The 57671-nt window shown below is 63.2% G+C and carries 52 protein-coding genes, 1 pseudogene and 1 riboswitch (1 of these 54 running past the window's edge); of the genes and pseudogenes, 22 read left to right on the plus strand and 31 right to left on the minus strand.

Going from position 1 to position 57671, the window contains the following annotated elements; all coding sequences use genetic code 11:
• Window positions 1–37: 37 nt before the first annotated feature.
• Window positions 38–129: riboswitch (cyclic di-GMP riboswitch) on the plus strand.
• A gap of 85 nt (window positions 130–214) precedes the next feature.
• Window positions 215–1594 (plus strand): ArsB/NhaD family transporter, encoded by a 1380-nt coding sequence (locus tag G454_RS0103895; protein WP_027717549.1) that lies wholly within the window; start codon window positions 215–217, stop codon window positions 1592–1594.
• 147 nt (window positions 1595–1741) lie between these two features.
• Window positions 1742–3016: a glycosyltransferase gene (locus tag G454_RS17625; RefSeq protein ID WP_084413237.1), complete on the plus strand. Its 1275-nt coding sequence runs from the start codon at window positions 1742–1744 to the stop codon at window positions 3014–3016.
• Here the strand turns inward: G454_RS17625 and G454_RS0103905 are convergent.
• Complete coding sequence (locus tag G454_RS0103905; protein ID WP_211229945.1) at window positions 2973–4217, minus strand: HD-GYP domain-containing protein; 1245 nt, start codon at window positions 4215–4217, stop codon at window positions 2973–2975. The genes G454_RS17625 and G454_RS0103905 overlap by 44 nt on opposite strands.
• A 102-nt stretch (window positions 4218–4319) precedes the next feature.
• Between G454_RS0103905 and G454_RS0103910 the strand changes: the two genes are divergently transcribed.
• Window positions 4320–6317 carry a cell division protein FtsA gene (locus tag G454_RS0103910; RefSeq protein WP_027717551.1) on the plus strand — a complete coding sequence of 666 codons (1998 nt, stop codon included), beginning with the start codon at window positions 4320–4322 and terminating at the stop codon, window positions 6315–6317.
• Between the two features lie 10 nt (window positions 6318–6327).
• Here G454_RS0103910 and G454_RS22845 read toward each other — a convergent pair.
• The 6 genes and pseudogenes from G454_RS22845 to G454_RS17640 all read right to left on the minus strand — a co-directional run.
• Window positions 6328–6831: pseudogene (locus G454_RS22845) on the minus strand (methyl-accepting chemotaxis protein); the annotation flags it as partial.
• 466 nt (window positions 6832–7297) lie between these two features.
• Window positions 7298–8041 carry a 3'-5' exonuclease gene (locus tag G454_RS17635; protein WP_051275849.1) on the minus strand — a complete coding sequence of 248 codons (744 nt, stop codon included), beginning with the start codon at window positions 8039–8041 and terminating at the stop codon, window positions 7298–7300.
• A gap of 18 nt (window positions 8042–8059) precedes the next feature.
• Window positions 8060–9982: a DUF294 nucleotidyltransferase-like domain-containing protein gene (locus G454_RS0103925; RefSeq protein ID WP_027717552.1), complete on the minus strand. Its 1923-nt coding sequence runs from the start codon at window positions 9980–9982 to the stop codon at window positions 8060–8062.
• A gap of 21 nt (window positions 9983–10003) precedes the next feature.
• Window positions 10004–10321, minus strand: a complete 318-nt coding sequence (locus G454_RS0103930) for a hypothetical protein (RefSeq protein WP_027717553.1) — start codon at window positions 10319–10321, stop codon at window positions 10004–10006.
• Window positions 10322–10437: 116 nt separating this feature from the next.
• Window positions 10438–12462 carry a heavy metal translocating P-type ATPase gene (locus G454_RS0103935; protein WP_211229946.1) on the minus strand — a complete coding sequence of 675 codons (2025 nt, stop codon included), beginning with the start codon at window positions 12460–12462 and terminating at the stop codon, window positions 10438–10440.
• 136 nt (window positions 12463–12598) lie between these two features.
• On the minus strand, window positions 12599–12931 hold the full coding sequence (locus tag G454_RS17640) for an ArsR/SmtB family transcription factor (protein WP_051275867.1): 333 nt from the start codon (window positions 12929–12931) through the stop codon (window positions 12599–12601).
• Between the two features lie 265 nt (window positions 12932–13196).
• Here G454_RS17640 and G454_RS0103950 point away from each other — a divergent pair, with 265 nt between their 5' ends.
• Together G454_RS0103950 and G454_RS21345 are read left to right on the plus strand one after the other, a co-directional pair.
• Entirely contained in the window at window positions 13197–14342 is a 1146-nt protein-coding gene (locus G454_RS0103950) for a sodium ion-translocating decarboxylase subunit beta (protein ID WP_027717555.1), read from the plus strand.
• Between the two features lie 36 nt (window positions 14343–14378).
• Entirely contained in the window at window positions 14379–14522 is a 144-nt protein-coding gene (locus G454_RS21345; protein WP_156896658.1) for an OadG-related small transporter subunit, read from the plus strand.
• Window positions 14523–14667: 145 nt separating this feature from the next.
• Here the strand turns inward: G454_RS21345 and G454_RS0103965 are convergent, their stop codons facing one another.
• Both G454_RS0103965 and thrC read right to left on the minus strand, forming a co-directional pair.
• Entirely contained in the window at window positions 14668–15861 is a 1194-nt protein-coding gene (locus tag G454_RS0103965; protein ID WP_027717556.1) for a M24 family metallopeptidase, read from the minus strand.
• Window positions 15862–15901: 40 nt separating this feature from the next.
• Window positions 15902–17413, minus strand: coding sequence for a threonine synthase (thrC, locus tag G454_RS0103970; protein WP_027717557.1), 1512 nt, complete (start codon window positions 17411–17413; stop codon window positions 15902–15904).
• Between the two features lie 125 nt (window positions 17414–17538).
• Between thrC and G454_RS0103975 the strand changes: the two genes are divergently transcribed.
• Together G454_RS0103975 and G454_RS0103980 are read left to right on the plus strand one after the other, a co-directional pair.
• Window positions 17539–18444: a hypothetical protein gene (locus G454_RS0103975; protein WP_027717558.1), complete on the plus strand. Its 906-nt coding sequence runs from the start codon at window positions 17539–17541 to the stop codon at window positions 18442–18444.
• Between the two features lie 87 nt (window positions 18445–18531).
• On the plus strand, window positions 18532–19551 hold the full coding sequence (locus G454_RS0103980) for an alpha-hydroxy-acid oxidizing protein (RefSeq protein WP_027717559.1): 1020 nt from the start codon (window positions 18532–18534) through the stop codon (window positions 19549–19551).
• Window positions 19552–19607: 56 nt separating this feature from the next.
• Here G454_RS0103980 and G454_RS0103985 read toward each other — a convergent pair whose 3' ends face one another.
• Complete coding sequence (locus G454_RS0103985) at window positions 19608–20093, minus strand: HIT family protein (protein ID WP_027717560.1); 486 nt, start codon at window positions 20091–20093, stop codon at window positions 19608–19610.
• 160 nt (window positions 20094–20253) lie between these two features.
• On the opposite strand from G454_RS0103985, the gene G454_RS0103990 reads away from it, so the two are divergent.
• The 8 genes from G454_RS0103990 to G454_RS0104025 all read left to right on the plus strand — a co-directional run bounded on the left by G454_RS0103990 (window position 20254) and on the right by G454_RS0104025 (window position 28870).
• Complete coding sequence (locus G454_RS0103990; protein WP_035106844.1) at window positions 20254–22434, plus strand: CRISPR-associated endonuclease Cas3''; 2181 nt, start codon at window positions 20254–20256, stop codon at window positions 22432–22434.
• 16 nt (window positions 22435–22450) lie between these two features.
• Window positions 22451–23590, plus strand: coding sequence for a methyl-accepting chemotaxis protein (locus G454_RS0103995; RefSeq protein WP_169719305.1), 1140 nt, complete (start codon window positions 22451–22453; stop codon window positions 23588–23590).
• Window positions 23591–24727, plus strand: coding sequence for a methyl-accepting chemotaxis protein (locus tag G454_RS0104000; RefSeq protein WP_027717563.1), 1137 nt, complete (start codon window positions 23591–23593; stop codon window positions 24725–24727).
• Window positions 24728–24779: 52 nt separating this feature from the next.
• Window positions 24780–25769, plus strand: coding sequence for a complex I NDUFA9 subunit family protein (locus tag G454_RS17645; RefSeq protein WP_084413241.1), 990 nt, complete (start codon window positions 24780–24782; stop codon window positions 25767–25769).
• A gap of 46 nt (window positions 25770–25815) precedes the next feature.
• Window positions 25816–26292, plus strand: coding sequence for a hypothetical protein (locus G454_RS0104010; RefSeq protein WP_027717564.1), 477 nt, complete (start codon window positions 25816–25818; stop codon window positions 26290–26292).
• A 7-nt stretch (window positions 26293–26299) separates the two neighbouring features.
• Window positions 26300–26941, plus strand: a complete 642-nt coding sequence (locus G454_RS0104015) for an accessory gene regulator ArgB-like protein (protein WP_027717565.1) — start codon at window positions 26300–26302, stop codon at window positions 26939–26941.
• Window positions 26938–27066, plus strand: coding sequence for a cyclic lactone autoinducer peptide (locus tag G454_RS20795; RefSeq protein ID WP_084413243.1), 129 nt, complete (start codon window positions 26938–26940; stop codon window positions 27064–27066). Before G454_RS0104015 ends, G454_RS20795 begins: the two co-directional genes overlap by 4 nt.
• A 187-nt stretch (window positions 27067–27253) precedes the next feature.
• On the plus strand, window positions 27254–28870 hold the full coding sequence (locus G454_RS0104025) for a bifunctional diguanylate cyclase/phosphohydrolase (protein WP_051275851.1): 1617 nt from the start codon (window positions 27254–27256) through the stop codon (window positions 28868–28870).
• Here G454_RS0104025 and G454_RS0104030 read toward each other — a convergent pair.
• The 13 genes from G454_RS0104030 to G454_RS0104090 form a co-directional block, all read right to left on the minus strand.
• Window positions 28867–30429 carry a bifunctional ADP-dependent NAD(P)H-hydrate dehydratase/NAD(P)H-hydrate epimerase gene (locus G454_RS0104030; protein WP_027717567.1) on the minus strand — a complete coding sequence of 521 codons (1563 nt, stop codon included), beginning with the start codon at window positions 30427–30429 and terminating at the stop codon, window positions 28867–28869. The genes G454_RS0104025 and G454_RS0104030 overlap by 4 nt on opposite strands.
• 23 nt (window positions 30430–30452) lie before the next feature.
• Window positions 30453–30827, minus strand: coding sequence for a holo-ACP synthase (acpS, locus tag G454_RS0104035; RefSeq protein WP_051275869.1), 375 nt, complete (start codon window positions 30825–30827; stop codon window positions 30453–30455).
• Window positions 30828–30885: 58 nt separating this feature from the next.
• Complete coding sequence (locus tag G454_RS0104040; protein ID WP_027717569.1) at window positions 30886–31236, minus strand: hypothetical protein; 351 nt, start codon at window positions 31234–31236, stop codon at window positions 30886–30888.
• An 82-nt stretch (window positions 31237–31318) separates the two neighbouring features.
• Window positions 31319–32095 carry a LytR/AlgR family response regulator transcription factor gene (locus G454_RS0104045; protein ID WP_027717570.1) on the minus strand — a complete coding sequence of 259 codons (777 nt, stop codon included), beginning with the start codon at window positions 32093–32095 and terminating at the stop codon, window positions 31319–31321.
• Complete coding sequence (locus G454_RS0104050) at window positions 32070–33398, minus strand: histidine kinase (protein ID WP_027717571.1); 1329 nt, start codon at window positions 33396–33398, stop codon at window positions 32070–32072. Before G454_RS0104050 ends, G454_RS0104045 begins: the two co-directional genes overlap by 26 nt.
• A 128-nt stretch (window positions 33399–33526) precedes the next feature.
• A complete protein-coding gene (locus G454_RS0104055) occupies window positions 33527–34033 on the minus strand; it encodes a CBS domain-containing protein (protein ID WP_027717572.1) in 507 nt (168 codons plus the stop codon).
• 13 nt (window positions 34034–34046) lie between these two features.
• Window positions 34047–34673 (minus strand): hypothetical protein, encoded by a 627-nt coding sequence (locus G454_RS0104060; protein WP_027717573.1) that lies wholly within the window; start codon window positions 34671–34673, stop codon window positions 34047–34049.
• A gap of 63 nt (window positions 34674–34736) precedes the next feature.
• A complete protein-coding gene (locus G454_RS0104065; protein ID WP_156896659.1) occupies window positions 34737–34925 on the minus strand; it encodes a hypothetical protein in 189 nt (62 codons plus the stop codon).
• A 26-nt stretch (window positions 34926–34951) separates the two neighbouring features.
• On the minus strand, window positions 34952–36103 hold the full coding sequence (locus G454_RS0104070; protein WP_245574305.1) for a sulfite exporter TauE/SafE family protein: 1152 nt from the start codon (window positions 36101–36103) through the stop codon (window positions 34952–34954).
• A 13-nt stretch (window positions 36104–36116) separates the two neighbouring features.
• Window positions 36117–36356 (minus strand): hypothetical protein, encoded by a 240-nt coding sequence (locus tag G454_RS17650; protein ID WP_051275853.1) that lies wholly within the window; start codon window positions 36354–36356, stop codon window positions 36117–36119.
• Between the two features lie 266 nt (window positions 36357–36622).
• On the minus strand, window positions 36623–37135 hold the full coding sequence (locus tag G454_RS0104080; RefSeq protein WP_027717576.1) for a CBS domain-containing protein: 513 nt from the start codon (window positions 37133–37135) through the stop codon (window positions 36623–36625).
• A gap of 18 nt (window positions 37136–37153) precedes the next feature.
• Window positions 37154–38515, minus strand: a complete 1362-nt coding sequence (locus tag G454_RS0104085) for a sigma-54-dependent transcriptional regulator (protein WP_211229947.1) — start codon at window positions 38513–38515, stop codon at window positions 37154–37156.
• Complete coding sequence (locus tag G454_RS0104090; RefSeq protein WP_027717578.1) at window positions 38515–40329, minus strand: ATP-binding protein; 1815 nt, start codon at window positions 40327–40329, stop codon at window positions 38515–38517. Before G454_RS0104090 ends, G454_RS0104085 begins: the two co-directional genes overlap by 1 nt.
• Before the next feature lie 274 nt (window positions 40330–40603).
• Between G454_RS0104090 and G454_RS0104095 the strand changes: the two genes are divergently transcribed.
• From G454_RS0104095 to G454_RS0104110, 4 genes are all read left to right on the plus strand, one after another.
• Window positions 40604–41905 (plus strand): phenylacetate--CoA ligase family protein, encoded by a 1302-nt coding sequence (locus tag G454_RS0104095; protein ID WP_027717579.1) that lies wholly within the window; start codon window positions 40604–40606, stop codon window positions 41903–41905.
• Window positions 41895–42950: a TRAP transporter substrate-binding protein gene (locus G454_RS0104100; RefSeq protein ID WP_211229948.1), complete on the plus strand. Its 1056-nt coding sequence runs from the start codon at window positions 41895–41897 to the stop codon at window positions 42948–42950. The genes G454_RS0104095 and G454_RS0104100 overlap by 11 nt, the downstream gene beginning before the upstream one ends.
• A 66-nt stretch (window positions 42951–43016) precedes the next feature.
• A complete protein-coding gene (locus tag G454_RS17655) occupies window positions 43017–43571 on the plus strand; it encodes a TRAP transporter small permease (protein ID WP_156896660.1) in 555 nt (184 codons plus the stop codon).
• The gene (locus G454_RS0104110; RefSeq protein WP_027717581.1) at window positions 43568–44860 is read left to right on the plus strand and encodes a TRAP transporter large permease; all 1293 of its coding nucleotides are present in this window, start codon (window positions 43568–43570) and stop codon (window positions 44858–44860) included. The genes G454_RS17655 and G454_RS0104110 overlap by 4 nt, the downstream gene beginning before the upstream one ends.
• On the opposite strand, the gene truD is transcribed toward G454_RS0104110, so the two are convergent.
• The 5 genes from truD to glmM form a co-directional block, all read right to left on the minus strand.
• On the minus strand, window positions 44853–46022 hold the full coding sequence (truD, locus tag G454_RS0104115; RefSeq protein ID WP_027717582.1) for a tRNA pseudouridine(13) synthase TruD: 1170 nt from the start codon (window positions 46020–46022) through the stop codon (window positions 44853–44855). The genes G454_RS0104110 and truD overlap by 8 nt on opposite strands.
• A gap of 202 nt (window positions 46023–46224) precedes the next feature.
• Window positions 46225–46638, minus strand: a complete 414-nt coding sequence (locus G454_RS17660) for a PIN domain-containing protein (protein ID WP_169719306.1) — start codon at window positions 46636–46638, stop codon at window positions 46225–46227.
• A 13-nt stretch (window positions 46639–46651) separates the two neighbouring features.
• A complete protein-coding gene (locus G454_RS0104125) occupies window positions 46652–46900 on the minus strand; it encodes an AbrB/MazE/SpoVT family DNA-binding domain-containing protein (RefSeq protein WP_027717583.1) in 249 nt (82 codons plus the stop codon).
• A 198-nt stretch (window positions 46901–47098) separates the two neighbouring features.
• Entirely contained in the window at window positions 47099–48928 is a 1830-nt protein-coding gene (glmS, locus tag G454_RS0104130; RefSeq protein ID WP_027717584.1) for a glutamine--fructose-6-phosphate transaminase (isomerizing), read from the minus strand.
• 325 nt (window positions 48929–49253) lie between these two features.
• Window positions 49254–50588 (minus strand): phosphoglucosamine mutase, encoded by a 1335-nt coding sequence (glmM, locus tag G454_RS0104135; RefSeq protein ID WP_027717585.1) that lies wholly within the window; start codon window positions 50586–50588, stop codon window positions 49254–49256.
• Window positions 50589–50791: 203 nt separating this feature from the next.
• On the opposite strand from glmM, the gene G454_RS17665 reads away from it, so the two are divergent.
• From G454_RS17665 to G454_RS0104155, 3 genes are read left to right on the plus strand one after another with little or no spacing between them, the layout of a single operon-like run.
• Entirely contained in the window at window positions 50792–52048 is a 1257-nt protein-coding gene (locus tag G454_RS17665) for an NAD(P)/FAD-dependent oxidoreductase (protein ID WP_245574307.1), read from the plus strand.
• Window positions 52049–52061: 13 nt separating this feature from the next.
• Window positions 52062–53981: an anaerobic carbon-monoxide dehydrogenase catalytic subunit gene (cooS, locus tag G454_RS0104150; protein WP_035106850.1), complete on the plus strand. Its 1920-nt coding sequence runs from the start codon at window positions 52062–52064 to the stop codon at window positions 53979–53981.
• Window positions 53982–53994: 13 nt separating this feature from the next.
• Window positions 53995–54510: a 4Fe-4S dicluster domain-containing protein gene (locus tag G454_RS0104155; protein ID WP_027717587.1), complete on the plus strand. Its 516-nt coding sequence runs from the start codon at window positions 53995–53997 to the stop codon at window positions 54508–54510.
• 51 nt (window positions 54511–54561) lie between these two features.
• On the opposite strand, the gene G454_RS17670 is transcribed toward G454_RS0104155, so the two are convergent.
• The 3 genes in view from G454_RS17670 to cimA are tightly spaced (at most 23 nt apart) and all read right to left on the minus strand, a layout consistent with a single transcriptional unit that may run on beyond the window.
• Window positions 54562–55302, minus strand: a complete 741-nt coding sequence (locus G454_RS17670; RefSeq protein WP_051275863.1) for a CdaR family protein — start codon at window positions 55300–55302, stop codon at window positions 54562–54564.
• A gap of 18 nt (window positions 55303–55320) precedes the next feature.
• Complete coding sequence (cdaA, locus tag G454_RS17675) at window positions 55321–56142, minus strand: diadenylate cyclase CdaA (RefSeq protein ID WP_425387429.1); 822 nt, start codon at window positions 56140–56142, stop codon at window positions 55321–55323.
• Between the two features lie 23 nt (window positions 56143–56165).
• On the minus strand, window positions 56166–57671 hold the 3' portion of the coding sequence (gene cimA, locus G454_RS0104170) for a citramalate synthase (RefSeq protein ID WP_027717588.1). It continues 66 nt past the right edge of the window; the window shows 1506 of its 1572 coding nt (coding positions 67–1572); its start codon lies beyond the right edge, outside the window — the gene reads right to left on this strand; it ends in the stop codon at window positions 56166–56168.

The following is a 57671-nucleotide window of genomic DNA, read 5'->3' on the forward strand; positions in this document are numbered from 1 at the left end:
CCTGGCCCTTGGCAGCAGCCTGTGGTATAATTTTGTTTGCCGGGTTGGGTAAACCAGGCGAAAGCCTGGGGCGCCAAAGCCATGGGTCTGTCGCCTGCGGAAGCAGGCTATGATCGCCAGGCTAAACGGTCCCGACTGCTGGGGGGGGCAGTCAAATGACTGCCCCCCCTTAATTTTTGCGCACCATAATTTCTTGCAAAGGAGGCTGGGGATTTTGTCGGGCCAAACCCAAGTTATTTTAGCCACCGCGATCTTTTTAATTACCTATGCGGTAATCGTCTCCGAAAAAATTCACCGCACCGTGGCCGCGCTCTGCGGCGCCGCCGCCGTTATCCTGGCCGGCGTTATTACCCCGGAGCTGGCCGTTCACTATGTGGACTGGAACACCATCGGCCTCCTCACGGGGATGATGGTCATTGTGGGTATCACGCGCGAGACGGGCATCTTTGAATTCCTGGCCATCCGGGCAGCCAAGGCGGCGCGGGGCGAGCCTTTGCGCATTTTATCTGCCCTCTCCCTGGTTACAGCCGTCCTCTCCGCCTTCCTGGATAACGTGACCACCGTGCTGCTCATTGTGCCCGTTACTTTTGCCATTGCCGGCAAATTGGGGGTCAGCCCACTGCCTTTCTTAATTGCCGAGATCCTTGCTTCCAATATCGGCGGCACGGCCACCCTGGTGGGCGACCCGCCCAACATTATGATCGGCAGCGCCGTGGGCCTGGGCTTCATGGATTTCGTGATCAATCTTGCGCCGGTAGTGGTAGTCATTTACGCGTTAACCGTCTTCATCCTGCGCCATATTTACCGCCGCGACCTTGCTGCCCGCCCCGAGCGGCAAAAAAGCATTACGGAGTTAGACGAGTGGGCCGAAATCAAGGACCCTTCCCTGTTAAAGCCCTGCCTTTGGGTGCTGGGCCTAACGGTTACCGGGTTCGTCCTGCACCAGTACGTGCACCTGGAAAGCTCCGTGGTGGCCCTGTCCGGAGCGGCCCTCCTGCTCCTGGTCACCCGCTTTGACCCGGAACACGCCCTGCATACCGTGGAGTGGCCGGTGATCTTCTTCTTCATCGGCCTCTTTGCCCTCGTGGGTGCCCTGGAAGAGGCGGGCGTGATCGAGTCCGTAGCCCATTTTGCCCTGGAGGTCACCGGCGGCCAGCTCCTGCCCGCCGGGCTCCTCATCCTCTGGCTGTCGGCCCTTGCCTCAGCATTTGTAGACAACATCCCCTTTGTGGCCACCATGATCCCCCTCATTCAAGACATGGGACGGCTGGGGGGTATAGAAAACCTCAACTTTCTCTGGTGGTCCCTCTCGCTGGGAGCCTGCCTGGGCGGCAACGGTACCGTCATCGGCGCCTCGGCAAACGTGGTGGTGGTGGGCATGGCGGAAAAAAGGGGCCTCCCCATAAGCTTTCTGGGCTTTCTCAAAGTGGCCTTCCCGCTTATGATCCTTTCCATCATCATCTCCACCGCCTACCTTTACGCCTGGTTGCAATTTAACACCACCGCCGTGCTCCTGGCCACCACGGCAGCCGGCCTGGGCTTAAGCGCGCTGCTCCATCTGGTGTCCCGGCGACCCGCACCGGAAAAGCGCTAAAAAGTGTTTTCAAAGGCTCAAGACGGTTCCCGCCAGGTCCAAGAAAAGCTGGTTTTATTTTTATGGTGCAAGATCCCCGCCCCGGAGATAAAATACTATACTGGGCCTTAAGCCAGTCAAACCAACTAAAGAAAGCGGGGACCGGCAGTGAGCAATACCAATCTCGGCGCTTACGAAGGAATTGTCGGCGGGCAGGTCATTGAGGAAATTTACCGCCTCGGACATAGGCTGCGGGATTGCCTCGTGCAGCACGTAAACTCCACCTTGGTCGGCGGGGGGGTGGCGGAAATATTAAGGCGCCTCGTGCCCGTGATGGCAGAGGTGGGCCTGCGCGCGCGCTGGGACGTGCTGGAAGGGGACGAAGAGTTCTTCCGCGTGACCAAAACTTTTCACAACGCCTTCCACGGCGTGCCGGTAGAAGTGACGCCCGCCATGCTGGAAACCTACCGGCGGGTTTCCCGGCAAAACCACCGCCTCATCGACCCCGGGGCCGATTTCGTCGTGCTCCACGACCAGCAGCCCCTGGGGCTGGCGGAAGTGCGCCCGCGCCACCGGGGCAGGTGGCTCTGGTACTGCCACATCGACCCGGCAGACGTCACGCCGCCGGTATGGGATTTTTTGCGCCCCTGGGCCGCGCGCTGCGATGCCGCCATCTACCACCTTCCCGCCTACGCGCGGCGCCTGGGGCACCGGGAGTATTTCATGCCCCCGGCCATCGACCCCCTGGCGGAAAAAAACCGGGAGGTCTCCCCTTGGGAAGTGGCCGGAATTATGGAGCGCCTGGGCATACCGCTGGACCTCCCCCTGGTGGTGCAGGTGTCCAGGTTTGACCGCCTCAAAGACCCCTTGGGGGTGATCCGGGTTTTCCGCCTGGTGAGAAAAGAAGTGCCCTGCCGGCTGGTGCTGGTCGGCGGCAGGGCCACCGACGACCCAGAGGGGGCCCAGGTATACCTAGAGGTCCTGGAAGCGGCGTCCGGCGACCCGGACATCCACATTCTGGAGCTGCCGCCGGACAGCGACCTGGAAATAAACGCCATCCAGCGGGCGGCCACGGTGGTGGTGCAGAAGTCGGTGCGGGAGGGCTTCGGCCTTACGGTAACCGAAGCCATGTGGAAGTCCCGCCCCGTGGTGGCCACTCCCGTGGGCGGCATTACCCTTCAGGTGATCCACGGGGAGACGGGCCTTGCCGCCTCCACCACGGAGGAAATGGCCAGGGCGGTCATACGCCTGTTAAGGGAGCCCGCCTTAAGGGAGCAGCTGGGTCAAAAAGCGAAAGAGCACGTGCGCCGGAACTTCATCCTCCCCATTTACCTCAAGAGGTGGCTCGAACTGCTGGCAGCCGAGCAACAGCTTGCGTCCTTCGCATCAGCCGTGGCCCCTAGGGACGATTCGACCTGCTGGTTGCCGGGCAGCCCGCCGTAACCGCGTAAAAGATATCGTCCAGCTCCCGGCGGCTGTCCAGGAGGGCCTCCACCACCCGGCGGTCAAGGGCTCCCCCCTCCACCTCGCCTCTTAAGATCTTCTCTATCTCCGGCCAGGCCAGGCCGCGCCGGTAGGGCCTGTCCTCGCGTAGGGCCGCGTAAATGTCGCTCACGGCCATAATGCGCGCCCCCAGGCAGAGGTCGCGCTCCCGCAAGCGGAAAGGGTATCCCTTTCCGTTTAATTTTTCATGGTGGTAAGCGGCCCAGCGCACCACGGGCAGGACTTCGTCCAGCGGCTTGAGCAGCCAGTAGGTGTAATATGTATGCTGCTTGATCCAGCTGAACTCCTCGCGGGTGAGGCGCCCCGGCTTTTCCAGTATTTCCTCGGGCACGCTGAGCTTGCCCAGGTCGTGCAGCAGCCCGGCCACCTCCATGAGGAAGCACTCCCCCTGCGTCATCCCCAGCCGCGCGGCCAGAAAGCTCGCCGCCCTGGCCACGCCCTGGGAGTGGTGGCGCGTAAAGGGGCTCTTGGCGTCAATGATGCGGGCAAAAAAGCAGGCCAGGCCCATTAACTGCGCGGGCTCCAGGATTACCCGGTAGCCCTCCACCATTTTCAGGAGGTTTTCAGCCAGGCACGGCCCGGTAATGTCCAGCCAGAAGCTCTCCGCCTCGGCCAGCCCCGCAAAAAGGTCCACCAGCTCCGGATCGAAGACGCTACCGGAAAGCTCCTTAACCTGCCTGACGATCTCCTCGCTCTGGCTTAAAACATGCCGCCGGTCGTCCAGCAATACGTCCACCCGATCGGCGAGGTGGATAATGCGGGAGGCCAGGGGGATGGCCGCCCCGGCTCTGCCGGAGGGGTTGCCTCCCTCCCAGCGGTCGTGGTGGGATAGGATCACCTCCGCCGCCGGCGCCAGCAGGGGTACGTCGGCGGTAAACTGGTAGCCCCGGTGGCAGTGCTCCCAGGGATGGCTGACGTCAAACACCTCCAGCGCATCTTTCTCCGGCCAGGTCACCGCACCGGCGTCGTGGATCATGGAAGCGGCAAAGAGGTCGAAGCGCTCTCTGGCGGAAAGCCCGGCGGCCTCACCGAGGCGCAGGGCAATTACGGCCACCCGCTGGTGGTGCCGCAACAACCCCCGGCGGGAAAAGTCAAGGGCCAGCGAAAGGTTAACCAGCATGCGGGTCAGGTCAACCTGCACCAAAAAATTCCTCCTCGAACATCCCCGGGCCACGGGGCGCGGCCCGGATGGTATAATATACCCAGTTATTCTTTTCGTCCACCGGTGGGGGAACCAGAACCGATGGAAAAAATTTCTCCCGAGAAGGTTATCTTTGCCCTGGACATCGGTACCCGCACGGTTATCGGCCTGGCGGCCTTACCGGAAAACGGCCGCCTGCGGGTTCTGGCGCAGAAACTGGTGGAGCACCGGCGCCGGGCCATGCTGGACGGGCAGATACACGACATCCCCAGCGTGGCCGAGGCGGTAAAGGAAGTCAGGAGGAACCTCGAGGACAGGCTGGGCTTTCCTTTGCGCCAGGTGGCCATTGCCGCCGCCGGGCGCTCGCTGGTCACCCGGGCCTGCCACGTGGAACTGGAGAGCGGCGGGCGGGAAATAGACTGGGCGGAGGTAAACGCCCTGGAGCTGGCCGCCGTGCAGCAGGCCCACCGGGAGCTGGCAGAAGATCTGGCCTCCGGCGCCGGCGATTTTACCTGCGTGGGGTACAGCATTGTTTCCTATTACCTGGACGGCTATGCCATTTCCAGCCTGGTGGGCCACCGGGGCAAGGTCATCGGCGCCGACGTGCTGGCCACCTTCCTGCCGGGCTCGGTGGTGAACAGCCTTTACGCCGTGCTGCAGCGCGCCGGGCTGGAGCCCCTTTCCCTCACCTTGGAGCCCATCGCCGCCATTGAGGCCGCCATCCCGGAGAGCTACCGCCTCCTAAACCTGGCCCTGGTGGACATCGGCGCCGGTACCTCTGACATCGCCATCACCAGGGACGGGGCCGTCACCGCCTACGGCATGGTGCCCGTGGCCGGCGATGAGGTAACGGAAGAAATCGTGCAGGCCTGTCTGGTGGACTTTGACACCGCCGAGCGCATGAAGAGGGAGCTGTCCCGGAAGGAGGAAATCCGCTACGTGGACATCCTGGGCGCGGAAAACTCCATCCTGTCCCGGGAGCTGCTCGCGCGCCTGGACCCGGTCCTGGAACGCCTGGCCGCCAGGGTAGCAGCGCAAATCCTCGCCCTCAACAGCGGGCGGCCCCCCCGTTCCGTCTTCTGCGTGGGCGGGGGCAGCCAGGTGCCGGGCCTGACGGAAAAGATTGCCCGCCACCTGCAGCTGGAGAAAAACCGCGTGGTGCTGCGGGACCGCCGCAGCCTGGGCCAGCTCCTTATGGCGGAAGAGGACGAGATTACCGGGCCGGAAGGAATCACGGTGGTAGGCATAGCCCTAAACGCCCTGCGCCGGATGGGCCACGACTTCATCCACGTGGTGGTCAACGGTGAGGAACACAGGCTGTTTAACGTGCGCGAGTTTACCGTGGGCAACGTGCTGGCCCTAACCGGCTTCAACCCGCGCCTGCTCATCGGCCAGAACGGCAGGAACCTGGTGTTTACTTTAAACGGCAGGCGCCGGGTAATCTACGGCGGCCTTTCCCAGCCGGCGCGCATCCTGGTCAACGGGCGGGAGGCCAACCTGAAAACGAGGGTGGCCCACGGGGACCGCATCGACGTCTACCCGGCGCAAAACGGCGCGGACGCCCGGCTGACCGTAGCCGAGCTTTTCTCACCTCCCGGGCACATCACCGTAGAGATTAACGGCCAGGCCACGGCGGTGCCCGCCTGCTGCCTGGTTAACGGCGAGCAGGCGGAGGGCTCCCGCGAGATAACCGACGGGGCGAAAGTGGAGGTCTTTTCCGCCAAACCCCTCCAGGAGTGGCTGGCGGAGCACCTAGGCGGTGGGATTCCGGCGCCGCCTCACCGCCTCAAGCTGCTGGTTAACGGTGAGCCCGCCCCGCCGGTTTATTACCTGCGCCCCGGCGACCGGGTGGTGTGGGAGGTGGAGGAAGGCGGCGCGGCAAACCGGGAAAAGGAGGGAAGTATCACGGTCACGGTAAACGGCCTGCCGGTAAACCTGCGGGGGCAGGGCGACTTCCTCCTGCTGGACGTCTTCAAGTACATAAGCCTTGACCCCGCCTCCCTGGCCCCGCCGGTAAAAATACTCTTAAACGGTTGCGAGGCGGGCTTTACCGACCCGCTTAAAGACGGCGACGTCATTGAAATTAAATCCGGAGCGTGAGGCTCCGGCATCAAACGGTAAAGCGGGCGGCCATGTTCCGCAAGTTTTCGGCCAGGGCTGAAAGGGTGGCAATGGTGCCGGCAGTTTCCTGGAGCATGGCGCTCTGTTCTTCGGTGGAGGCAGCAATATTGTTTACCGCCTCAGACACCTGCCGGGACGCTGCCGCCACGTCGGCCACCTGGGTATCCACCTCTTTCACGGCCTGCAGGATTTCCTCAAAGGCCTGGGAAGCGTCCCCCACCACGGCCAGGCCCTTTTCTGCTTCTTGAGCCGTTTTTTCCATCAGCGCGGCAATGCCTGCAACTTCCCCCTGGATGGCCGCCACCAGGTTTCCTATTTCCCCCGCCGAGAAGGCAGACTGCTCGGCCAGCCTGCGCACCTCCTCGGCCACCACGGCAAAGCCCCGCCCGTGCTCCCCGGCCCTGGCCGCCTCAATGGCCGCATTCAAGGCCAGGAGGTTGGTCTGCTCGGCAATACCGGTGATGATCTGCAGGATCTCCCCGATCTGCGCCGAGGTGCGGGCAAACCCCTCTATTTTCCTGGCCACCTCCTGGGTAGCGCCGTACATGGCCTGGATCTGCTGGCTGGCCTCCTCCATCTTGCGGCTACCTTCCTCGGCCAGGGAAGCCGCCCGGCTGGCCCTGGCGGCCACCGACTCCGCCCGCGCGGCCACCTCCTGCATGCTGGCAGAGATTTCCGAAGCCGCGCTGGCCGTCTCCACGGCCCCCTGGGAAATCTGCTCCGTGGAGGCGGAAAGCTGCCCGGCTATCTCCGAGGCCCTGCGGGCTTCCGTGGCCAGCTCGCCGATCAGGCGGGCCAGGTTCCGGCGCATCTCTTCAAAGGCGTCAATAAGCTGGCCTATCTCGTCGCGGTGCAATACTGCTTCACCACCAATCCTTCGCGTTGCGTTTTACTCACCAAAAATTATTCGCCGGAGGCTTTATTTTCTTCCTGCCGCCCGGCGATCTTTTGCCCCATTTTCAGCAGCGGCACTCCCCCAACATGCGGTGCTGCCTTAAAAAGTGCACCAGGCCGCCAAAAGTGATAATGTTTTCTTCCTTCAGTCTTTTTAATATATTCACAAAAATTTGTGCCGTAAGCAGCGCATCCCCCATGGCCGTGTGGCGCCCCGCGGGCTCGAGACCGTAAAAGGCCAGCAGCCCGTCCAGGGAATAGCAGCCGAGGCCGGGATAGAGGGCCCTGACCAGGTGCGCCGTATCCAGCACCCAGTTCCTGATCTTTACCCCGGTATGTTTTTTGAGCTTTTCCTCCAGGAAGGCCAGGTCAAAGTGGATGCAGTGGCCGACCAGGACGCTGTCGCCGATAAAACGGAGCAGCTCCGGCAAGACCCCCCAAAAGCCGGGGCAGCCCACCAGCATGTCCCGGGCAATCCCCGTAAGGCCGATTACCTCGCCTGGAACCAGGCGGTAGGGGTAAACGTAGCGGTGGAAGCGCTCCTCCCCGCACACCGCCCCGTTCCTCACCGCCACGGCCCCCACGGCGATGATCTCGTCACCGCCACCGTAGGCAAAACCCGTGGTTTCCAGGTCCAGGACCACGAAGCGCAGGTCCTCAAGCTTGGTGCCCGGGGGAATCCGGCGGGCGCCGGCCAGGACCATTTCCCTGATTTCCTTCACGGTTTCCCCGTCCAGAAAACCCCTGCCCCTGGCCGCCGGGGAAAGCAAGCTTTTAACTTTTTGCCAAAGGGAATCTCCTGCCGGCACAGCCCTCTCCCCCGGCCTTCAAGAACTAACGTAGCGCAGCCAGTGATCGGTGAAATACCTGCTGGTGAGCTTTTGCAGGCGGGTGATGGCCAAGAGCGCATCCTTGAGCAGCATCTGCTCGGTCCTGCTCAGGCGGTAGGGGTTTAGGTAATTATCCGCCTCCCTGCCCTGCCTGACCTTCCTCAGGTTTTCCCTAATGCGCAGCATCATCAGCGTCTCAAAGGCGCCCTGCACATACTCCCCGTCCTCCTCCGGCAGGACCCCTTTTTCCACCAGCAGGCGGAGCCTGCCCAGGGTGGAGGTCTCCCGGAGGCCGTACTTTACAGCAAAAATGCGGGCGCAATTAACAATATGGCGGGCGGCCTCCTTTAAGTTTAACTCGTTTTTATGGGGCCCGCCCTTTTCCGTGGCAAACCCTCCCAGGAAGGTAAGGGGAACTCTTGCCTGCACTTCCTCTTCTGCCAGGAAATGGGGCGCGCGGCCAGAGGAACTGAAGGCGCCGAAAATGTGCTCCCGCAGCTCTTCGGCCAGGTCCGCGGCGCCGTATACGGGCCGGAAGTCCAGGAGGATGGTGAGCAGCCGGATGTCCTCCGGCTCGGCCCGCTCCATCCAGCCGGAAACCACTTCCTTCCAGTTATCCAGGGAGCGGCACCACCGGGGGTTGGAGGCCATAACCCCGCCCTTGCACCAGGCAAAGCCCGCCCGCACCAACTCCTCCACCACCCTGGCTCCCAGGACCTGGAAGTAACTGGCCGCGCCGTGGCCGCCCCCGGCGTAGATGATGGCGTTGTCCTGGTCGGTGCGCAGGGTCTGCTCCTTCCGCCCCGCGCTCCCCATGCTGATCCAGCAGTATGCCACGGGTGGCGTCCCGAAGCCTTCTTCCGCCAACTCTTTCTCGCAAAGCTCGATTACCCGGCAGGTAAGCCTGTCGTGCATCTCGGTGATGATCTCAAAAAGCTCGGGAACCCGGGCCTTTTCGGCCACCAGGGCGCTTAAAAAGCTGTCCACTTCCCGGCCTATCCTGGCCAGGTCGTCCAGCGTCCTGGCCCTCTCTATCTTGTCCGTTACCCAGAGGCTCCCCGTGCTCCTGGCCTTAATCAAGTCCCTCAGGGTGAGCACGCCCGCCAGCCTCTCCCCGTCCAGCACCACCATGTGCTTGACCTGGTGCTTGACCACCGCCAGGAGGGCCTTGCCGTAATAATCGCCCACCTGCAGCTTGACCAGCTTCCTGTCCATCACCTGCTCAGCCGTGAGTCCCGCAGGCCCGCAGGAAGGATAAGCGAGCACCTTGTGCACCAGGTCTTTTTCCGTGACCAGGCCTGCCGGGTAGCCGCCCTCGTCCAGCACGATAACCGAGCTTATTTGGTGGTCGGCCATCCGGCGGGCCACTTCACTTACGGGCGTGTCCAGACGGCAGGTTACCGGGGACCAGGTCATGATCTCGCTGACCCTCTTGTGAAAGGGGGTGGACTCCGCCGCCCCGTATGCCTCGTAGGGCTGGCGGGCCACCGCCTCCGCGTACAGCAGGCGCAGGCGCTCGGAAAGCAGGGCGGTAAAAAAGCTGGCAAACTCCGGGTAGCCGGCAATGAGTTCCTCCACCCTGCGCTGCGGGATGAGCAGGCAGGCCATGTTCTCCGCCGCCCGCACGGAGCCACCGTAGGTCTTGCCGGTAAAGAGGGCCGTTTCGCCGAAAAAATCGCCGCGGCGCCGGTAGCCCACCACCGTTTCCCGGTGGTGGTGCTCGTCAGTTACGGTCACCTCCGCCGTGCCGGAGGCCACCAGGAAGAGCACGCCAAGGCTTTTCTGGCCCTGCCTGAAGGCATAGGCTCCCCGGGGGTAAAGCCTCACCTCCAGGTGCCGGGCAAGCCCGGCGAGCACCTCCTCGCCCAAGACGCTAAAGGGCGGGCAGGACCTGAGGACCTCCAAAACATCCACTTCCATGGCCCTCTTCCCCTTGCTTATTTATCCGCTGCCGCCAGGATCACACCTTAAATTTCCCCCGGCTACCTCCCGGGCCATGCCGGCCAGCATTTTCAAAGGGGCGGCCAGGACCAACCTCACCACCAGGTAGTTGGCCCCTCCCACCAGCAGGCCCGCCAGCAGGCAGGCGGCAACAAAAGTGGGCTGGAAAACCGCCCGGGGCGGCAAGCCCAAGGCCACCATGCCGAAGGGAAAAACCGCTCCGGTGACAAGGCCCATGAGGACCATTACCGCCATGAGGGTCCTGAACAGCCTCCCTCTTCCGGCCAGGCGAAAAAGCAAACCCTGGGGAGCTTCCATGTGCCCGTGCCCTCCCGGTTAAAGCAAATTTTTGCTTCTATTCGCCGGTATTTTCTCTTTTTCCTGCCGCACCCCCGGTTGGCCCCCACCCTCGCGCGGGCGGTGAGCACCGCGCTTCATTCGTCCTTTATGCTCCAGAGCCGCATGGCATTTAAGGTTACCAGCAGCGTGGCTCCCATGTCGGCCAGGATGGCCAGCCAGAGGGTAAGCCAACCGGGGAAAACGGCCAGGACGGCCAGGACCTTCACCGTTACGGCAAAGAGCACGTTTTGCCGGATAACCCCCTGTGCCGCCCTGCCCAGGCGGAAGACAAAAGCCAGCTTTGTCAGGTCGGCCCCGGCCAGCACCACGTCCGCCGTTTCCAGGGCCGCATCCGTACTCGCCCCGCCCAGGGCTACCCCAACGGTTGCCGCCGCCAGGGCCGGCGCGTCGTTAACGCCGTCCCCCACCATGGCCACCGCACCGTACCGGCGGGCCAGGAAACGTACGGCCTCCACCTTTCCCTGGGGCAGGAGCCCGGCGTGGTATTCGTCCACCCCCAGGCGGGCCGCCACGGCACGGGCGGTTCCCTCGCCGTCCCCGGTAAGCATCACGGTGCGGGAGATGCCGGCCCGCTTCAAGGCGGCAACGGCTGCCGCTCCCTCTTCCCGGACCTCGTCGGCCAGGGCAATGATGCCCAGCAAGGCTTGCGGCGTCCCGAGGAGGACAACCGTCTTGCCTTCCTCCTGCAGGCGGGCAACCTCTTCACCGAGGGCACCTGCAGGGAGGCCCAGCCGGGCAAACAGCCGGGGGCTGCCGAGATAGAGAAGTTGCCCGTCCACCACCCCGCGCGCTCCCAGACCCGGTAGGGCCGCAAACTCCGCCGCCTGCTCCACCGGCAACCCTTGCGCCGCCGCGGCCCTCACCACGGCCTTGGCCAGGGGGTGCTCGGAGCAGGACTCCAGGGCGGCAGCTGCCCGCAGCAATTCCTCCGGCGGGTAGCCGCCCGCGGGGCGGATATCCGTCACCGCCGGCTGCCCTTTGGTAAGGGTTCCCGTCTTGTCAAGGGCCACGGCCCTCACGGCCCCCGCCGCCTCCAGGCAGGCGCCGCCTTTAATGAGCACGCCGCGGCGCGCGGCGCTGCCAATGGCGCTGGCCACGGCCACCGGGGTGGAAACCACCAGGGCGCAGGGACAAGACGCTACCAAAAGAGCCAGCCCCCGGTAAACCCAGGGCTCCCAGGGCTGCCCTGCGGCCAGGGGCGGGAAAAGGGCCACGGCTGCCGCCAGGGCCATTACGGCGGGCGTGTAGGCGGCAGCAAAGCGTTCCACAAAGACCTGCGACGGTGCCCGCCGGGTCTGCGCCTCTTCCACCAGCCGGATGATCCTGGAAATGGTGCTGTCCTCTACCGGCCTGGTTACCTTCACCTCCAGGTACCCGTAAGTGTTAAGGGTGCCGGCAAAAACCTCGTCGCCCGGGCCTTTTTCCACGGCCAGCGACTCCCCGGTTATGGGAGCCTCGTTTAAGGCGGACTCCCCCTTGACGATCCGCCCGTCCATGGCCACCTTCTCCCCGGGGCGTACGATCATAATATCGCCCACCCGCACCTCTTCCACCGGGACCTCCACCTCTTCGCCGCCAGGACGGTAAACCCTGGCCCTGGGGGGCGCAAGGTCCATGAGCTCGCGGATGGCCCGGCGCACCCGTCCCGCCGTCCAGGACTCCAGCGTTTCCGAAAGGGAGTAGAGGAAAGCCACCACGGCACCCTCCCTCCACTCGCCGATGGAGACGGCTCCCGCCAGGGCCACGGTCATGAGCACGCTCACGTTAAAATTCAGGCGCATGGCGGAGGGAAAGGCGCGGCGGATACTTCCCCACCCCCCTACGGCCATGGCCGCCAGGTAAAAGGGGAGGTAACGGGCGGGGTTATACCCGAGCACCTCCAGCACAAGGGCACACGCCAGGGCCAGGCCGGATATCAGCACCCGCAGCAGTTTCCACCCCGTGCCGGGCGCGGCGGCGCGGGCCTTCCCCGCCCCGCCCTCTGGCAGCACGATGCGGAGCCCTTCCCTGACGGCTGCACGCTTTATGGCCCCGGCGTCCACGCCGGAACCTTCCACCACCAGCCTGCCGGTGGAGGCGTTTAAGCTTACCCTGGACACGCCAGGAAGCGCCGCCACTTTCCTTTCAAATTTGGCGGCGCAGTCCGCTCAGGTAATTCCCTCCACGCGGAAGACGGCCCTCACGTTTTTATCTTCCCGGTTTGCGGCTTTATCCTGGACCAACTTTTTCTCCCCCCTAAACGGCATTTTCCGCACCATTTCCTGCCACGCCCCGCATATTAAGAACATCTTTAAGGAAGTTGCCTATGCGCTCGTCGGCAAGCCGGTAAAATACCAGCTTTCCCTCCCGGCGGTATTTGACCAGCCCCAGGCGATAGAGCAGGCGTAGGTGGTAGGAAGCAGCGGCCAGGCTTTGGCCAATAACGGCAACCACATCGCAAACGCAAAGCTCCCCCTCGGCGAGGGCATAAATAACTTTCAGGCGGGTGTCATCGGCCAGGGCCTTGAAGAGATCGGCTAAGCCTTCGACAACCCTGACCTTTGACCTTAGCCTTTGCACTCGTTCCATATTTATGCAATTAACCTCGCAAACGGGGGCCTCCGCAGGGGGTCTTTCGGGGAAAGCCTCTTTATGCACTGGAGATCACCCCAACCATAAATTAATTCAAATAGTCAATTTATTACTTGATTATATTGGCATATTGCCCTCTTGTCAACCTTACCTTAAAAAAATTTAGGACCCTCCCTGCATTCCTAACTGCTCCTGTGACTTTATTCCTATGGTATACTCTATACGGTACACCATTAGGGGCAGCGAGGTGAATTCTTGCAAAATGAACGCTGAAACGGTGTTATTACTCTTTCAGGGAATTTTCCAGGGGCTGCTCAGCTTTTCCTGGCAGAACGCGGTAATGATTGCCACCGGGCTACTGCTCATTTACCTGGGCGTAAGGCACCAGGTGGAGCCCCTGCTGCTGGTGCCCATCGGCTTTGGCTGCATTCTGGTCAACCTGCCCCTCACCGGCATCATGGGTGAAGAAGGCCTCCTGAGGTATTTCTACGAGGCCGGCGTGGTCACCGAGATCTTCCCCTGCCTCATCTTCATCGGCATCGGCGCCATGACCGATTTTACCCCCCTGCTGCAAAATCCCCGGGTCTTCCTCCTGGGCGGGGCCGGGCAGTTCGGCATTTTCCTCACCCTGCTCCTGGCCCTCGCCCTGGGCTTTGAAAAGGTGGAGGCCGTGTGCGTGGGCATCATCGGCGCCTGCGACGGGCCCACCTCCATTTACGTTACCAGTCAGTTTGCCCCCCACCTCCTGGGCCCCGTATCGGTGGCCGCATATTCCTACATGGCCCTGGTCCCCGTCATCCAGCCGCCGGTGATGCGGCTCCTGACCACCAAAAGGGAACGCACCATGGTCATGAAGTATTACACGGGGAAGCCCGTTTCCCGCACGGCCAAAATACTCTTCCCCCTGGTGGTAGCCGTGGTAACCATCATTATCGCCCCCATGGGCGCACCCCTCATGGGCACCCTTATGCTCGGCAATTTCTTAAAGGAATGCGGAGTGGTGGAAAGGCTCAGCCGCACCGCCCAAAACGAGATAGCCAACATCGTCACCCTGCTCCTGGGGCTAACCATTGGCGCCACCATGAACGGGGAGGTATTCCTCACCACCAAAACCCTCTTCATCTTCCTCCTGGGCGCGGTGGCCATAGCCGGAGACACGGCGGCGGGAGTGTTAATGGCCAAGCTCATGAACCTCTTTGCCAGGGAAAAGATCAACCCGCTGATAGGGGCTGCCGGTATCTCCGCCTTCCCCATGTCCGCCCGAGTGGTGCATAAAGTGGGCAGCGAGGAGAACCCCCAGAATTACCTCCTCATGCACGCCATAGGCGTCAATACCGGGGGGCAGGTGGGCTCCGTGCTGGCCGCCAGCATCATGCTGGCCGTGCTCAAGGCCATGGGCCTGGCATAGGCCGCTTTAAGCGCTCCATAAAAGGGGGTCCTCGAGATGGAGCTCTCTAAGTGGGAATTCGGCCTCTACATGCTTGTCTTCGGGATGGGCCTGACCCTGGGTACCCTTTACCTTTTGACCTGGATCATGCGGGCCTTAACAGCCGCTTTCAAACCCGAGCAAAACGAAAACAACTCATGAAAACAATTTATGAAAAAGCCAAGCGGCAGGAGGCTTAGGAATCATCTCCTGCCGCTTTATGTTCCCTTTGTCTACTTTTCCCTCTGCGAGCCAAAGATGTAAACTAGTATAACGTTGTAGCGCCAGAAAATGCCGGCCATGCGCTCTATGCCGGGCATATAACCACCTCATCGGGGTACGCGGTCAGCCTCTCCAGCCCGTTTTCCCGCACCACGAAGGTGTTCTCAATACCCACGGCTCCCCGCCCGGGGAAGACGAATTTGGGCTCCAGGGCCACCACCATGCCCGGCGCGAGCTTGTCTTTTACCCCTTGCGCCAGCACCGGCAGCTCGTTTAACTCCAGGCCCACGCCGTGGCCCACAAAGCGTACCTGCTCGTCACAGCCCATGAAGTGAGCGGCCAGCCCGGCTCCGGCGGCCACCTCACACGCCAGCGCGTAAAGCTCCCCGCATGCTGTTCCCGGGCGTGCCGCCTTCACCAGGGCCTCCTGGATTTCCAGGGCCACCCGATGGGCATAAACTAAATCCGGCGGCAAAGACCCCACGGCAAAAACCCGGCTCACGTCCACCTGGTAGCCCCCCGCGGCCACCACCACGAAATCCACCATTACGGGCTCCCCGGGGGCAATGACGTGCCGTCCCACGCCAAAGGGAAAGGCCGGGGAAAAACCGGGCCCGCCCAGGGGGCTGTCGTAATAGCTGGCCACGCCTCCGCTGGGCCCAGCCAGGATGCACCCGTAAAAGAACTCCTGCTGGTTGAAGCCCCGCACCCTGATGAGGCCCAGGTGGCCCGCCCGGCGGGCCGCCGCTTCTACGGAGGCGGCCAGCTCCAGCTCGCTCCTGCCCGCCCTGATCATGCCGGGGACCTGGGCCAAGACGGCGTCCGCCAGGGCCGCCGATTCCCTCACCAGGTCAATTTCGTACGGAGATTTTACCGCACGCAGCTTTCTAATTAGCGGGGAGCAGTCCACAATCTGCCCCGGGAAGATCTTCCGGTAGCGGGCAAACAGATTTACGGGCAAAACGTCCAGCTCCATGCCCAGCACGCGGGGCAACGGCAGCCCCCGGGAAGCCAGGACGGCGGGCAACTCTTCCGGCTTGCGCAAGGGGCTCACTTCCGCCGGCACGCGTTCCGGCTGTACGCGCCCCAGGCTCCGGCGCACCATGAGCAGCGGGCGCCCCCTGGCGGGAACGTACAGGTGGGCGTTCTGGTAGGTGCCGCAGAAGTACACCAGGTCGGCCGCCTGCAGGATGAGGGCGCCCTCCATGCCCGCTTCACCGAGGGCTTCCTGGAAGCGCTCCATCCTGGCGGAAAGCTCTGCAAGGGGCGGGTAGGTCACGGCCAATCACGCCTCCGTAAATAAATTAAATTGTTCCTCCTCAACCCCTGCCGCCCGCCGGCAGGATCTCCAGCACCGCCCTTTTCATCTCCGCCGGGCTTACCGTGAGGGTGTGGCGCACGGGCCTTCGCGCCAGGTCCCTAAGCGGCGCGGGTATTGACAAGCCGGTGAAAGCACTGAGAAGTTCTAGGAGCTCCAGCTCCCCCCTGCCGGCCACGGCCTCCTCTCCCATGACGGCCAGGGCCACGCTGGAGTTAAACTTAAAGGGGCTGGCGGTGGAGGCCAGGACGGTCTTGTGGGTGTCTCCCGTGACCTCCACGTAGCGCTCGTAAACGTACATGCCCACGGCAGTGTGGGGGTCCATGAGGTAGCCGTACGCGCGGTAAACGCGGCGGATGGTTTCCAGCGTGGCCCCGTCGTCGGCAAAATCGGACCAGAAAACGGCCTGGATCTCCCGGAGCACCCCTTCCTCCACCCGGTAGTGGCCGTACTCCTTTAACGCCTGCATCCAGGAACGCACCCGGGCGGCATCCCGCCCGCTCACCTCGAAGAGCAGCCGCTCCAGGTTGCTGGAGATGAGGATGTCCATGGAGGGGGAAATGGTGCGGTAAAACTCCCGGCGACGGTCGTAAATGCCGCTGCGGATGAACTGGGTCAGGACGTTATTTTTGTTGGCCGCACAGATGAGCCGGTGCACCGGGAGGCCCATTTGCCGGGCATAGTAGGCGGCCAGGATGTTGCCGAAGTTGCCCGTAGGTACCACAAAATTTACCGCCTCGCCGGGGCGGATCTCGCCTTCCCTCAGGAGGTCCAGGTAGGCGGAAAAGTAGTAAACAATCTGGGGCACCAGGCGGCCCCAGTTGATGGAGTTGGCCGAGGAAAGGCGGCAGCCCAGGCGCGCGGCAAGGGCCTTCACCTCCGGGTCGGCAAAAATCTCCTTCACCCCGCCCTGCGCCTGGTCGAAGTTTCCCTCCACCGCCACCACGTGCACGTTCTTCCCTTCCTGGGTAACCATCTGCAGTCGCTGCACCTCGCTTACTCCCCGGGCCGGGTAGAAGACGACGATGCGCGTCCCCTCCACGTCCCGGAACCCCTCCAGGGCCGCCTTGCCGGTGTCCCCGGAGGTGGCCACCAGGATCAGCACCTCCCTTTCCCCTCCCGCCCTGGCCAGGGCCCGGGGAAGAAGGCGGGGGAGCAGCTGCAGGGCCATGTCCTTGAAAGCGCAGGTGGGGCCGTGCCACAGCTCCAGCACGTAGAGACCGGGAGCAAGCTTTTTCACCGGGGCCACCGCGGGGTGGTCAAACTTACCCCCACCGTACGCCTCATCCACACAAGCGGCAATTTCCCCGGGGGCAAAGCCGGTGAGGTAAAGTGCGAGCAGGGAGGATGCCCTTGCGGCGTAGGGCATCCCCGCAAGGGCGGCCAGCTCCTCCTTTCCGACGGGCACCAGCTTTTCGGGCACGTACAGGCCGCCGTCGGGGGCCATCCCCTCGGCAATGGCCCCGGCGGCGCTGACCGGCAAGGACATGCCTCTCGTACTGTAGTACAGCATAAGGTCAGCTCCTTAGAAAGCAAGCTTCCCTAAAAAGGGAATTTGCCGCCGGTAAAGCGGAATCCTCCCCGCAGGCAGGAAAAGCAGCCCGCAAAAAGAAAGAGAGAAACGGGGGTGGTGGGGCCGTGCTCCACGTCGTCAGCGTGAGCCTTGGTTCGACCGCGCGCGACCACCGGGCGGAAATTGTCCTCCTGGGCCGGAAAATCCTCGTGGAGCGGCGGGGGACGGACGGCAGCTTGCGCCGTGCGGCAAGGCTCCTGAGGGAGCTTGACGGTCGGGTGGACGCGATTTCCCTCGGGGGGATAGACCTTTACCTCTTTGCGGGGCCAAGGCGCTACACCTTTAAGGATGCCCTGCGGCTGGCCGGTGCGGTGCGGCACACGCCGCTGGTGGACGGCAGCGGCATCAAGGAGACATGGGAGCCCCACGTGGTGGAACTGGCGCGGCAGGAGATCGGCCTGCCGCAGGAAGGGCAAAAGGTGCTCCTGGCCAGCGCGCTGGACCGCTGGCCGCTGGCCGAAGCTTTCGCCCGGGCGGGCTGCCGCCTCATGATTGGCGACGCCCTCTTTGCCCTGGGCCTGCCCCTGGTTTTTTCCTCCCTGGATTCCTTTGCTACCGTGGCACGGGTTTTCCTGCCCTTTTTCTGCCGCCTGCCCATTGCCCTCCTTTACCCCACCGGCAAGAGGCAGGAAAAGAGCCGCCCCCGCTTTGCGGCCCTGTACCGGCAAGCAGACATCCTGGCCGGCGACTTCCACTTCCTGCGGCGCTACCTCCCGCAAGATCTCGGGGGAAAAGCCGTCTTTACCAGCACCCTCACCCGGCAGGACGTGGAGGAGCTGGCCCAAAGAGGGGTGCGTTGGCTGGTGACCTTTGCTCCGGAAATGGAGGGGCGCTGGTTTGGGGCCAACGTCCTGGAGGCCATCTGCACGGCCCTGCTAAAGAGCAGGGGGGTAAAGGAAATAAAGCCCTCCCTTTACCGGCCCCTCCTGGCGGAAGCCGGGCTGGCCCCGGGAATTTACCGCCTGAATTGATCTTCCAGGAGGAAAAGCCGGTGGGGAAGGCTAAATATTATAAGGTCTGATCAGCAGGTGTCTAGCTGCAAGGAGGTTAGAGGAACGGTGAATTACAAGGAGCTGCGGGAAGCGGCCCGCGAAAAGCTGAAAGGTTACTGCCGCGTGTGCCCCGTCTGCGACGGGAGGGCCTGCGCCGGGGAAGTGCCGGGCATGGGCGGCACGGGCACGGGGTCCTCTTTCCGTGCCAACGTGGAAGCCCTGGCCCGCTACCGCCTGAACCTGCGCACCCTCCACGGAGCCAAAGACCCGGACACCAGCCTGACGCTCTTTGGCCAGAAGCTCTCCACTCCCATCCTGGCGGCGCCCATGACCGGCGTCTCCTACAACATGGGCGGCGCCCTGACGGAGCGGGAGTTCATCGGCATGATCATGGCCGGCGCCCGCGCCGCCGGCAGCATAGGCATGTGCGGGGACGGCGGGGACCCGCAATTCTATGCTTCCGGGCTGGAGGCCATTGCCGAGCAGGACGGCCACGGCATCCCCATCATCAAGCCCCGGGAGCAAAAGGCCATCATCGAGCGCATCCGCCGTGCCGAGGAGGCCGGGGCCCCTGCCGTGGGCGTGGATGTGGACGGGGCCGGTCTGGTTACCATGGCCCTCTTCGGCCAGCCCGTAGGGCCCAAGACGGCGGAGGAGCTGAAGGAGCTTGTGGCCTCCACCCGCCTCCCCTTCATCGTCAAGGGCATCATGACCGTAGACGAAGCCCTGTTGGCGGTGGAAGCGGGGGCGGCAGCCATCGTCGTCTCCAACCACGGCGGGCGCATCCTGGACCACACCCCCGGCGCCGCCGAGGTGCTGCCGGAAATCGCCAGGGCGGTAAAGGGCCGCGTAACCATCCTGGCCGACGGCGGGGTGCGCTCGGGCGTGGATGTGCTCAAGCTGCTGGCCCTGGGGGCGGATGCGGTGCTGGTGGGGCGGCCCCTGGTCATCGGCGCCTTTGGCGGCGGCGCGGAGGGCGTCAAGTTCATCATTGAAAAGTACACCGGCGAGCTGAAGCAGGCCATGATCCTCACCGGCTGCGCCACCCTCAAGGACATCGACGAGCGGGTCTTGCGCCCGCTTTAATACCGCACCGGCAAGCCCCCGGCAAAGCGAAAACGCCCCTTGCCGGGGGCTTTATTTTATTTTTCGGCCGCCAGGGCTTCTTTTAGCTTGCGGTAGGTGGTGTCCAGGGCCTCGGAGATAACCCTCACGTCCCCCAGCACGGGCATGAAATTGGTGTCGCCGGCCCAGCGGGGCACCACGTGGATGTGGAAGTGGCCGGGCACGCCCGCCCCGGCGATTTTTCCCAGGTTCACGCCGATGTTAAAGCCGTCCGGGCGAAAGGCGGCCCGCAACAGCCGCACGGCCTTGCGGGTGGCCTGCATCAGCTCCAGCATCTCCTCGTCCGTGAGGTCCTCCAGCTCTCCCACATGGCGCTTGGGGGCAATCAACAGGTGGCCGTTGGTATAGGGGTAAATGTTGAGCAGGACAAAAACCCTCTCTCCCCGCCAGAGCACGTGGTTTGCTTCATCCTCGCCGGCGCCGAGCTTCTCGCAGAAAAAACAGCCCCCGCCGTGGTCTTTACCGATGTAGACCGTGCGCCAGGGCGCCCAGAGGCGTTCCAAGCTTCATCCTCCTCCTTACCTGCTTTTTTCTACCTTGTTCTTCTCCCGGCTGCCCCATCCCTCCTCCTCTCCCTTACACCGTTCTTGCCATTCCCCGCACCGTGGAGTATGATATGAAGAAGTACAAATTTTTTTGCAATTGGGGGAGCCTCCGGCCATCATGAGCCGTCCCATCCTGGCCAAAAAACGACCGGGCAAGCACATCTTCCAGACCCTGGCAGGCCATACCGAAGATGCCCTCCATGCCCTGGCGGCCTACCTCCGGGAGCACCGGGAAACGGTGGCAGGCCTGGTCCGGGAGCAGGATCTTTCTTTCCGGGAATTCTGCCAGGTTCTCTTCCTGGCCCTTTTCCTGCACGATCTCGGCAAGGCCACCCGGGAGTTCCAGGACCGCCTGGTAAAAGAAGAGCTGGGCCGGGAACTCTCCCACACCTTCTTTAGCTTGCCCCTGGTGCACACGGATCTACCCCCGGAGCAAAACCTCCTGGTCAGGGTTTTAGTGCTCACCCACCACACGCAGCCCTTTGACGAGCTGTACTACACATTCGATCCCCTGCCCCGGGTTAGTTATATGATTGAAGAGATAAAGGAGTTCCTGAGCCTCTACCCGCTCTTCTACGAGAGGCACTTCCGGGAAATTTTCCCCCTGTGCGCCCACCCCCTCTTACCGCCGCAGGGCCTCCCGCAGCGGGACCTCCGGGAAGAGCTACGCAAAGAGGTCACCAGGCTGCACCGGGAGGTAAGGGCAGGCTGGCCGCCCGCCCGCTTAAAAGCGGTATACTGCCTGGCGGCAACCCTCCTGAAATACTGCGACAGCCAGGCCAGCCGGGCCTTTCTGGAAGCGGACTTGGAGGAAGGCGTTTACGGCCCCGTCCTGCCGGCCCAGGGGAAAGGCGCAGGTTCTTCCCCCGGCACCCTTCCCCGCCGGCACGGCACGCCCGGGGCGGGCCCCGGGGGCCGGCACAGGTACGCCCTGCTTCTCCTGCCTCCCGGGAGGCAGAGGCTGGAGGCGGCCCTGGCCCGGGCCCTGGACCTTTCCCGCCGGACGCGGCGGGAAAAGCTGGTCTGGATTACTCCCGCGCAGCACGCTTCGGGTCTTGTTTACACCGGGCTTTCCCGGCTGCTCGAGCCCCTAGAGGTGGAAATGGTACACGCCCCCAGCTACTTTGCCGCCGATCCCTACGCCTGGGGCCTTCCCCCGGAAAACGGCAGCAGGAATAACAAGGACGCCGGCCTGAGGGCGCACATCTTTTCCGCACCGGTCACCGTAGCTACCCTCGACCACCTGGTTTTTTCCCTGGTCCACGGCTTCCGCTACGCCGACTACGCCCTGGGAAACCTTTTAAAGTCAGTGGTGGTCGTCGACGGGCTCCCTGCCCCGGGAAGCCCGGCCCTGGGCTATACCCTAGACGCCCTGGAGTTGCTCCGCCGGCTGCACATCCCCCACATAATCGTGGAGGGGCTGCTCGCCCCCTCCCTGAAGGCCTTTTTAGAAGAAGCGGGCTACGAGGTCGTGGAGGAAGGAGGCGGCTTCAGGGAGCCCCGCTTTGAGCCGGCACTATCCTGCGGGCACCTCACGCAGGCGGTTGTGGAGCGCTTTCCCCGCCTTCCCCGGCAGGTGGTCTTTGCCCCGGACGCCCCCTCAGCCGCAAGGTTGGCCCGCGAGCTGCGCGCCTTCCTCCCGCCGGAGCACCTCTTCGTCCACCACTCCCTCTTTAACCACCGGGACCGCCTGCGGCGGGAAATGCACCTCTGTACGCTGGCGCAAAGAAAGACCCCCTGGGTGCTGGTAACCGACGGCACCCTGGATGCCGCGTGCCTTCCGGCGTGCGATGCGGTGCACACCGGAGAAGCCGGCGCCGCGGTACTGGTACGCCGCTGTTTCCCCCTCTGGGACGGCGGCCACCTCGTGCTCCACCTGCCGGAAGGCGGGAGGGGTAACCGGGCACTTCCCTGGCACGGCGGCAAGTCGCGCTTAACCGGCCTGGCGGCAGCCCTGGAGGAAGAGTTAAGGGCGCACCGGCCCGGGCCCACCAACCTCCGGGAGGTTTTCCTGGCCTGCATCCTTTCCGGCCCTTCCCCGCGGGAAGTGCGCTATTCACGGCAGCCCCTGGTCGGCCTCTGGCCTTACCCCGCGCGGCTGATGGATGTGCTGCCGCAGTGCTTCTGGGACGGTGCCTCAAGCCCGCCGCCGGATCTCCGCCAGCTTTGCGTAAAGCTGCCCGCGGCATGGCATGAGCAAAAGGCCGCCTGGTTTTCCATTGCCGAAGGGCCGGCAGGGAAACTCGTCCTCTGCCACCTGCCCTACTGCCCGCAGGGCGGCCTGGAAATGCCCGCATAGACGCGTACGGGGGGAGATGTCCATGCTCATTCGCCGGCGTATTTTCCTGGCGGGTTTTCTCTGCGGAGTTATCCCGGCGGCTCTCCTGGCCGCCTCCCGGGCAGCGGCCGGTTCCCATCCACCGGCTGCCCTGGTGGCAACCGCAGCCGCCGCCTGGGCGCTCACCGCCGCCGTGCTCTGCCTCGTCTTGCGCCCTCTGCAAAAAGACCTGCAGGAGATCCTCGCCGCCACCGCCGGTTACCTGAAAGGCAACGTGGTCTCCGGCATAAGACCCGGGGGGTGGGGGGAGGCGGGGCACATGAAGAGAAGCATGGCGGAACTGGAAAGGCAGCTCTGCCGGTACCTGGAGCACGTGGCCGGCATCACCGAGGGGCTTTTTGCCCTGGGAGGGCCCATTAACGAGGCCACCGGACGGGTAAGCGCCGCCAGCCAGGAAGAGGCGGCCCGCATCCAGGAGATGTACAACAGGGTGAGGGAACTGGCGGAAAGCACCCTTTCTGCCGCCGCCCTTGCCGAAGAAGCCCTGGAACTGGCCCGGAAAACCAGCCGGCTCACCGGGGAGGGCAGCCGGCTCATTGGGGAAGTGGCCGCGAGCATGGAGGAGATCGACCGGGCCATGGGCGCCCTGGAAAGGGGCGCCGGCAAGATCGGCGAGATTACCGTGGCCATGGGCCGCATAGCCGAAGAAACCAACCTGCTGGCCTTAAACGCGGCCATCGAAGCCTCACGGGCGGGCAGGGAAGGCAGGGGCTTTGCCGTGGTAGCCGAAGAAGTGCGCGCCCTGGCCGAAAAGTCCGCCCAGGCGGCCAGGGAGATAAGCCAGCTCGTCAGGGAAATGGAGGAAGAGTCAAAAGAAACCCTGCAGGCCATTAAAGAGGGCGTGGAAGCAGGCGGCGAGACCCTGGAAACCTTCCGGCAAATTAAAAACTATGTGGAACAGATGGCCCCTTCGGTGCAGGCCCTGGCGGAAACCTTTGCCCGCCAGAATCAGCTCACCGCCAGCATCACCGAACGGGTGCACGCCCTGGCCGCCGCCGCCGAGCAGACTTCGGCCACTTCCCAGGAGGTAGCCGCCACCACCCACCAGATCACCGGCCTGGCGGCGAAGTTCCGCCAGGTGGTGGACATCTTCTGCCTGGCGAAAGGGGGGAGGTAGGTGTTTCCCTCGCTGTACAGGCTGGCCGCGCTCCTCTCCTTCATGGCGTCCGCCCTCCCCGCCCTCTGCCTGGCGTGGAAATGGCACCCCCTGGCTTTCATCCTTGCCGCCCTGGCAGGCGGGCTCATTACAGGTGGGGGGTTCTGGCTTTTCCTGGGGCCGCGCGCCACAGCCCTCGCGGAGGCCGCCGGAGCCATGGAGGCCATTGCCCGGGGCGACCTGCGCTACCGCACCTTCCGCTATGCCCGCCGGGATGAGCTGGGGCAAATTATGGAAAACATCTCCAAAATGCTCAAGGGCTACAACAAACACATCTCCCAGATACACTTCAACATGCGCGCCCTGGAAGAAGGAGCCGCCCAGGTAAACTCGGGCATGGAACAGGTTACCGCCTCCAGCCAGGCCCAGGCCGAGCAGGTAGGCGGCCTGCTCAAGGAGATGGAAGTCATGGCCGCCCAGTTTGCCGGCGTGTCCGCAAAAACAAGTGAGGTGCTGGAGGTGGTCTCCTTAACCTTTGAGGCGGCAGAAAAAGGGGCCGGGACCATCGGGCGCTTCGCCCGGCAGATGGACGGGCTCACGGCCAAAATGGCCGGCCTGAAGGAAAGGGCGGGCACGGTAACCCGCACCGTACAGGTGACGGCACACGTGGCCAGGCAGACGGGCCTCCTGGCCTTAAACGCCTCCATTGAGGCCGCGCGCGCCAAGGGAGGAGGGCGGGGCTTTGCCGTGGTGGCCCAGCAGATAGGCAAGCTGGCCCAAAACTCCGCGCACTCAGGGCAGCAGATAGGCGAGCTTCTGGCGGAAATAGCTGCAGGAACCTCCCGGGCAGAAGAAGCCGTAAGGCGGGGCGCAGACCTGGTGAAACAGGCAGGGGAATTGCTTGAGGCTATAAACGCAGCCGTCTCCCGCTGCCGCTCGGCCATTGAAGAAATAAACCGCCGCGCCCAGGAACAGGCCTCCTCTGCCCGAACCATCACGCAGGCGGCAGAAGCCGTGGCCGCCTTCTCACAGCAAGCTGCGGCCACCGCCTGCCAGAGCTTTTCCCACCTCGCAGAGCTGGCGCGCCTCACCAGAAAGCTGCGGGAGGTGGAAAGCGTCTACCAGAGCTGGGGAAGCAACCTGCAGGGGCAGGCATGATGAGGCACGGTCAAATCACCATGGCAGGGATTAAAAGAGGGGGGAGCCGCACATGGTGCTGGTTACCGGGGCCACCGGGCTGGTGGGCCGCCACCTCGTCCCCGCCCTGCTGGAAGCGGGCTTCCGCGTGCGCTGCCTCGTCAGGGACGAGGAAAGGGCCCGCTCCCTGCTGGGCAGCGGGCCGGAGCTGGTGCGGGGAGACGTGTGCGACCCGGCATCCCTGGCCGGGGCCTGCCGCGGGGCGGCAGCCGTCATCCACCTGGTGGCCATCATCAGGGAAAAAGAAGGGCTTACCTTTGAGATGGTCAACGTGGAAGGGACCCGTAACGTGGTGGAGGCCGCCAAGGCCGCCGGCTGCCGGCGGTTCATCCACATGAGCGCCCTGGGAGCCACCCCCGACCCGGCCTTCCGCTACGCCCACTCCAAGTGGTTGGGGGAAGAGGCCGTGCGAGGTAGCGGCCTGGACTGGACCATCTTCCGCCCCTCCGTGCTCTACGGGCGGGGCTTCGGCTTCTTTGACCGCCTGGCGCAGTCGCTGAAATTCTGCCCTCCTCCCCTTGCCCCGGCCATCCTCTCCCGCACCCGCTTCCAGCCGCTGGCGGCAGAAGACCTGGCGCGCTGCGTGGTGCTGGCCTTAAAGGACCCGTCCTCCGCCGGGAAGATTTACGAGCTCGGCGGCCCGGAGCACCTCACCTACGGCCAAATGCTGGATGCCTGGCTGGCCGCCAACGGCATCACCCGCCTCAAGCTCCCCATCCCCCTGTTCCTCGTGCGCCTTGCCGTGCCGCTCCTGGAACGGCTCCTCCCGGATCCCCCGGTGACCGCCGTGGAGCTAAAGCAAATGGAAGTGGATAACACTACGGATCCCGACGCGGTGGAAAAACACTTCGGCTTTAAGCCGAGGCCCCTAGCCCGGGGGCTGGCGGAACTCCGGCGCCGGCGGGAAAATCCTCCCAGCCCCTTAATCCTGCGACAATTTTTTAAAAAGCTAGCAGGAATTTTTACCGGCGGTAGCAGGAAATTGCCACCTCCCGGCGAATAAAATTTGCATACCAAAGCACATCACGGCAACCAATGGAGAGAGACAGATGTTTAACGAGACGCTGCTTGATTTCCTGCGGGGGGTGCCCTTTCAGGATCTTCCCGAAAGCCTTGTCATGGCCATGGCCGTCTTTGCCTTCCTGCGCCTGCCGCTGGAGGGCCGGAAAATAGCCCTGGTCGCCCTCCTGCAAACCGTCACCAACGCCGTGCGCCTCCTGCCCATTGCCTTCGGCATGCACACGGTCATCCTGACCATTTCCCTGGCCTTTTACGTGCGCATGGTCACGGGGGTGAGGATCAGCAGGGCTTTCTGGGCAGTCATCCTTTGTATGCTAATTGTCCTGGGGCTGGAACTTCTCTACTTCATACCCCTGCAGAAACTGAGCGGCCTTGCCTACGAGGAGATCGTGAAGAGCCCCGTCTTAAGGGGACTCTTCAGCCTGCCCTACGAGGTGACGCTCCTCATCCTGGCCCTGGTTAAGGACTACTACAACCGCAAGGCAAAGGAACAGGCCGGCAGGTGATAAGCAGTTGTGGGGTCCTTCGCGGCGCATAGCTGCCTTCCTACGCCAGAACCTTGACCTGACGGCAGAGCAGGAAGAGGTTGCCGCCTACGCCTTGCTGGTCATCTTCCTCACCGCCGCCTCGGTGGCCGCCGTGGCCTTCCTGGGCTGGCTCTTGGGATGCATGGGCGAAGCTCTGGCGGTGCTTTTTACCGTCTTTGTGCTGCGCTCCTTTTCCGGCGGCGCTCACTGCACTTCCCCGGTGCGCTGCACGCTCACCAGCGCCCTCCTGGCCCCCGCCATGGGCAAGCTGGCCGCGGCGGGAAGCCTCCTTCTCGGGGCCAAAGCACTATACCCGGCTGTGCTGGGCGGCGGGGGCCTGGCCACCTGGCTCTGCTGGCGCCTGGCCCCGGTGGAATCGCCGGCCAAGCCCCTCACTTCAGAAGCGGCCCGCGCCTTTTTCCGCCGCGCCAGCACGGCAGTGGCCGCCGGTGCGATCATCCTGCAGGTGGCCCTGCTCCGCTTCACCCCCGTCCCGCGCTCCCTCGTCCTGGCCGTAACCGCAGGGCTGCTCTGGCAGGTTTTTACCCTCACGGCAGCTGGCCACCGGTTCGTGGCCGGATTGGATAAAACCTTAAGCATTATCGCCAGGGGAGGTGAAGAGGGGTGAAGAAGCTGTACCTCGGCCTGCTGGGCTCCATCTTCAGCCTGCTGGTCTTTGTGGCCAGCACCACCGTCCAGCCTCTGTGCGTTGGTTTTGTTTACCAGCCTAAGGTTCCCCGGGCACTCCGTTAAAGAGTCCAAGAAAGCTTTTACAGTCTGATAGGCAAAAGGTTCTTTAAGGAGAGGGCCTTTCCTCTCCTTAAAGATTTGCTAGCGGGTAAATGTTTCAAATTGAGGGATAACCTAAATGAATAAATGGCAAGCAAAAAGATCAAAAGATATTTTTGAAATTACCATATGCACACAAATAGCTGGGCTTTTGCTTTTTCTACTCTCAATTCCCATTCTAATACCTCTGTATGGCTATAGCGTTTTCCTTAAAGACCATTACATATACCAAGGCCTTCCTTACTATGCCCAGTTAGCCCTGGTTCTTTTCTTACTGTTAACCATTGCCTATCTCATTCAAAAAATCAACAACAAGGAAGGTAAAGAAATACGTTACATCCAAACCCTCATCGTCTGCATTCTCTTTCTCTTCATCTTGCCCCTCACCTTAAAGCTACCCCCTCTGACCCCCCTGCTCCTGACCCCCGTGATCATTGCCGCCACCACCTGGGGAAAGCGGGTAGGGATATTGGTGGGCTCCCTCGCCGGCCTGGCCTTGCTGGCCAGCAACTTCATTCCTTTCCTGCGGCACTTCGCGGCCCAGACCTTCCAGCTGGACCTGGTCAACGCCGGCGTGATCGTGCTCCTTAGCTGGTTTATCGGCGGGCTCTCCGACATCGAGGCGGAGACGCGCAACACGCTCGCCCACCTGGCCGACACCGACGGCCTCACGGGCCTGTACAACCACCGCTGCTTCCAGGAAAGGCTGCGGGACCTCTTGGAAGAAGCAGAAAAAAACAATACGCCCCTCTCCCTCCTCCTCCTGGACCTGGATCACTTCAAGTTTTACAACGACACCCAGGGCCACCAGAAGGGCGACCGGGCCCTGGCCGAATTGGGAGAGCTTCTCTCCCGCCTGGTGCCCGCGCCCTACTTTGCCGCCCGCTACGGCGGGGAGGAGTTTGTGGTGGTCCTGCCCGGCGCCACCAGGCAAGAGGCGCAAAGTTTCGGAGAATACCTCGCGGAAAAGATTGCTTCTCACTCTTTTGAGGGGGCACATAACCTCCCCCAGGGGCGCCTCACCGCTTCCTTCGGCCTGGCCTGCTATCCGGAGGACGGCTCCAGCGCCCAGGAACTGGTGGAGGCCGCCGACCACGCCCTTTACCAGGCCAAGTACAGCCGCCGGCTGCATTTTTACTTTTCGGTGGTGGACAGGTTCCGCGCGCTCAGCCGCTCGGAAAGGGAACTCTTTAACTCCCTGAAGATCCTCCTCGCCCTCATTAACGTCAGGGACAGGTACACCTACGGCCACTCCGAGCGGGTGGGCGATTACGCCGCCGCCCTGGCCCAGAAGCTGGGGCTTCCCCCCGCAGAGGTGGAGCTCCTCAGGTGCGGGGCGTACCTGCACGACATCGGCAAGGTGGAAGTGCCGTTTACCGTGCTCAACAAGCCCGGCAGGCTGGATAACGGCGAGTGGGAGGTCATAAAAAAGCACCCCGAGTGGGGTGAGAGCCTCATCAAGCCCCTTTCGTCCTTCTCCTCCCTCCTGCCCCTCATCCGCCACCATCACGAAAACTACGACGGCACCGGGTACCCGGACGGCTTAAAGGGCGAGGAAATCCCCCTCTTTGCCCGCATCCTGCGCATCGCGGACAGCTACGACGCCATGACCACCGAGCGCCCCTACAAGAAGGCCCGCACTCCCCTTGAGGCCTGCCGGGTGCTGCAGGAAGAGGCGGGGAAGGCCTTTGACCCGTACCTGGTCAGGCTCTTTACGGAGGTCATCCTGGAAAGGGAGGCGGCGGGCAGGGCAAAGGCAGCCCCCTAGTCCCCGCCTTCCTCCACCTGCCTGATGGCCGCCGGCACCATCTCTGCGATGTCGCCGGCCAGGAGGCCGCGCCTCCCCCTCTTTGCCGCTGCCAGGTCCCCGGCCAGGCCGTGCAGGTAGGCCCCCGCCGCCGCCGCCAGAAACACGTCCATCCCCTGCGCGATCAGCCCGGCAATTACCCCGGTGAGGACGTCGCCGCTACCCCCGGTGGCCATGCCGGGGTTGCCGGTGGTGTTGATGTAGGTGGTGCCGGAAGGGGAAGAAACCAGCGTAGCCGGGCCCTTTAACAGCACCACCACCTTAAAGTGCGCGGCGGCCTCCTCGGCCACCGCCAGGCGCCGCGCGCGGACGTCCTCCGACGCGGTGCCCAGGAGGCGGGCCATTTCCCCCTCGTGGGGGGTGATAACGGCAGGCGCCGCCAGCAGGCGCCAGATCCCGGGGTACCCCTGCAGGGCGTTCAAGCCGTCCGCATCCACCACGCAAGGCACCTGCACGCGGGCCAGGAGTTCCCTGACCAGGGCCGCCGTTTCCGGGTGGGTGGTGAGCCCCGGGCCGAGGGCCAGCACGTCCGCCTTATCGAGCAGGGCGGCGATTTTTTCCAGGGCCTCGCCGGCCAGGGTACCCTGTGCCGTCTCGGGAAGCCCGGCGGTCATCACCTCGGTGAGCTTTGCCGCCGCTGCTTCCTGCACGCTCCGGGGCACGGCCAGGGTTACCAGCCCCGCCCCCGACCTCGCGGCCCCCAGGGCGGCCAGGCAGGCTGCGCCGGACATGCCGCGGGAGCCGGCCACCACCAGCACGCGTCCGCAGGAGCCTTTGTGGGCCCAGGCCGGGCGCGGGGGCAGCCACCGCCGCACCACTTCGCGGGTAGTTAAGTAGCGCCCCGGCGGCCCCTGGTCCAGGAGAAAGGCCGGGATGGAGATGTCCGCCACGTGCAGGCGCCCGGCGTAGCTCCGCCCGGGCTCCAGCACTAGGCCCACCTTGGGGAGGGCAAAGGTCACCGTGCAGGACGCCCGCACGCAGGGCCCGAGCACCTGCCCGGTGTCGGCCTCCAGGCCCGAAGGTACGTCCACGGCCACCACCGGCCTGCCCGCGGCATTAACGGCCTCGATGACCCCCGCCGCCGGCTCCCTGGCCGCTCCCTTAAAGCCCGTGCCGAAAATGGCGTCCACCACCAGGTCGGCCCCCGCCAGCCAGGCGCGCAGGCCCTCCAGGTCCTCCCGGCCTGCCACGGGATGCACTTCCCGGCCCATCTTCCGCCAGATACGCAGGTTTACCGCCGCATCCCCGGCAATCTCCTCCGGCCTGGCCAAAAGCCACACCCGGACCTCCGCTCCGGCGTTAAAGAGGTGGCGGGCCGCCACCAGCCCGTCGCCGCCGTTGTTGCCCTTGCCGGCGAGAACGGCCACCTTTTTCCCCGCCACGCCACCTCCCAGCAGCTCCCGCACCACCCGCACCACGGCCAGCCCGGCATTCTCCATGAGCACGAGGCCCGGAATGCCGTAATCTTCCATGGCCGCGCGGTCCAGCCCGCGCATTTCTGCCGCTGTAACCACCCGCACCGCCGCACACCTCGCCCAACTAGCTAGCGTCCGACGAGCACCACAAAGGCCAGCGCAAAGGGCCCCTCGTGGGAGAGGGAGAGGAGCACCCCTTCCACCCCCCTTGCGGCGGCCAGGCCTGCTGCCCGGCCCCGCAGCCTCACCCCGGGCGCGCCGTTTTCCCGCACCACCTCCACGTCCCGCCAGCAAATCCCCCCGGTCAGGCCCGTGCCCAGGGCCTTCAGCACCGCTTCCTTGGCCGCAAAGCGTGCCGCATAGCAGGAGTAAGGGTCGCGGCGGGCCTCACAGTAACGGCGCTCGCCGGGCAGGAAAACCCGCTCCAGGAAACGCTCCCCAAAGCGGCAAGCGGCCTTTTCTATCCTTGCCACCGCCACGAGGTCGGTCCCCACACCAAGCACTCTCAAGGCCGGCCCTGCTTTCCCAACGTTTTTAAAAAATACTTCTACCCCCGGAAGTTCATTCCTCCAGGGGCTCCCCGTTAAAAGTGCCGCGCAGCTTAAAGTTGACCCATTCGGGAAAGGGGATTCCCGAGCGGGCAAAGAACTCGCTTTCCCGGGCCTTCTCGTCGTCCTTTTGCTTTAAAAAACCCCTCACTGCGCGGCGGGTAAGGCTGTAGAGCTCCTCGTCCACCACCCCCTGCTCCATGAGCAGCACCCTTAAAGAGAGATTTTCTTCTTCCAGCACCTTTACGCGGCTAAAAAGCTCAATGAGCATGAGGCGGATGACGTCCTCGTCAAGCCTCCTCTGCACGTCGCCCAGGAGGTTCCAGATCTTCTGGTCGCTAAGCATTTCCCAGACAACCTGCAACGTACACCACCTGCCAGAAACCATTTTAAACAAAAAAAGGCCCCTCTATACGGGGTCCGGCACAAAAAACGCACTTCCCTCTTTAGAAACCCAGGATGCGGCGCAGCTTTTTGGCCTGCGCCCGGCTGACGGGCACCTCGCTGTTCTCCTGGTCGTCTACCACCAGGTTGTAGGTGCCGTTAAAGAAGGGCACTATTTCCTTAACTTTGTGCAAATTTACGATGTAGCAGCGGTGGGTGCGGAAGAAGATGTTGGGGTTTAAGCGCGCCTCCAGTTCCTTTAAGGTAAAGCGGGTGAAGAGCTTGTCGGCGTATGTTTTGATGTATACGTAGTCCTGCTCCGTAAAGGCATAAACAATATCCCCCTCGGCCACGAGCACCGTTTTGCCGTACTTTTCCGCGGGGATGCGGTCGATCCTGAGCGGCACATCCGCCTCGCGGGCCGCGCCCACGGCGGTTTCCTCGGCGGCCACCATTTCCGCCGCTTGAAGTTCCCGGAACTTCCTGAGCACCTTGTCCACGGCCTTCTTCAGCCGGGCCTGGTCCACGGGTTTTAAGAGGTAGTCCACGGCGTTAACCTCAAAGGCCCGCACGGCGTACTCGTCGTAGGCCGTCACGAAGATTACCTGCGGCTGCCTGGGCAGTTCCTGGATGGCCGCCCCCAGGTCCAGGCCGTTCATCCCCGGCATGGAGATGTCCAGAAAGAGGATCTGGTAATCCAGCGCCTTTATAAGGGTCAGCGCCTCCTGGGCATTGGTGGCCTCCCCCACGATCTCAATGCAGTCAAAGCTGCTGAGCGCGTAGCGCAGCTCCTGGCGGGCAGGGTACTCGTCATCAACGATGAGCGCTTTTAACTTCACCCAAGCTCCCCTCCTTATCCACCAGCTTGCACAGGAGCGGGATGCGCACGTAAACCGAAGTGCCGGCGCCGGGCGCGCTGACGATGGAGAGCCCGTACTCTTCCCCAAAGAGCCCTTTCAGCCTCTCGTGCACGTTGCTGAGGCCGACGCCGTTGCCCGAGCCTACGCCCGGGCGCAGGATCTCGGGCAGCCTCTCCGGGGGTATGCCCACGCCGTCATCCCGCACCACAATGAGCATATCTTCCTCCAGCCTTTCCACGGTGATCTCCACCGTGCCCTGGCCGGTCTTGGGCAGGATGCCGTGCCTGATGGCGTTTTCCACCAGGGGCTGGATGGTGAGCACCGGCACCTGGTAGTCCAGAAGATTGCGGTCTATGTGCCTGACAATGCGCAGCTTTTCCCGGAAGCGGGCCTTTTCTAAAATCAGGTAGGTGTTCAGGTACTCGATTTCCTCCCGCAGGGTGTTGAAGTGGCCGTGGCGCCTTAACGCCTGGCGGAAAAAGCTGGCCAGGCGGACGAGCAGGCGGCGGGCCATTTCCGGGTTGGTGCGGATGAACATGATGATGGTGTTTAAGGTATTGAAAAGAAAGTGGGGGTTGATCTGGGCCTGCAGGGCGTCCAGCTCCGCCTTGGTGAGCAGCTGCACCTGCCGGTCCAGCTCCGCCAGCTCCATTTGCATCCCCAGCAGCTGCGCCAGGCCTTCCGCCAGCTTTACCACGTTGGGCGGGACTTCTCCGGGCTGGGTGCGGTACAGCTTGATGGTCCCCACCACCTTCTCCCGGCACTTCAGGGGGACGATCACCGCCGACTCCAGGGGGCACTGGGGAACGGGGCAGTGGAGGTCGCGCCCGCTCCTCACCAGCTTGAGCTGGCCGGTGCGCAGGACCTCCCTGGTGGCATCGGTGAGGATGGGCCGCCCGGGCAGGTGGTGGTCGGCACCCGCGCCCGTGTAGGCCAGCACCTTTTCCTGGTCGGTGATGGCCACCGCGCACACGTCGCTGATGTTCTTAATGATCTCCGCCGTCTTTTCTGCCGTATCCTCGTTCAGACCCCGGCGCAGGTAAGGCAGCGTCTGGGTGGCAATCTGCAGGGTGAAGTCGAGGGGATGCTTATCCAATTTCAGGTTAATAATCTTCTGCTTGGTTAAGTAGTCGTTAACTAAAAAAGCGGCCACCGCATTTACGCACAGGATGGCCACTACCAGCTTCCAGGCCTTGGGGTCCCACAGGAGGACAAAGCCGATGGCCAAAAGGTTAATGGGCACCCAGCGGGCAATAACGCCCATGGCCAGCTTTCTCTGCACTACCCCTCACCTTCCCCCCGAAGTTCACACCAGCACAAACAAGCCACGCGGGAAAAGAAAAAATTTTTCTATAATTATAAAACATCTGCCCGTAACAAGTCCATAAGAAGATAATCCCATGGCGCGTATTATTTAACCATGTCCTCCAGGATCTCGCCGATCAGCCAGAATATATCTACCGTGCGCACCACGCCGCGGAGTTCTCCTCCGGCCAGTACGGGAACGGAGTTCACCCTCTTTTTGAGCATCACCAGCGCCGCCTCCCACAGCGCCGCCTCCTCGGAGACATAGGCCACCCCCAGGGGCCTCATGACCTCCTTGACGGGAATATATTGCCTCTGCCAGCAGCCCGGCAGGAAAAAAAGGGCCGCCGGGTCGCTCTTCAAGAGGGTCTCCAAGAGGTCCTGAAGCTCCAAGGCCCTGAGCAGGCCGCGCAGGGTGAGGATGCCCACCGCCTTGCCGCGGCGGTCGTACACCAGCGCCGACTGGAAGCCCTCCCAGCCGCCCTCCCTTCCCTTGGAGTGATAGTGCTCGTGCAGGATGCGGAAGGCGACCAGCACATCCGCATCCTCGCGCAAGGCGGGAAACTCCGCGGCGGGAACCATTACCTCACGCACCTTAACCCATAGCGGCACAGCCGGCACCCCGCTAACCGGTCTTGGCGTCCCTTGCCCTTTCCACGTACTCGCCGCTGATGAGGATGAAGTCGGCCACCGTGCGGGCAATTTTTTCGCGCTCGTACTCTGTAAGGCCCTCCTCACCTACGGGAAAGCACAGCCGAAAGCGGTACTTGCCCGTCTGCTCCACACGGGGCGACTCGCGCTCGATGCGGTGCCCCAGGCGGCGCTCCATGGCGGCGAGGTGCTCCAGCAAGGGCAGGAAAAAGCTGTGCTTGTGGCCGTCCAAAACCAGCTCCGCCAGGAGGATCTTTTTCCCGGAAAAGGGCCCCTTGCGCAGCTGGGTGCGGCAGAGGCGGTAGAAAATATCCTCCCGCCAGTGGGAAGGCACCAGGCAGAGGGCCGAGCCGTTTGGCTTTCCCCAGCGGGCCGCCGACCAGCACTGCACGGCCAGGCCGCGCTTTGAGAGGTAGTTCTCCACGCGGCGGTAAATATCCTCCAGGAGGCCCTCCCAGTTTTTGGCACCCGCGGCCTTTTTCTCCCCTTCCTGTCTCTGCATCCATTTTACAAACATCTCCAGGACGCCCAGCTGCTCCTTTTCCAGTTTTACTTCCCTGCGGAACTCTTCCAGGTAATGCACGAGATCCGGACCGCTCATTTTTTCACCCCGCCGTCCAAGTAAAGAAGGAGAGCCTTTTTACTCCCCTTCTTTGCGGAAAGTCTACCCGGCCAAGAACACCGCCAGAAACAGGCACGCCACCAGGGCCAGAGCCAGCCCTAACGTCAACCCGACCCCTTCTCCCGTGTGGTCGGGATGGGCGCGCTGCAATTCGGCAAAGGCAAAGGCTTCCTCCAAATGCCCCAGCAGGGGCGGCTTCTTCCGGCTCCGGCCACTCCCATCGTCCTGCATCTCCGGTTCCTCCTTCCGGCAAAACCTCATACCTTTGCGGCCACCGTTTCCGTTTCCACACCGACCTCCTTTTTCTTCTTCCACATGTTGCCCAGGATAATCACGCCCCCGGTGGCCAGGGCAAGGCACATGACGATGAAGCTGGTATTCTTGAGGACGCCGATGGTGCTTGGGGAGAGGGAAAGGAGGCCCAGCTCGTGGAGGTACGTGGGTATGGCTATACCCCTGCTTACGGCCACGATGAGCATGATGGTGGCCATGACCACTTTAATCATGTACTCTTTCACGTAGGTGGTACCCACGGCGCCCAGCTGCACGCCGATGAGCGAGCCGGCCAGGATGAGGAGGACGAGCCTGATGTCCACGAACCCCCCCAGGGCCCAGGTAATGGTTCCGGTCAGCCCCATGAGGAAGGCCACCACCAGCTCCGTGGCGCTGGCCACAATGGCGGGGGCGCCGAGGATGTAGATCATGCCCGGCACGCCGATAAAGCCGCCCACGGCAATGGTGGCCGCCAGCATCCCGGTGCCCAGGCCAATGGGCGCCACGATCCAGAAGGAGACCCGCGTGTTGGCTACTTTAAAGTGTATCATAGGCGGGATGTTAATCTTCCTTACCCTTTCCGCCAGGCGGGAGGTGGTGTCCTCCTTTTGCATGCTGGCCGCCCGGCGGGCGTCGTAGAGCATGTAGAGGCCCAGGGAGGTAAGCACGGCCACAAAGACCAGGCTCACGTAGAGGTTGGAGCCGGCCGCCCCCCACTTGGCAAAGATGGCCTTTTGCACCCCGATCCCCAGCTGCACGCCGATGACCGCCGTGGTGGCCATGATCACGCCCAGCTTAACATCCACCTGGCCGTACTTGTAGCGCTTGTAGGCCCCCACCAGGGCCTTAGGGAACTTGTGACACATGTTGCTGGCCACGGCAATGGCCGCCGGCGCCCCCAGGCTCATCATGCCGGGGGTGAGCACAAAGGCGCCGCCGGAGCCAATGAAGCCGCTGATCAGCCCCCCGAGAAAGCCCAGCAAAAACAGGTAGAGTACCTTCCAGGCATCCAGCTGCACGAACTGCTTGACCATGTCGCCCGGCCCCAGGTTTTCCCCTGCCGCCTCGGCAATTAAGGGGAGGCAGAGCAGGAAAAGGGCGGCCAGGGTGGTTATAGCAAAGAGCTTGCTTTTCATTTTACCCCACACTTTAATGCCCCCCTTTCTTTAACGGTCGGATACCCAGGGATTCTAAGAAGTAGTTGGCAAAGGTCCCGTGGATGAGGGAAAAGGCTATAGCCGTGGCGATGAGGGCCAGCGAGGCCACGCCTCCCTGGGCAAAGTAATTGATCACTGCACCCTGGTTCAAAAAGACCAGGAGGTAGGCCGCCAGGGAAATTATACCCCATATTACGGCCTCCTTTACCGGCCTGGGCTGCGCTTTACTCATATCCCCCCCTCCTTTCTGCCGCGCCTTTTTTATTGTTCAGGAGGGTGCAAAGCCTGTGCCTTTTTACACAAAGCACAAAAGGCCCATAAAAACGGGCCTCTCGTGCTTTGGGGCACTTTCACTTGTCGAAATTATCATCAGGGGCCTGGTGAATTCCTCAACAGTGGGGCGGCAGCGGGCAAGCCGCGGCCCCCGGCGCAGGGGCCGCTTGTTGAATTTTTCGACAGTTGTACCCCCTCCGGGCCGTCTTCCATGTTATCGGGATCTTATTCACAAGGTGGAGGGTTCAGGCTTAAAAAGTGTGCGCTGAGAACTTTAAACACATCCACCGTGCGCACTACGCCTAGCAGGCGCCCGCCCTCCAAAACGGGCAGGGAGTTGACACCGTGCCTTAACAGGGCCCTCACCACGTCCATTATTTCATCATCCGCCTGCACGGTGGCCACTTCCAGGGGGCGCATGACATCGCACACGCGCAATAGGGAACCCTCTTTTAACTTCTGCAGAAAGTACCAGCTCCAGGATTCCGCCCTGAAGAGCGGGTCGTTGAGCAGGTCGTAGAGCCCTACGGCCATGAGGATTCCCCGCAGGGTCAAAATGCCGCTCAGCCGGCCCTCGGCATCGAGGACGATTAAAATGCGGTGCCCGTGCCAGGGCTTTCCCTGGCGGTGGAAAGACTGCCGCAGTGCCTGGATGCCCTCGTACAAGGTGGCCCCGGCCTCAATGGTGGGCAGCTCTTCCAAGGGTATCATGATGTCCCGGGCTTTGTGCGGCAGCACTCCTAGTCACCCCCCCCATCAGTGGTCGATAATGCCCAGCTCCTTCATCTTCATATACAGAGAACTCCGGTTCATCTTTAGGGCCTGGGCGGCTGCCGAGCGGTTCCAGTTGTGCTCCTCCAGGGCCCGCAGGATGATCTCCCTTTCCACTTCGGCCACCTTTTCTTTAAAGGAATCCCCGCTCAGCTCCGCCAGCCAGTGCAGGCGGCGGGAGCTTTTCTGGATGCGGAAGGGGAGGTCTTCCACCGTCAGGTAGGGTCCGGTGGACATCAATACCGCCCGCTCGCAGACGTTCTTTAACTCCCGCACGTTGCCCGGCCAGTTGTACTCCAGGAGCAGCTTCATGGCCTGTTCGGTAAAGCCCACCACCTGCTTGTTGTACTGGGCGTTGTACAGCCCGATCATGTGCTCCACCAGCACGGGGATGTCCTCCCTGCGCTCCCTGAGCGGTGGCAGGTAGATGTCCACCACGTTTAAGCGGTAGTAAAGGTCCTCGCGAAAGGTGCCTTCGGCAATGCACTTCTCCAAATCTTTATTGGTGGCCGCAATGATGCGCACGTCCACCTTGATGGTTTCGGTGCCCCCCAGGCGCTCGAACTCCCGCTCCTGCAGCACCCGCAGCAGCTTGGCCTGCAGGGAGAGCGACATTTCCGCAATCTCGTCCAAAAAGATGGTCCCGCGGTGGGCCAGCTCGAACTTGCCCGGCTTGGAGGTCACCGCCCCGGTAAAAGCCCCCTTCTCGTAGCCGAACATCTCGCTCTCCAGGAGGTTTTCCGGGATGGAAGCGCAGTTGACCTTCACGAAGGGCCTGTCTTTACGGGGGCTGTTGAAGTGAATGGCCCTGGCCACCAGCTCCTTGCCGGTGCCGGTCTCGCCGCGGATGAGCACCGTGGCGTTGGAGTTGGCCACCCTCCCGATGGTCTTGTACACCCGCTGCATGACCGGGGAGAGGCCGATCATGATGTCCTCCCGGGCGGCCACCTCCCGCCCCGCAGCAGGCGCCTGCCTGGTCAGGCGGCGGATCTCGATGGCCTTCTTTAAAGTTTCCAGGAGTTCGGCTATAGAGAGGGGCTTCAGGAGGTAGTCAAAGGCCCCCAGCTTCATGGCCTCAATGGTGGTCTCCGTGGAGCCGTAAGCGGTAATGAGGATGATGGGGACGTCCTGACCCTTCTCGCGGACCAGCTCCAGCACCCTGATGCCGTCCAGGTCGGGCATGCGGATGTCCATGACCACCGCCGCCGGGTCCAGGGAGGCAATTTTCTCCAGGGCCTCCCGACCGTGCCGGGCCGTATCCACGCGGTAGCCGTGGGAGGAGAGAATGTCCCGCAAGCTTTTGCGCACGCTTTCCTCGTCGTCCACTACCAGAACCAGCTCCTCCATCATCTCACCCCTGCCGCTTCAGGTAGGTATATGGTGAACTTGGTGCCCCGGCCCACCTCGCTCTCCACCTCTATCTGCCCCCCGTGGGCTTGGATTATCTCGTAAGCTATGGCCAGGCCCAAGCCCGTGCCCTTGGGCTTGGTGGTGTAAAAGGGCTCAAAGAGGTGCACCAGGTTTTCCTTGGGAATACCGCAGCCGGTATCGGCCACGGAGAGGGCCGCCATCTGCCGCTCGGGCAGGTAGGCGGTGCTGATGGTAATTACCCCGCCTTCGGGCATGGCCTGCATGGCGTTAAAGATAATGTTTAAAACGGCCCTTTCCATCTGCTCCGCGTCCATCCAGACCGGAGGCAATTGCACGTCCAGGTCCAGCAGGAAGTGGTACTTGCTCTGGTGCACTTCCCTGAAGAACCCCACCAGCTCCCGGACAAACACGTTGAGGTCCCGCTGCGCGAGGCGGGCCTCCGCGGGCTTGGCAAAGTAGAGCAACTGCTCCACCAGGTAATCCAGCCGGGAGATTTCCCGCTGCACGGCAGACAAGGCCTGCACGCTGGGCCTGTTATCCTGCAGCCAGTGCTGGATGTAACAGCTGATGGTGGTCAGCGGGTTCCTTATTTCGTGAGCCACGCCCGTGACCAGCCTGCCTAGGGCGGCCAGGCGCTCCTGGCGCCGCACCTTTTCCTCCAGATGCATGCGCTCCGTCAGGTCCCGGCAGTTGACCACCGCGCCCAGCAACTGGCCCCCGGGGGTCTTCAGGGGCAGTACGCTCACCAGCAGGTGGCGCGGTGCCTTCTGCCCGTTGCCCATGCTGAGCATCAGGTCGCGGGACTCCTTCTCCTCCTTGAGCGCCCGCTCCAGGTAGGGGGCCAGCGGCGTGGCCATGGCGGCAAGCCCTCCCGCCTCCTGCTGCTCGGCCCCCGCAGGCAGGGAGAAAAGCTCCCGGGCCAGCTTGTTGGCCAGCACCACCCTGCCCTGCGCGTCCACCACCACGATGGCCTCGTCAATCACGGCCAGCATGGTTTCGGTGTAGAGGTTGAGCTCGGCAATGCGCCGGGCAAAGCGGTTTATGCCCTCCACAATCTCGCCCAGTTCCCCGGAAGCCTTGGGCATGACCCGGGAGAGGTCCTCCTCCAGGTTTCTCAAGCCCCGCTTGATAAACTGCACCTGCGACACCAGGTCCCGGAAAAGGTAGATGGCCCCGCCGAATCCCGCCAGGACCACCAGGGCAATGACCGCGTAGGCGATGAGCTCCAGGTGGCGCCTCTGGCCGTAAAATCCCACCTCCGAAAGGTACTCGGCGGCGCGGATGACGCCCTCCACCTTGCCGTCGCGGATTACCGGGCGGTAAACCTCCACGATGCCCCCTTCCTCGGGGCCCACCGTCTGCGCGAGGCTGGCCCGCTGGGCAATGGTATCCTCAAAGGCCTTCTTGCGCCGGAGGGAAAAGTTCACATCGTAGCGGTCGGTACCGTCAAAGAAGACGTGCAGGGGAGCATAGTACAGGCCCAGGTGCACCTCCGGCTGCTCGCCCCTCACCTCGTTAATCTTCTCGTTAACATAGGCGCCCAGGGCCACGATCTGCTCCTGAGGAGGCCTGCCGGCCAGCCCCTGGCTAGCCAGGTAACTGTCCAGGCTCACGGCAAGCTTCTGGTCTAAAATGTATGCCGCTTGGTTGAGCTTGGCCTTCTGGTTTTCCAGCAGGGAACTTTCGCTGGCCCGGATCACGTGGAGCATGTAGAGGGTGAGCAAAATGGGCAGGACGAGGAGGAGGGACACCAGGTAGAGGATGCGGTTACCAAAGAAAAGGCCGCGCAAAAGAAAACCACCCCGAGAGCCGCCGTTTGAGGACATTATATCACCCCCGGCAGCGCCCCAAAAGGAGCAAAAAATTTCCCTTTGCGGGAGGAATTCTTTTTTGCACGGCGAAGCTATATCAATGTAGTTAAGGAGAGCCGGAGCAAAAGCGGCGAGCGGAGCGGGGCCGAGCCGAGGTGAGGCAAAGGCAGTTCAAGGGTTTTTCTCACCAGGCCAAGCGGCCTGGTGTTTTTGCTTTTGGACCCCGAAAATTTGGGAGAGGGAGGGAAAAGGGTTGGCCGTACCTCTGGAAAAAACGGAAGCGTTTAACTTCGAGCGGGTGTTCAAGCAACAGGAAACCCTCTTACAGGAGATGGTGGGGCGGGTCTACCGGAACTCCCCCTTTTACCGCCGGAAGCTGGAGGAGGCGGGCATCCGCCCCGGGGAAATCCGCACCGTAAGGGACCTGGAAAAGGTCCCCTTCACCACCAAAGACGAACTGCGCCTCGGCTACCCCCTGGGCCTGATGGCCGTGCCCGAGGAAGAGGTGGTGCGCATTCACTCCTCATCGGGGACCACCGGCAAGCCTGTGATCGTTCCCTACACTAGGAACGACGTGGATACCTGGGCGGAAATGATGCGCCGCTGCCTGGTCATGGCCGGGGTAACGCCGCGCGACCGCGTGCAGATCACCCCGGGCTACGGCCTGTGGACGGCGGGCATTGGCTTTCAGGCCGGGGTAGAGCGCCTGGGGGCCATGGCCGTGCCCACGGGTCCGGGAAACACGGAAAAGCAAATAGAAATGATGCTGGATCTGCAAACCACTGTGCTCATTGGCACCGCCTCTTACGGCCTGGTGCTGGCCGAAGAGATCAGCCGCCGCGGCTTAAAGCCGCGCCTGCGTTTGCGCCTGGGCATCTTTGGCTCGGAGCGCTGGGGCGAGAAAATGCGCCGCCGCATTGAAGAAGAGCTGGGCATCGAGTCCTTCGACATTTACGGCCTCACGGAAGTGTACGGGCCCGGCATTGCCATTGACTGCCCCTACCACCTCGGCATGCACTTCTGGAGCGACCACCTGCTCTTCGAGATCGTCGACCCCCACACCGGGAAGCAACTGCCCCCGGGGGAGGAAGGGGAGCTGGTCATCACCACCCTCACCAAGGAGGGGATGCCTCTCCTGCGCTACCGCACCCACGACATCACGCGCCTCATACCCCACCGCTGTCCCTGCGGCTCCCCTTACCCCATGATCGACCGCGTGCTGGGGAGGACGGACGACCGCATTAAAATCAAGGGTGTCAACATCTACCCGGGGCAGATCGACGACGTGCTGAAGAGCGCCAGGGGGGCTTCCAGCGAGTACCAGATCATCCTCACCCGCCAGAACGCGCGAGACCACATGCTCATCAGGGTCGAGGGCCTTCCCGGCCACGATCCCCGGGAGGTGGCCGCGGAGTGCCAGCGGCTGATCAAGGCCCGCATCGGCGTGTCCTGCGAGGTGGAAGTGGTCCCGCAGGGCAGCCTGCCGCGCAGCGAAAAGAAAAGCCGGCGCGTCTTTGATTACCGCGAGAATGGGGGGTCGTCCCGTGACGCTTAAAAGAAGCCTGGCCGTGGCGGTGATCCTTTCCCTGGCCGCCCTGCTCCTGGCGGGTTGCGGCAAGGCCGCAAAAGAGAGCGGTTCCGCAGGCAGCAAGCCGGTGGTGCTGAGGTATGCCTTTTTTGCTCCGGCCAACACCTTCCCGGCCAAGCAAATGGAAAAGTGGAAGGAAGAGGTGGAAAAGCGCACCAACGGCAAGGTAAAGGTGGAGCTTTTCCCCGGGGGAACCCTGCTCACCGCCCAGAATATGTACGACGGGGTTAAAAACAGGGTGGCCGACATCGGCCTCTCCTGCCCTACCTACGAGCCGGGGCGCTTCCCTCTGCTGGGCATCTCGGATCTCCCCGCGGGCTTTCCCAACGCCAAGGTGGCCAGCCGGGTAATTTACGAACTGGTGCGGGAGTTCCCCCCGGAAGCCTTTAAAGATTACAAGATCATTACCGCCTTTGCCACGGAACCCGCCTACCTCATGACCACCAGGCCGGTGGCCAGCCTGCAGGACTTGAAAGGGAAAAAAATAAGAATCTCCGGTGCCCTAACCCCCGTGCTCAAGGAGCTGGGGGCCTCCCCCGTGGGCATGACCATGGCCGAGGTTCCGGAGGCGCTGCAAACGGGCGTCATTGAGGGCATGGTGAGCTCGCGGGAGGTCTTAAAGGACCTAAAGCTGGCCGAAAAACTCAAATACGTCACCGACTACCCCATGACCGTAACCTCCTTCGTGGCGGTGATGAACAAAGAGGTGTGGAACTCCCTGCCGCCGGATGTGCAGAAGGTGATCGACGACCTGAGCCTGGAGATAGCCCTCTGGACGGGCGAGTACATGGACAACCACGTGAAGGAGGCCCTAGAGTGGAGCAAAAAGGAGCACGGCCTGCAGATAATTTCGCTGCCCCCGGCAGAAAAGGAGGCCTGGGACAGGATTTTGGCCCCCCTGCAGGATAGGTACGTGGCGGAATTAAAGGCCAAAGGCCTTCCGGCCGAGGAGTACAAGAAACGCCTTGAGGAGCTAAAAGAAAAGTACACCAAGGAAATGGGCGGGAAATAAGCCGCCGTTGCGGGGTACCCTTTATTGGGGTGCCCCGCAAAAAAGCAAAAAAGGGGTGAGCTCTCCGTGGCCCTGACCAGAGAACACGCGGCCAAAGAAGCCTGCACCGCACCGGCTGCCGAACAGCTGACGCTTTTTTTAAACCGCGCAAGCAAGAGCCTAAACCTCTTTCTTGCCCGGCTGGCCTGCGGCTGCCTGCTCGCCATGGTGCTCCTCACGGTGGCCAACGCCGTCCTGCGGGCGTACCGCACCCCTTTTGCCGGGACCACGGAGGTCGTCGGCTGGCTGACCGCCCTCACCACCGCTTTCGGCCTGGGCTACACGCAGGTGACCAGGGGTTATGTGGAAATAGACTCCCTGGTAAGGCGGCTTCCGGCCCCTCTGCAAAAGAGCACCAGGTGCGCCGTCCTTCTTGCCTGCGCCGTGTTCGGCGCCCTCGTTTCCTTTAAGCTGGGCGCCTACGCCCTGACGGTATGCCGAAACGGCAACCTTTCGGAAACGCTGCAACTGCCCTTTTACCCCCTGATCTTCCTCCTGGCCCTGGGCTTTGCCGCTCTGGCGTTGGCCCTGCTGGCCGACTTTTTAAAGGAATGTCTGGAAGGGAGGGCGCGCCCATCATGAGCCTGGTCACCGCGGCTCTCCTGGGCCTACTGGGCCTCTTCCTGCTGATGTTCCTAGGCATGCCCATCAGCCTGGCCATGTTTGTGGTGGGCTTCCTGGGCCTTTTAGCCGTGGCCTCGCCGGCGGCAGCCTTCAGCGTGCTTACCGGGGACCTGTGGAACCAATTTTCCAGCTACTCCATGAGCGTGATCCCCCTGTACATTTTAATGGGCGAGATCATCTTCCGCACGGGGGTAAACGAAAACCTCTTCAGGGCCGCCGCCAGGTGGGTGGGACACCTGAGGGGCGGCCTGGCCGCCACCGTTGTCCTGGCCAGCGCCGGGTTTGCGGCCATCTGCGGCTCCAACTCGGCCACCGCCGCCTCCATGGGCACGATGGCCTTACCCGAGTTGCGCAAATTTAAATACGACCAAGCCCTCAGCACGGGCACTGTGGCCGCCGGGGGCACTTTAGGGGTGATCATCCCTCCCAGCACGGTTCTTTTGGTCATCGCCCTGCAGACGGAACAGTCCATCAGGCACCTGTTTGTGGCCAGCGTCATCCCCGGCATTATGTTAACGCTTTTGTTTTTGGGCATTGTCCTCTACCTGTGCGGGAGAAACCCCTCCCTCGGCCCCGCCGGCCCGCGGGCTACCTGGGGGGAAAGGCTTGCCTCCCTGCCCCTGGTGCTGCCCACGCTCCTTCTCTTTGCCTTCGTGCTGGGCGGCCTCTTCCTCGGCTGGTTTACCCCCACCGAGTCGGGAGCCTTCGGGGCCTTCGGGGCCATGATCCTGGCCCTCGCCCTGGGCAGGCTGAACCCCAAGAACTTGAGCGAGGCGTTGCTGGGCACCGTCAGGTCGTCCACCATGGTCATCACGCTCATCGTGGGGGCCATGGTCTTCGGGCGCTTCTTGGCCATCACCAGGCTTCCCTACGAGGTGGCCGCCTGGGCCGCCTCCCTCCCGCTGCCCCCCGTGTTCATCCTCGCCGGCATCCTCCTGATCTATCTTGCCGGCGGGTGCCTCATGGACGCCCTAGGTTTCTTAATTATCTCCATCCCCATTTTTTATCCGGCGCTAATCCAGCTGGGCTACGACCCCGTCTGGCTGGCCGTCGTTTTGTGCATCGTCACCAGCGCCGGAGCCATCACCCCTCCCGTAGGCGTAACGGTGTACGTGGTCAAGGGGCTCATGCCCGACGTGCCCCTCATGTCCATTTTTAAAGGCGCCTCCTTCTTCCTCCTCGGCTACGCTGCGCTGCTCCTCCTGCTGGTGGCCTTCCCGCAACTGGTAACCTTTGCCGTCAGGTAGAAAACGACACGGTCAGCCTTTTGATGAGCATTGTCCCGTAGCTCCCCCGGGGCAGCTTGAAGGAAAGGCGCAGTTTTTGCCTTCCGGGGTAGAGCTCGTCGGGCTCTGCCGGCTCCAGGGAGAAGTCCTGCGGGAAGACGATGGCCTGGCGGGGGATCGACTTGAAAAAGGCCTGGCGGACCTTGCGCAGGTTAAAGTCGCTGCGCTTGATGCCCCTCTCCTCCAGGATGGCCGCAAAAAGCTGCTCGCTCCTGGCGTCGGGGAAAGCCATGCGGCTGGCGGCCAGCGGCAAGGCAAGGGACTTCAAGTAGTCCAGCTCCCTTCTTTCCAGGCGGCGGTAAAAAAGGTACGGCCCGGCCACACCGGGGACGGCGGCAAGCTCAAGCCCTAAATCCTGCAGCACCCTCCTTAAAAGCTCGTTAAAGAGAAAGCTCTGGTAGGCGGAGAAGAGGAGGGAGAGCTCTTCGCCGGGGATCAGGCGCAGGGCCTCCACGTAAGCTTTGGGTTTTTGGGCAAGCAAAGAAAAAATCTTCTGCTCCATAGTAGTCTTTGCGCGGGAAAGGCAGGCCGCCCAGTCCCCCCAGTGCGCGCGGAAAAAGCGCTTTCTCTCCTTGGCCTCTTTTTTTTCTTCCGGGTAAATGCCGGTAAGGTAAATTTGCAGGCTGCCGTTGTAGTGCCCCTTGAGCAGCCTTTCGGCCATGAAGCCGAGGTCGCGGTCCATGCTGCCGAAGCGCTGGTCGTCAAAGTAGTTGGGGAAACCAAAACCCCTCACCTCATCAACCCGCCGGCAGATCATGGCCACCTCCCCTGCACCGAGCGCGCGCAGGGTAATGGCAAACTCGTTGCCTTCCAGGAGGTCCGGCCCCATGGGCCTGTCCATGTAGCCTATGCTCCTAAAGGAAAAATTCTTGTCCTCCGTGGTCAGGTCGGCACCATGCTTTACGGTGACGTACTGGAAGGTATGGGCGTGCCTGTCCTTCAAGCCCCCGTAGCTAAAGAGGCGGTAGGGGAGGCCGTGCAGCTTGGCCAGCCGGATGAGAAGGTCGATGGTGTTCCAATTTTTCTTTTCCAAAAGGTAAAGCCGGTAGGGGCCCTTTCTCTTCACCGGCAGCCGGGCCAACTCCCTGACCACAAAGTCCTCGGGAGTCACCTTTAGCTTCATCCGCTCCTGCTCCTTTACCCCACCTTCCCCAAATTATGTATCACAGGAGCCCATCATTTTTGACTTCCTCCCACCCCCTAAGGGGTAGGGCCTTCCCGCGGCGGCTTTGTGATGAGGAGCGACAGGCACTAGCCAGGTATGGGCAGACCACAGGGCCGCCGCTCTTGGCACCGGGGGCCGGCGCAAAAAAGTTTCGCACCGGTTATGGAGAGTACGGGTTATTTTCAGCCGGGAGCATCAGCTGGTCAATACCCAAATCAGGCCTGTTGAATTCTGGGTCCCGGTGTATCAAAGTGGCAGCTTTACTCCGGGCCACACCGGCTATAAAGGCATCTGCCACACTTAACCCGCCCTTCGCTTTTATTTGGGCGGCCAACCAAAGCAACTCCTCGTCAGGCCAAATCTCTTCCAGCGGCAACTCCCTTACCTGGAGAACCAGTTTAATGGCCTCATCCAGGTTCTCTTTGGACATCACCAGGTAAGCAATTTCAAAAATACTCATAAACGAAATGTAAATAATTGCCCGACCTGAAGAAGCTTGCGCAAACAGCTCTTCGATCAGCTCAGCCCCTGTTTCGTCCTGATAATAGGTCAATAGGGCACTGGTATCCAGCACGTACTTTTTGAGGTCACTCATCTGCCTTCCGTTCCTTTTCCCGGTATTTCATCAGTAAATTTAACAGGTCCTTTCCCTTTCCGGCACCTCGGAAGCTGTTGTACGGTTCGGCGGGCAAGGGAATTATCTTTATCTCTCCTCCCTGGTCGATCCAGGCTATACGCGATCCCTCCCGGATATTATAGCGCTCCCTGATGCCGGCTGGAATAACGGTCTGGTAACGGTGACTAACGGTGGTTTTAACAATGTTTCTTGTGTTCAAGCCCTACACCTCCTCTTTATTTAGCATACAAGACGCATAATCTTATTACAAGACGCAGACTTCTCTCTCACCCCGGGGCAGAGCTTTCTTTAAAAAGTAACCCGCACAAAAGGGGCGAGGTTTTCCATCCTCGCCCCTTTTTACTGCCACCGGTTCTCCGGAAGGTTCTCCGGAAATGCCCCCTTTTTGGAGCCCTCCCTACTCCACCGTGACGCTCTTGGCCAGGTTCCGCGGCTGGTCCACGTCGCAGCCGCGGGCCACGGCCATCTGGTAGGCCAGGAGCTGCAGGGGGATGACCGCCAGTACGGGGGCCACCAGGGGGTCCACTTCCGGGATGTAGATAACGTGGTCGGCCACCTTTTCCAGCTCCCGCTGCCCCTCCATGGTCAGGGCAATAACGGTGGCCTCGCGGGCCTTTACCTCTTTGATGTTGCTTAAGGTTTTCTCGAAGAGGCTCTTTTGCGTGGCCAGGGCCACAACCGGCACGCCCTTTTCAATCAAGGCCAGCGTGCCGTGCTTGAGCTCTCCGGCGGCGTAGGCCTCGGCATGAATGTAGGAGATTTCCTTGAGCTTTAAGCTGCCCTCCAGGGCCACGGCATAATCCAGCCCGCGCCCGATGAAGAAGATGCTGCTGGCCGCGCAGTAATCCCGGGCCAGTTTTTCGACGAGGTGCCCGTTCTGCAGGACGGCTTCGGCCCGCCCGTCCAGGCCCTCCAGTTCCCTCACCAGGCGGCCCACCTCTTCGGGAGACATGGTTTCCCGCAGGGCGGCCAGGTGCAGGGCCAGCAGGTACATGGCCAAGAGCTGGGTGGTGTAGGCCTTGGTGGAGGCCACGGCAATTTCCGGCCCCGCCATGGTGAGGAGGACGAAATCGGCCTCCCGGGCAATGGAGCTTCCCCTGACGTTGGTCACGGCCAGCACCGGCGCGCCCAGGCGCTTTGCTTCCCGCAGGGCGGCCAGGGTATCCGCCGTCTCCCCGGACTGGCTGATGACCACCACCAGGGAGCGGCGGTCGATGAGGGGCTGGCGGTAGCGGAACTCGGAGGCAATGTCCGCCTCCACCGGGATGCGGGCCAGGCGCTCGATGACGTACTTGCCCACGATGCCCGCGTGGTAGGCCGTGCCGCAGGCGGTGATGAAGATTTTGTCGATCTCGCGCAGCCAGCTTTCCTCCAGGGGCACCCCCTTTAAAACGCCCCGCGCGCCGTCTTTTGCCAGGTAGCCGTGCAACGTGTTCCGCAGGGCCCGGGGCTGCTCGTGGATTTCTTTGAGCATAAAGTGCGGGAAGCCGTTCTTCTCGGCCTGGGCTGCGTCCCAGTCCACACGGTAAAGGGGCTTTCTTACCTCCTCCCCGCGGCGGTTGAACACCTTTACCTCGTGCGGAGTGAGCAGGGCTACTTCGCCGTCCGCCAGGATGTAGGTGTCGCGCGTGTGGGGCAAAAGGGCGGGGATGTCCGAGGCCAGGAAGTTCTCCCCTTTCCCCAGGCCTACCACCAGGGGGCTGTCCTGGCGCACGGCCACAATTTTCCCCGGTTCCAGGAGGGAGATGGCCGCTACGGCGTACGAGCCCCGCAGGCATTCCACCGTGCGATACATGGCCGCCAGGAGGTCGCCCCGGTAAAAGTGCTCCAGGAGGTGGACCAGCACTTCGGTATCCGTCTCGGAGGAAAAGCGGTGGCCCTTGGAGCCCAGCCATTCCCTCAGCTCCAGGTAATTTTCAATGATCCCGTTGTGCACCACGGCAAACTGCCCGCGGCAGTCCGTGTGGGGGTGGGCGTTGGCATCGGTGGGGCACCCGTGGGTGGCCCAGCGGGTGTGCCCGATGCCCACCCTCGCCTCCCCGTTATAGCCGTTGAGCTCTGACGCCAGGCCGGCCAGCTTGCCTGCCTTCTTACGCACCACAAGCGCACCGTTTTCCAGCACGGCAATGCCCGCGGAGTCGTACCCGCGGTACTCCAGCCTGGCCAGGCCTTCAATTAAAATAGGAACGGCCCGGCGAGGGCCGCAATACCCGACAATACCACACATGAAGCTTACCCCCACGGAACAAGTTTATCCAATAATTAGAAATGCCGGGGCGCAAAAAGGCCACGGCAACTCTAAGAGCCTGCCCGTCAATTTTCCGGCCCTTGCCCTCTGGCCACCAGGCACCCTTTGTCCCGGCCGTTGCCGGCCGGTTTTGTAGTGCCGCTAACGGTCGTGGCCCGACCGGGGAGCATCCGCCGAAAACTTCGATAAACTCCCTCCTCGTCAACCCGCAGGAAGCGCGGGTTCTGGCGCTTGACCTTTAGGTTGTCTGCCGGCTGGAAACCGGCCCCTTTTTGTACCCATCCCCCCTTTCCCGGAGATTTAGCTAGGCCAGGCAGCGGATGACGTTAACCAGTTCGTCGACTACGGCCCGCAGGCAATCCCTGTCCCTCGCCTCCACCATGATGCGGATGAGCGGCTCGGTACCTGAAGGGCGCACCAGGATGCGCCCCTGGGCACCCAGGCGCTCCTGCTGCCTGGCAACGGCCTCGGCCAGGGCAGGGCTGCTCATGACCTTTTCCTTGTCCCTGACCGGCACGTTCTCCAGTATTTGAGGAAACTTCTCCATCTGGGCGGCCAATTCCTGCAGGGAAGCCCCTTTTTCCTTGACCACCTGCAGGAGATGCAGGGCGGTTAAGATCCCGTCCCCGGTGGTGGTGTAATCCAGCATGACAATGTGCCCGCTTTGTTCCCCGCCAAAATTGGCGCCGCAGCGGAGGAGTTCTTCCAAAACGTAGCGGTCCCCCACCTTGGTGCGCCGCACCCGGATGCCGCTTTCCTGCAGGGCCAGGTCCAGCCCCAGGTTGCTCATCACCGTGACCACCACCGTGTCCCCGGCCAGGCGGCCCTGCTCCTTTAAGTAGCGGCCCAGGATGACCATGATTTGGTCGCCGTCCACCAGGTTCCCCGCGTGGTCCACGGCCACCACGCGGTCGGCATCGCCGTCGTGGGCCAGGCCCAGGTGTGCCCCGTGCGAGACCACGGCCTCCTGCAGCTTTTCCGGGTGCGTGGAGCCGCAGCCGGCATTGATGTTGGCCCCGTCGGGGGAGCTAAAGATGGCCGTCACCTCCGCGCCCAGCTCCCGCAGCACGCGGGGGGCTACCTGGCTGGCCGCACCGTTGGCGCAGTCCACCACCACCTTGAACCCTGCAAGATCGCAGGACACTGTGCCCTTTAAAAAAGCCACATAGCGGTCCACGGCGTCGCCGACCTGGTGTACGCGCCCTATTCCTTCCCCCACCGGCAGGGGAATGGAGTCCAGGGAATAGACCAGGCGCTCTATTTCTTCCTCCACCTCGTCGGGCAGCTTGTAGCCGCTGGCACCGAAAAACTTGATGCCGTTATCCTCCATGGGGTTGTGGGAGGCCGAGATGACCACCCCGCCGGCAGCACCCAGCTCCCTGGTCAGGTAGGCCACAGCCGGCGTGGGCAGGACGCCCACCCTCAGCACGTCCACCCCCGCCGAGCAGATGCCCGCCGCCAGGGCGGCTTCCAGCATGTCGCAGGAGAGGCGCGTATCGCACCCCACGACCATCTTGGCTCCCGGCCTGCCCCCGGAGAGGACGTAAGCTCCGGCCCGGCCCAGCTTGAGGGCCAGCTCGGGGGTAAGCTCGCGGTTGGCTATCCCCCGCACCCCGTCGGTGCCAAAGAGGCTTCCCATCGGCAAATCCCCTCTCGCTATTATATTTAAAATATGTAACTGCCCACCATTAAGCTCCTCCCCGCAAAAACAGAGCCCACCGCCTGAAAGTATACCACAAAGCCCCCGGCAAAAACAGTGCGGCGCATTTTTCGGGAAGGATTTCCCGCAAAAGAAGGCGAACTTTTAAGCATACGTTCGAGGGGGGTGATCCCTTGCACTTTGTGGTCATAGGCACCAGCGCGGCGGGCATTGCCGCCCTGGAAACCCTGCGCCGCCTGGGGGGAACCAGGGCGCGCCTTACCGCCGTCACCGATGAGCCCTCCGAGCCCTATTCCCGCTGCCTCCTGCCGGATTTGCTGGCCGGCAAAAAGAGCGAATATTCTATCAGGCTCCGCCCCGCCGGCTTCTTCCCAAAGCTGGGGGTGGAGTTCCTGGCCGGCTTCAAGGTGGTGGCCCTGCACCCGGAAGAGAAAAAGGTTTTCCTTGAGGACGGGCGGCAGCTTTCCTTTGACCGCCTGCTGGTGGCCACCGGGGCCAGCCCCGTAATGCCGGAGGTTCCGGGGGTTGACACCAGGGGCGTGTTTGCCCTGCGCACCCTGCAGGATGCCCGGGAAATGGCCTCCCTTTTTCCCCGTGTCTCCCGGGCAATGATCCTGGGCGGCGGCCTGGTGGGGCTAAAAGCTGCGCTGGCCCTTAAGGTAGCCGGCGTGCCGCACGTAACCGTGGCCGTGGCCAGCCCCCGCCTGCTTACCCGCCAGCTGGACGAAGAAGCGGCGGCCATGGTGGAAAGGGAATTGACTGCCGCCGGCCTGGAGTTCATCTATAACGCGCAGCCCCGGGCCTTTGTGCCCGGCCCCCACGGCACGCTGGCCGGCGTGGAGCTTGCCGACGGCAGGGAGCTGCCGGCCGACCTGGCCGTGGTGGCCAAGGGAGTGCGGCCCAACGTCCAGCTGGTGCGCGAAGCGGGCGGCCTGGTGGGGGCAGGCATAGAGGTGGACCGCTACCTGCGCACCTCTCTTCCGGACGTCTTTGCCGCCGGGGATTGCGTCCAGGTAACCGACCGGCTGACCGGGCGGAAAACTAACTCCGCCCTCTGGACTCTGGCCGCCGAGCAGGGCCGCTACGCGGCGGCCAACATGCTGGGCCTGGCCCGTTCTTACCCCCCACCCCTTACCAGGCTCAACAGCGCCCGCTTTGGGAACCTGGACGTGGTGGCCGTAGGGAAAATGGAGGGCGAGGAGGTTTTGAGGGCCTTCGAGGGGACAACCGGCACCTACCGGCGGCTCGTTTTTGAAGGAGATAGGCTGGTGGGGTTCATCCTGGCCGGAAAGGTGAAGGGAGCCGGAGTCTACACGGCCCTGGTCAAGACGGGGCGACCGGCCTGGAAGTGGCGCCACCTGCTCCTGGAGGGGCGGGCGGGCCGGGTCGTCCTGGGCTGCCTGCCGCCGCAGCGGCGGGTAGAAAGCAAAATATCATAAAGGAGGCGCGGAAATGAAGGACTTGGCCGCGAAGGCTGCAGATCCGGCTGTGCGGGAGCTTCTGGAGAAGGCCCGCCGGCAGGGAGTGGAAACGGTGTGGGACAGGTACGAGGCCCAGCTCCCCCAGTGCGGCTTCGGGGAACTGGGGGTGTGCTGCCGCAACTGCGTGCAGGGGCCGTGCCGCATCAGCCCATTTGAGGACGGCCCGCAGCGGGGCATCTGCGGCGCCACCGCCGACACCATTGTCGCCCGCAACCTGGTGCGGGCCATTGCCGCCGGCACGGCGGCGCACTCCGGGCACGCCCGGCACCTGGCCCACGCGCTGCATAGGTGGGCGGAAGGAAAGGCCCCGGACTATCCGGTGCGGGACGAGCAGAAGCTGCGGGCAGTAGCCGCACGCCTGGGCCTCCAGGCGCAAGGTTTTTCCGTGAAGGAGCTGGCCTCCCGGGTGGCCAGCGAAGCCCTGGCCCAGTTCAGCGAGGGCGAAGGAGTCCTCGCCTGGCTAAAGTCCACCCTCCCGCCCGGGCGGCTGGAGGCACTTGGCCGGCTGGGCGTGCTGCCCCGGGGGATCGACACGGCCATCAGCGAGGTTATGCACCGCACCCACCTGGGCGTGGACGCAGACCCGGTGAACCTCCTTTTGGGCGGCATATCTTGCGCCCTGGCCGATTACGCGGGGTGCCACCTGGCCACCGATCTGGCGGACATCCTCTTCGGCACCCCCGCGCCGGTGGTTTCCGAAGCCAACCTGGGCGTCTTAAAGGCCGATCACGTCAACATTGCCCTCCACGGCCACAACCCACTGCTCTCGGACCTCGTGGTGCGGGCGGCGCGGGAAATGCAGGAAGAGGCCCGGGCGGCGGGAGCGGCGGGGGTCAACCTGGTGGGCATCTGCTGCACGGGCAACGAGGTGCTCATGCGCCACGGCGTGCCCCCGCTGACCCATTCCGTCTCCCAGGAGCTGCCCATGCTTACCGGCGCCCTGGACACTGTGGTGGTGGACTACCAGTGCGTCTACCCCTCCCTGGCGGGCGTGGCCGAGTGCACGGGCACCAGGCTGATCACCACCATGGGCATGGCCAAAATTCCCGGCGCGGCTCACGTGGAGTTTACGGAAGAGGAGGCTGCGGAAAAGGCCCGGGAGATCGTGCGCCTGGCTGTGGAAGCCTTTGCCGCACGCCGGGGGCGCCCGGTGCACATTCCCCCGCACAAGTCCAGGGTGGTGGCCGGCTTTTCCGTGGAGGCCGTAGTAGCCGCCCTTTCCCGGCTGGATGCCGCCGACCCCTTAAAGCCGCTGCTCGACAACATTGCGGCGGGCAACATCCAAGGGGTCTGCCTCTTTGCCGGCTGCAACAACGTCAAGGTGCCCCAGGACGAGAATTTCCTGGTCATGGCGCGGGAGCTGGCCGCGCGGGACGTCCTGTGCCTGGCCACCGGGTGCGGCGCCGGGGCCTACGCGCGCCACGGTTACCTCACCCCGGAGGCCACGCTGGAATATGCCGGCCCCGGCCTAAAGGCGGTGCTCACGGCCATCGGGGAGGCCAACGGCCTGGGCGGCCCGCTGCCCCTGGTGCTGCACCTAGGCTCCTGCGTGGACAACAGCCGGGCGGTGGACCTGGCCGTGGCCGTGGCCAGCAGGCTGGGCGTGGACACCGCGCAGCTCCCCGTGGTGGCCTCGGCACCCGAATTTAAGACGGAAAAGGCCGTCGCCATTGGCACCTGGGCCGTGGCCCTGGGCTTCCCCGTGCACCTGGGGTTGGTGCCGCCGGTGCTGGGCAGCGCCGCCGTGACCGAAGTGCTCACGGCAAAGGCCCGGGAGATCCTGGGCGGCTACTTCATGGTGGAAACCGACCCGGTTAAGGCGGCGGAAAAAATTTACGCCGCCATCGGCGAGCGGCGCCGGGCCCTGGGCCTGGCCACGCGGCCCTGGTAAAGGAGGGGGGAAGATGCCCCGGGAAATCCTCATCGACTTTGCGCGCTGCACCGGCTGCCTCTCCTGCCGGCTGGCCTGCGCCGTGGCCCACACGCAGGCAAAAAGCCTTTTCGATGCCGTTTTAGCCGGCGAAAAGCCCCGCGCGCGCATCTTCGTGCACCAGCTGGGGCAGCAAAAGGCGCCCATAAACTGCCGCCACTGCACGGACGCTCCCTGCCTCGACGCCTGCATGGCCGGCGCCATGTACCGGAAAGAAGACGGCACGGTGACCAACGAAGGCGGCGAGCAGCGGTGCGTGGGCTGCTGGATGTGCGTCATGGTGTGCCCCTACGGCGCCATCACCAGCGATGCCGCGGGCACCGTGGCCTTAAAGTGCGACCGCAACTGCCGGGATGAGAGCGGCACCCCCGCCTGCGTGCGCGCCTGCCCCACCGGTGCGCTGGTCTACACCGAGGTGGAAGATTATAGCGCCCACCGCCGCCACGGCGCCCTGGGGAAAATCCTCGCCGGCGGCGCGGGAGCCCCTTGAGCGCAGGAGGACCCTATATGAGAGGTCCCGGGCGCCTGATCCCGGGACCTCTTACTGCTCCTTCTGGCGGGCGGCCTGCCCGCTGCCGGATGAGGGCGCGCCGGCAGCCTGCTGGTTCCCCTGCCCGCCGGGGGAAACGGCTGCCCCGGGGGGAGCCGGCACCGGCCTCGCCATCACGCTCACCTTGACGCCCTGGGGGTTGGAGGTCACGCCTTGGGGCAGGCCGGAGATGTTCACGTACTGCTCCACTGCACCCGTGATCCCCTGCACGTTTACCTGCACCGTTACCTTGGCCAGCCCGCCCAGCTGTCGCTCCGGGCCCCTCAAGACCACCGCTGCAGGGCTGGCGCCGACATCAACCAGCTCGTAGCCCTCGGCAGGCGAACCTCTGAGGCTTACCTCCACGGGCACTCTTTTTTCCCCGATGCGGTCCACCAGCACGCGCACCTGGGCGGGAGTCACCTGCAGGACCTTTATCCCCGGCGGCGGGCTGACGCTAACGGTCAAGTCGTTTTCTCCCGGGGAAATGCCCGCGAGGTTCACCGCGGCCTGGAAGTCTCCCGCGTTTACGGCGTTTAGCTGCGCGCGGCTGCCCTGCGCCTTCACGCTCACGGTGGCCGGGAGCCCGGAAACAAGGTACCCTTCCGGGGCGCCGCGGGCCTGCAGGGCGACGCTGAAAATGCGCTGCTCCAGCGGGTTCTGCTCGTTGTTTACGTAAACCCACAGCACGAGGGCCAGGATGAGGGAGAGCAGTTGCAGGGGCAGGTTTCGCCAGTCAAATTTTGCCGGCAAGTGCGGCCACCACCCCTCCTACCTGCGCGGCCACCAGAATCCCCGCGCGGGCACGCCGGCAGGGGTGAAGGCCGCGGAAAGCCGCTCGGACAGCGCCAGCTCGTCCAGCCCCCGGGCCAGCGTCCCCTCCACGGCCAGGGAAATGGTGCCCGTTTCCTCGGAAACAATGACGGCCAGGGCGTCGGACACTTCCGTGATCCCTATACCTGCCCGGTGGCGGGTACCCAACTGCCTGGCCACATCCGGCTTTTCGGTTAAAGGCAAGATGCACCCTGCCGAAACCACCCGGCTGCCGCGGATGATTACCGCCCCGTCGTGCAGCGGGCTGCCGGGGGCAAAGATATTCACCAGGAGCTCCGCCGAGACGAGCCCGTCGATCTTTACCCCGGAATCGATGTATTCTTCCAGACCGGTGGTGCGCTCCATGACCACCAGCGCCCCCGCGCGCCGACGGGAGAGGAGGCTGGCCGCCCTCACCACGTGGCTGATGACCTGGGCGCGCTCCTTTTCCGCCTGGTAGAGCAGGGGGGCGTTGATGAAGCTCCCTCCCCCAAGCTTTTCCAGTGCCCGCCGGAGCTCCGGCTGGAAGACCACGGGTAGGGCCACCACCAGGGCGGTCATGGCCTGGCGCAGCAGCCAGTGGAAGGTGTCCAGGTGCAGCCAGCTGGAAAGGGCCGTGGCCACCAGCAAAACGGCCAGGCCCTTGATGAGCTGCACCGCCCTGGTGCCCCGGATGAGGAGTATCAGGCGGTAGAGCACAAAAGCCACCAGCAAAACGTCGATTACGGCAACGGGGTTGAAAGGGCCGAAGTCCAGGGCCCTGAGCCTCTCCAGCAGAATACCGCGACGCCTCCTTCTTTACCCTACCGGTGGCGGTTGTTCTTGAGCAGGCCGTAGGCAATGCTGTCCACCAGGGCCTGCCAGCTGGCTTCGATGATATTGGTGGAAACGCCCACCGTGCCCCAGGAACGCTCCCCGTCTCCCGTTTCAATGTGCACGCGCACGGTGGCCGCCGTGCCCTGCTTCTCGTCCAGCACGCGCACCTTGTAGTCGGTGAGCTTCATGCGGCGGATCTCGGGGTAAAAGTCCTCCAGGGCCTTGCGCAGGGCGTTGTCCAGGGCGTTTACGGGGCCGTTCCCCTCCGCCGCCGTGTGCACCACCTTATCGCCGACGGTCATCTTAATGACCGCCTCGGAGTGCACGGGGCTGTTTTCTTTCATTTCAATTATAATGCGCAGGCTCTCCAGCTTGAAGGGCTCCCGGTAGTTGTCGTAGGCACGGCGCAGAAGCAGCTCAAAGGAGCCCTCGGCCCCTTCAAACATGAAGCCCTGGTATTCCAGCTCCTTGATTTCCTCCAGCAGGCGGCGGTTTTCCTCCCGACTGGTGCCCAGCTCCAAATTCAACTCGCGGAATTTATAGAGCAGGTTGGAGAGGCCGCTCAGCTCCGAGACCAGCACCCGCCGGCGGTTGCCCACCAGGGAGGGGTCAATGTGCTCGTAAGTGCGGGGGTCCTTTAAAATGGCGCTGACATGTACGCCGCCCTTGTGGGCAAAGGCACTGGCCCCCACAAAGGGCTGGTGGGTATTGTGGTGCAGGTTGGCCACTTCGCTGACGTAGCGGGAAAGCTCGGTGAGGCGGGCCAGGGCATCCCGGGGGATGGTTTCGTGCCCGCACTTTAAGGTGAGGTTGGGGATTACCGAACAGAGGTTGGCGTTGCCGCAGCGCTCCCCGTAGCCGTTGACGGTGCCCTGCACGTGTACCACACCCGCCTCCACCGCCGCCAGGGTGTTGGCCACGGCCAGCTCCCCGTCGTTGTGGCAGTGGATGCCCAGCGGCACGGGGACCTCCTCCTTCACCCTCCCCACAATGGCGGCAATCTGCCCGGGAAGGCTCCCCCCGTTGGTGTCGCAGAGCACGAGGCGGTCGGCCCCGCCCTCCTGTGCCGCCTTTAAAGTAGCCAGGGCATAGGCGGGGTTGGCCTTAAAACCGTCAAAGAAATGCTCGGCATCATAAATGACCATGAGTCCCCGGCTTTTAAGAAACCTCACCGACTCACGGATCATGGCCAGGTTTTCTTCCAGGGTGGTTTCCAGTGCTTTTTGCACGTGAAAGTCCCAGGTCTTGCCGAAAATGGTGGCCACGGGGGTCCCGGCAGCCAGCAGGCTCTGAAGGTTGGGGTCCTGGTGCGCGGGCACCCCGGGCCTGCGCGTGGAACCAAAGGCGGCCAGGCGGGCGTTCTTGAGGCGGTGCTGGCGGATGCGCTGGAAAAAGTCCGCATCCTTGGGGTTGGACCCCGGCCAGCCGCCTTCGATGTAGTGAAAGCCCATTTCATCAAGCTTCAGGGCAATCTTTACCTTATCCTCTACGGA

The organism is Desulfovirgula thermocuniculi DSM 16036, from assembly GCF_000429345.1.
Lineage (GTDB): Bacteria > Bacillota > Desulfotomaculia > Desulfotomaculales > Desulfovirgulaceae > Desulfovirgula > Desulfovirgula thermocuniculi.

Excerpts from the sequence above, each read along its gene's own strand:
- G454_RS0103910 (WP_027717551.1), top strand. The coding sequence starts at position 4,320 with ATGGAAAAAATTTCTCCCGAGAAGGTTATCTTTGCCCTGGACATCGGT.
- G454_RS0103925 (WP_027717552.1), bottom strand. The coding sequence starts at position 9,982 with ATGGAAGTGGATGTTTTGGAGGTCCTCAGGTCCTGCCCGCCCTTTAGC.
- G454_RS0103930 (WP_027717553.1), bottom strand. The coding sequence starts at position 10,321 with ATGGAAGCTCCCCAGGGTTTGCTTTTTCGCCTGGCCGGAAGAGGGAGG.
- G454_RS17640 (WP_051275867.1), bottom strand. The coding sequence starts at position 12,931 with ATGGAACGAGTGCAAAGGCTAAGGTCAAAGGTCAGGGTTGTCGAAGGC.
- G454_RS0103950 (WP_027717555.1), top strand. The coding sequence starts at position 13,197 with ATGAACGCTGAAACGGTGTTATTACTCTTTCAGGGAATTTTCCAGGGG.
- G454_RS21345 (WP_156896658.1), top strand. The coding sequence starts at position 14,379 with ATGGAGCTCTCTAAGTGGGAATTCGGCCTCTACATGCTTGTCTTCGGG.
- thrC (WP_027717557.1), bottom strand. The coding sequence starts at position 17,413 with ATGCTGTACTACAGTACGAGAGGCATGTCCTTGCCGGTCAGCGCCGCC.
- G454_RS0103990 (WP_035106844.1), top strand. The coding sequence starts at position 20,254 with ATGAGCCGTCCCATCCTGGCCAAAAAACGACCGGGCAAGCACATCTTC.
- G454_RS0103995 (WP_169719305.1), top strand. The coding sequence starts at position 22,451 with ATGTCCATGCTCATTCGCCGGCGTATTTTCCTGGCGGGTTTTCTCTGC.
- G454_RS17645 (WP_084413241.1), top strand. The coding sequence starts at position 24,780 with ATGGTGCTGGTTACCGGGGCCACCGGGCTGGTGGGCCGCCACCTCGTC.
- G454_RS0104010 (WP_027717564.1), top strand. The coding sequence starts at position 25,816 with ATGTTTAACGAGACGCTGCTTGATTTCCTGCGGGGGGTGCCCTTTCAG.
- G454_RS0104060 (WP_027717573.1), bottom strand. The coding sequence starts at position 34,673 with ATGAGCGGTCCGGATCTCGTGCATTACCTGGAAGAGTTCCGCAGGGAA.
- G454_RS0104065 (WP_156896659.1), bottom strand. The coding sequence starts at position 34,925 with ATGCAGGACGATGGGAGTGGCCGGAGCCGGAAGAAGCCGCCCCTGCTG.
- G454_RS0104070 (WP_245574305.1), bottom strand. The coding sequence starts at position 36,103 with ATGAAAAGCAAGCTCTTTGCTATAACCACCCTGGCCGCCCTTTTCCTG.
- G454_RS17650 (WP_051275853.1), bottom strand. The coding sequence starts at position 36,356 with ATGAGTAAAGCGCAGCCCAGGCCGGTAAAGGAGGCCGTAATATGGGGT.
- G454_RS0104085 (WP_211229947.1), bottom strand. The coding sequence starts at position 38,515 with ATGGAGGAGCTGGTTCTGGTAGTGGACGACGAGGAAAGCGTGCGCAAA.
- G454_RS0104110 (WP_027717581.1), top strand. The coding sequence starts at position 43,568 with ATGAGCCTGGTCACCGCGGCTCTCCTGGGCCTACTGGGCCTCTTCCTG.
- truD (WP_027717582.1), bottom strand. The coding sequence starts at position 46,022 with ATGAAGCTAAAGGTGACTCCCGAGGACTTTGTGGTCAGGGAGTTGGCC.
- glmS (WP_027717584.1), bottom strand. The coding sequence starts at position 48,928 with ATGTGTGGTATTGTCGGGTATTGCGGCCCTCGCCGGGCCGTTCCTATT.
- glmM (WP_027717585.1), bottom strand. The coding sequence starts at position 50,588 with ATGGGAAGCCTCTTTGGCACCGACGGGGTGCGGGGGATAGCCAACCGC.
- cooS (WP_035106850.1), top strand. The coding sequence starts at position 52,062 with ATGAAGGACTTGGCCGCGAAGGCTGCAGATCCGGCTGTGCGGGAGCTT.
- G454_RS0104155 (WP_027717587.1), top strand. The coding sequence starts at position 53,995 with ATGCCCCGGGAAATCCTCATCGACTTTGCGCGCTGCACCGGCTGCCTC.